Genomic DNA, 55870 nt, shown 5'->3' on the forward strand with positions numbered 1-55870 from the left:
AAACAAGCCGCAATCCTCCGGTCGGAGACATTGCGGCTTGTTTGATATAGCAGCTTACCGAAAACGCGGACACCAAGTTTAAATTGCGATTAGTTTCTTGATCTTGTCCTCCAACTCGTCCGGAGGCAGCACATGAATGACTTCCTTTAATCGCCCTTGCCGGTCGATGAGGAAGCTTGTCGGGACGAACAACAGCCGGTAGGCCTCTGCCGCCTCACCGCTCGTATCCAGCAGCACCGGGAATGAAAATTCCGCTTGCTTGACAAAGCGCCGGACCGCTTCCAATTCATCCCCTCTGGTCACATTGACCGCATAAAGATCGAATTGCCCCTTGTAACGGTCGTACACCTGCTTTAGCGCAGGGGCTTCTTCACGGCACGGTCCGCACCACGACGCCCAGAAATTTACCATCAGCGGCTTGTCCCGCACCCCGCCGACCTTATATTCTCCTCCGTCCAGTCCTTTCAGGGTGAACGCAGGCACCGGCGATTCCACCTTTAATTCCGGCCGGCACGCTGCCGAAACCGATAATTGCCGGTCAATCCGGAAACTCTGAAATAACGCAAGCCCCGCCAATACCAAGGCGAATCCGAACATCAGCCCTTTTCGCTTCATCGTCTCTCTCCTGTCCATAGGCTTGTTTACGTTCCCAGTATTCCCAATTTGCCGGAAAACGTTACTAGCCGGTCGTCTCCGCTGGATAAAGCCGGAAAGCATGGCGCTTACCATGAAAGGGCACATTAAGTTTACGATTTGGTTATTAGCGGAGGTTTATATAGCTATGGAGAAAGCAAAAACGAAAAAGCTGCGGATCGCGTTCGAGAGCGATATCGACTATTCCACTACAAAGGATGAGCAAACCGGCAAAAACAACCAAAAAGAGGACAAACCAGAGTCCAAGGGACTCATTTGGGAATTTATCGCCATCGCCAGCGTACCGCTTGTACTTGTGCTCGGCAACTCGATGCTTGTTCCCATTTTGCCGGATATGCAGGAGCGACTCGGCATTTCTCAATTTCAAAGCAGCTTGGTCATCACGCTGTTTTCCGTCACGGCCGGCCTTGTGATTCCGATTGCCGGGTATTTGTCCGACCGTTTTTCCCGCAAAGCGATCATGATTCCCTCGCTGATCATTTATGGAGGCGCCGGGATATTAGCCGGCTTGGGGGCCGTATGGAATTCGTATACGGTGATTATCGCAGCGCGGGCAATTCAGGGGATGGGCGCGGCGGGAACGGCTCCGATCGCGATGGCTCTTGCAGGGGATTTGTATAAAGAAGGCACGGAGAGTAAAGCATTGGGGCTGACGGAAGCATCGAACGGCACCGGCAAAGTGGTCAGCCCGATTCTCGGCTCGCTGCTTGCACTCATTGTTTGGTATGCGGCTTTTTTTGCTTTTCCGGTCTTCTGCCTGTTATCTTTGCTTGCCGTCATGTTTCTGCTTAAGGAGCCCAAGAAGGAGCAAGCCCCGCCTAAGCTCGGCGAGTACCTTCGGAATATCGGCGCCATTTTGAAGCAAAAGGGACGCTGGCTCATCACTTCGTTTTTTGCCGGCTCTATGGCGTTGTTCGTCTTGTTCGGCGTCCTATTTTATTTATCGGACATTCTGGAAGTAGCCCCTTATCATATCGACGGGGTGATGAAAGGGCTCGTCCTCGCCATCCCGCTGCTCGGTATGGTAGTCACATCGTATACGACCGGCTCGCTCATCAAAAAGAACGGCACCCTGATGCGCTGGCTTATCAATATCGGTCTTGTCCTTATGACCGTCTCGCTCGGTTTTTGCATTTGGTTCTATAATAAAAGCATTTATGTATTTATCGGCCTGCTGACCTTGAGCAGTATTGGGACCGGCTTGCTTCTGCCCTGCTTAAACACGATGATTACCGGCTCCGTCCAGCGGGAGCAGCGGGGCATGATCACATCTTTATACAGCAGCTTGCGTTTTCTGGGCGTGGCCTTCGGTCCTCCGTTGTTCGGGTGGATGATGGACAAGTCGCATCAAACCGTGTTCATTACCGTTACGTCTATGTCGCTTCTGACGTTAATCCTTGCCTTCTTCTTCATTAAACCGCAAGGGAAAATCGGGGGATAAAAAAAGGGGCGGGAAGGCGGAGAAATGTAGTATAATGGCGCAAAAGACAATGGTTTGACAAGCATGACAATCTTACCTTGATCGAAAGGCGCCTCTTCCGATGGATCGTTTGCAGATTCGAATTCACCGACAAGCATGGTCCGATATGATCGGCCACAGCCTTGAAGCGATGCCGCGCGAAGCGTGCGGCCTTCTTTTTGGCTGCCTGTCTTCGGCAGGCACTCCTGGAGCCTTAACCTATGTGCCGGTCTCCAACGCTGCGGCAAATCCGCTGCACAGCTTCGAGCTGCACCCGCAGGAGCTTGTCCGGGCCTTGTACGGCGCAGCCGGAAAGCAAGAACTGATAGGGATCGTTCATTCCCACCCTCGTACGGCTCCTTATCCTTCGGAGCATGACTTAGCAACGTTATGGCATACAATACCGAGTCACTGGATCGTTTCGTTGCGCGATCCGTCTTTGCCCACGGTTAAAGCCTTCGCCTTTCGGAAAAGGCAGCAGGAGGATTTTCGCCTTGAAGCGATCTCATATGAAATCGTTATGGATTGACTTGCTTTAATGATGGCTCAAATGCGCATACAAATCTCCTAACGTCTGCACGTCCTTCGACGTGATTTCGGGCATCAGCCTGCTCCATAAATGAGCCGTCATCCGGGCATCCTCAAGCGCGTGATGGCGCTTCGTCACTTCGATGCCGTACAGGTCGAGCAGCGTATCCAAATCGTATCTTTTCAGCTTGGGGTGCAGCCATTTGGCAATCATCATCGTATCGAGCAGACGGTGGTTCAAGTTCACTTTTGACGTCCGCCAGAGCGCCGCATTCAAAAAATGCTTATCGTGACCCGAACCGTGTGCAACCAGCACCTTCTGCTGAACGAATTCCAAAAAACCGCGAAGCGCGTGCAGCAAATCCGGCGCAGCCGCTGCCTGCTCGTTCGTAATTCCCGTTAGTTTTTCGATTTCCCCGGGGATGCTTCTCTTCGGATTGACAAGAGTGTAGTACGTGCTTTCTTCCTTTACCTCGGTCCCGGTGACGGATATGGCCCCGAATGAAATAATTTCATCCCCGTTATACGGCGAAAAACCGGTCGTTTCCAAGTCGAAAACGACCAGTTCCATCGTGCTTAGAGAAATCTCATACAATGAATTTTTGCGCTGTTCCTTCATGATGGAGCGGATAAACGCCATCTGCTGCGCGCTTTGCGCATCGAACATCGACGTGATCGCCGGAGTAAGCCCGCCCATTTTATACAGATGCCACATCCGGCCGGCCGGCCGCATATCCTTCATAAGCCGATCACCTAACCTTTGTTTATCTCCTTCTGAATACTTTTCTTGACGTACTTCTGCAAATCCGTCCCGATGCGGAGGCACTGCTTCAGCTCCGTCACCCGTTCTTTCGTCAACTGGTCTGCGGTCAGCTTGCCACGGGTCACATATCGGCCCTCCTCGATCTGATAAGGAGCCATAGACCGCAGCTTCAAAGCCAGCGTCAGAGCCTCCAGCCAATCATGGCCGATCTCTTCCGAAACGTGTCCGCCCGCGATCAATGCCGTTATTCGCTCCTCGGTAGACGAATGGCGGATCCCCGCTTCAACCGCCAACAAGCGGATTCCGTTGACAATCGGGATATATGCGCCGTACTTCACATCGACCCCGCCGGCATCCTCGCCGTACCGCTCTTTGATCAGTTGTCCGAATACGCCGATCGACACTTTATGATGCAGCGTATTGCGCAGCATATGCTCCAGCATGGCCGGACGGTCCGCGGTATACCGGTAGATTTCCTCGACAAGTGCGCGGCCAAGCGACTCATCCCCGTAAACCGCACGAACATCGGCTGTGATTAACAAATATCTGACATGCTCCCAGTCCGGCTCCCGCATCCATTCGTTGACCATCCGGCAGTAATCCTGCAGCGGCTTGCGCCATTGCACGTTGGTGCAGATGACCCGGCCGTGGCAAGGCGGATACCCGATCGTCTCCAAGCCTTCCGTAATACGGGCCGCCAATTCGGCGAAGTAACGATCCGCCCGTATGCGCTCATCCGCCGATGAAGGATCCGCGTAGATCAACCCATTGTCTTGATCGCTCCACAACGTCTGCTCTCTCCGCCCTCCGCTGCCGAACAGCAGGAACGCATAAGGAAGCGGAGCAGCTTCCCCCCGTTCTTCCTTCAGTTGCTCCTCGGCCAGCGCAATGACGCGGCGGATTAACGCATCGTGGTATTCGTTGACCTCCCGGTTCCATTCCAGCACTTCGGCAAAAAGGAGGCGCCGCCCGAACTCCTCGTTAACTTGATCCCGAAGCGTCCTCAGCTTCTGCAAGCTCCGGACCCGGGACGTTTCCCATCGAAACCTTTCAAGTGCGAGACAGTCCATGACGACATCCCCTTCAGCTTTTTCGCTCTATACTGTGGTAGCTGCGCTGCCATGCGCCGCTTTCTTCATTTGCTCCGGGTACCCGTAAGTCCCGTGTTCAGACAAATCCAAACCGACGATTTCTTCTTCCTCCGTTACCCGAAGGCCGATCGTGACTTTGATCAGGTACAAAATGACGAAGGACAGAATCAGGACAAACAGGAAGGCGCCGAAAAGGCCAAGCGCTTGCACCCCAAGCTGCTCCAAGCCGCCGCCGTAGAACAAACCGGCTTTCCCCACCCCTACTTTCGCCGCCAGCTCCGGCGTTGCGAATAGTCCCGTCGACAACGTTCCCCAAATGCCCGCTATCCCGTGAACGGAGAAGGCATAAATCGGGTCGTCGACGCCCGCTTTCTCAAACCATTGCGCCGTGAAGAAGGTCAGGATACCCGAGATCGCCCCGATAATGACGGCGTCGCGCGGAGTAACGAAAGCGCAAGCCGCGGTAATGGCCACAAGGGCGGCCAACACGCCGTTCAGCATGCTGGGAATATCGGCCTTGCCGAAGTACATCCAGGAAACGATCATAGCCGCTACCGCGCCAGCCGATGCCGCAAGATTCGTCGTTAATGCGATATAACCGAAGAAGCCGTCGTTCATCGCGCTCAGCGTCGAGCCCGGGTTGAAGCCGAACCAGCCGATCCAGAGAATGATCACGCCGAGAACCGAGAGAACTTGGTTGTGCCCGGGAATCAAATTCGGCGTTTTATCCTTATTATACTTGCCGATCCGCGGCTTAAGCAGCAGTGTAGCGACAAGGGCAGCCGTTGCGCCTTGCAAGTGAACGACCGTGGAGCCTGCAAAATCCTGCATCCCGATTTGAGCGAGCCAGCCGCCTCCCCAGACCCAATGCGCGACGATCGGATAGATGATGACCGTGAACAACGTGCCGAAAATGAAATAGACCGCAAGCTTGCCGCGTTCGGCAAAACCGCCCCAAGCAATCGCGAGCGATACCCCGGCGAACGCCAGCTGGAACAAGAACTTGATGGCGATCGGTACGTCCGACGCGGATAGAGACCCGAAGGCGGCTTTGGCCTGCTCCTCCGTCCCGTCCACGAAGAAGCCGGTCGTCCCGAAGAAGCTGTTGCCGTCCCCGAAAGCTAAGCCGAAGCCGACAGCCCAGAAGGCGATAGCGCAAAGGCCGAAAGTCAATACGGTCTTGCCTGCGACGTGGCCGGCGTTTTTCATCCGGGTGGAACCCGCTTCCAGCAGCGCAAAGCCCGCTTGCATGAAGATGACGAGAATCGCTGCCAGCATAACCCATACCGCATCGATTGCGCCTTGAAGCTGGGCGGGTGTCGCTTCGTCCGCAGCGAATGCCAGGCCTGCAGGTAACAAAGCTGACATAATCGCCGCGGAGAAAAATAACCTTTTAAACATTTCGACCACTTCCTTCGTTAATGTTAGTTTTTATAACATATACTGAAATTTATATTGTCATTATATACACGCGTCACCATTTTGACAATAGGATTTTCGTTAATAAACCATAAATTACGAAATATATTCTAACATTATCCATGCATAATTCGGATTTTAGCGCCTTCTTCGATGATATTTATGAATTTTACGTCATATAAAATGACGTAACAACTCGATCTCCGATAAATTTCAGGCCATCGGAGCAGCCTTTCCCCTTCGGTGAAAGCGTAACGTTTGACTGTATGGTTTGGATTCAGTATCATGAATACAAGAGCACCTATTCCAGTATCTATATAAATGAGGTGACATGAGATGGGGAGATGAAGCTTTACAAAATCGGCGAGTTGGCTCGCTTATCGGAGGTCAGTCCAAGAACGATCGATTACTATACAAAGCTCGGGCTGATTCAACCGGAGAAAAGATCCGATACGAATTATCGGTATTACAGCGATGAAACCTTAGCGCGCCTGAAACGTATTGAAAGTATGAAGAGGGAGAAGTATACCTTAGAGGAAATCAAGGCTAGCCTGATGCAATGGAACAAAGTTAGCCAAGACGAAATAGTGACAGATAAGCTGACATCTTTGCAACTTTTAATAAAGCAGCTTGAGAAGGAAGCGAAGGAAGTCGGACCGATGCTTGAAAAGCTGAAGCCGTCGCAATTGAAGAACCTGAACAAAATTCTCACGCAGCCCACGGCTGCATGCATCGAGGCTTTATTGTTGCTGTTAGGTAAAGGCCCTCTTTCCTAATCGAAACCTAATCACAAACGGAGGAATGGATCGATGTTTTTTCACCCTATGGATTTCCTAATTATCATTGCGTTCATACTCTCCATTTGGGCGCAGTTCCGGGTCAAAGGAACGTTCAACAAATGGTCCGAAGTGCCCGTGCAATCCGGTATGACGGGATACGAAGCGGCCCGCCGCATGCTGGATTCCAACGGATTGTATGACGTTCCGGTCGAGCCGATTCCCGGCGCGCTGACGGATCACTACGATCCGATCGCCCGCACCGTACGGTTGTCGGAGCCGGTTTATTACGAAAGCACTATCTCGGCCGTATCGGTCGCTTGCCACGAGGTCGGTCACGCCATTCAGCATAAGGTGAATTACCCGATGCTCGTAGCCCGCCACCGGATGTTCCCGGTCGTGAACATCGCTTCCGGCATTGCGCCGCTGCTCTTGATCGCAGGCTTTTTGTTCCAGTGGACCGGATTGCTTGGACTTGGAATTATTTTCTTCTCTGCCGCCGTCGCTTTCCAGCTCGTGACCTTGCCGGTGGAGTTTAACGCCAGCAACCGGGCCCGCGACTTGATGGTCGCCGAAGGCTTTATCACCAACGATGAAGAACGAGGCGTAGCCAAAGTACTTAACGCCGCTGCGCTTACTTATGTAGCCGCTGCGTTGATCTCGCTGCTCGAGCTGATCAAGTATATTATGATTTTCACCAACCGAAGCGACGATTAAGCCCCAAACCGAACGTGAAAGCCGCCGGACCTGCTCCTCCTTGGAGTGATCCGGCGGCTTTTTCATGAGCTGTTATCCCCCCTGCAGGGTGTCCATCGTCGGTTCGAACCACAGATCCCGAAACCTGACCCAACCGAGCGCGTTCAAAGAAACGTTTCTTAAGGAAGGATGGAATACGGTGCGCTGCGTATGATGGAACAGAAATAATACGTAAGCCTGGTCGGTTACAAGCTGCCGCAGCCGGTTCAAATAGGTGCTGCGCGTGATCGGGGAGCCCTCTTGATACAGGCGCTCGATGATGAAATCGGTCTGCTGCTTCAACTCGTCCCCCAAATGCATCCGAACGACACAATTGTCCGCGAGAAACAGCTCGATTACCGCAAGCTCAACATCATGATCCAGGACGTTGCGGTTAAAGGTGAAATGCGAGCCTCGTACCTTTTCCTCCCTTTCCGGCGTTCCCCAGACCACTTCGCTCAGCTTTACCTTTATGCCAATCTCGCCCAGTTGGATCTGTAAGTTCTCTGCGTACTCCTTGTGATGGGATGAATGCACTAGCAGAAGTTCCTCTCCATCATACCCGCTTTCCGCCAACAGCCGTTTGGCAAGTAGCGGATCATATTGCTCATCCGTATCGCTAGGCTCCCGGGATTCCTCGTAGAACCATTTGGCGAACGTGACATCTCCCGGCGAGCTTGACGGCACCAGAAGCTTACGGTCGATCCCATGCACGACGGCTTTTCGAAAAGACAGCTTCTGCTGCGGTCCCGGCAAGTTTAAATTAAACGTGAAAAAACTGCAATCCCGTCCGATCGTCTGTATCGTCTGCCAGTTTTCCGGCAGCTCTTCCGTCGTATCGCATTGGTGCCGCATCATATAGTTCGGCGGCTGAAGATGACTCGCTTTTCTCGTTAACTCGGGCGTATACCAAATTTCGATCCGGTCCAGGTGTGCCCGCCGCTCAAAATAACGCGGGAACGCCTCCAATACGAGCATATTATCGTCATTTTGGACGACACGGAAAGGTCCGGTGCCGACCGGCCTCCGGCGGAACGCATCCCCAAGCTCCGTCACCGCATCCTGCGGAACAATCGAAGCCCGGTCGTAGCTCAAATGATGCAGGAAGAGAGGATTAGTCCGCCGCAAATGGATGCGTATCGCGTAGCTGCCGATCGTTTCGATGCGCTCCACATCCGCAAACAGCCACCGAAACGGGGAGCCCAACTCTTTGCTGTTATGACGTTCAATCGAATATTTGACGTCCTCCGAGGTCATTTCTCTCCCGTGATGAAAGAATACCCCTTTGCGCAAATAAAACGTCCATTCCTTGCCGTTGTTCCCGTTGGTCCAGTAGTGCGCTAGCCCGCCCTCGATTTTACCGGTCTTCGTATTCATTCGGACGAGCACGTCAAAAATTTGCTGTACCATATGACATTCTACGACAAAGGTGATAAAAGCAGGGTCCAGGCAAGCAATCCGCTTGGAATACGGAAGCCGCAGCGTGTCCGTCAGCGTATCGTTCTTCACCTCGGGGCGATAGCCGAAGTGGGAATCCAGCCAATACACAAATTGGTCCTTGAGTGCAGGCAGAGCGGAGTGCTCCTCGAGATAAGCAAAGGCCTGCTGAATATCGCCCTTCTTAACCATCGCTTGAGCGGCTTCCAGCGCGATCGTTTCACTTTTGGCCAAAAATGCGATTCTTGAGCGATGTCCCCGCCCCCGGCCCGGAGTCCAGTGAATCCAGCCGGCTTCTTCCATTCGTTTCAATACGAAGTTGACATTGCGGGCCGTACATTGAAAAATATCCGTCAGCTCCGTCAGCGTAATCTCAATCTCCGTTTGTTCCTTTACCTCCGCAAATTTCTTGCGCAGGCGCAAATAGTAGAAATCGATCATTCTGAAAACGCCTCCTCGCCGGTCCATGCGTCCATAAAAGATGAAAGAAATAAAATATATGCTACACTTTTTATTCATCTTTCGCAAGGTATAATGAAACCAGAAGCCGCAAGCAAGCGAAAATAAAGGCTTCCTCAGGAGGAGAGACACCATGTTGAACCCGTTCGAACTTGAAATGCAAATGCTGGAGCAAGCAAAAGAGGCTGAAAAAAAAGCAAGCGGCTCCCGGTTTCCCCGTGTGCCGCTTATGGACTGGCTGGTCGGTGTCACCGCCGTCAGCGCGATGATCGCATGATCCCAAGGCCGCGCCGACGAAGATACAAATTAAGCCCGTGCGGTCTTTTTCTCGAAAAAGTCGAGCAAAAATTTGCGGAATACTTCCGCCACGGGCGGAAGCTTTTCGCCGTTCCGGCGAATCAGCCCGATGCTGCGCGTCACGACCGGCTCCGTAATGCGCACCTTGACCGGCTGAAGCTCGTTAATTTCCTTCAATGCCATCTCCGGCAGCAGGCTGACGCCCATGCCTGCCGCGACAAGCCCGCGGATCGTATCCGTTTCTTCCCCCTCGAATCCGATTTGGGGCGTAAAGCCCGCCTTCGCACAAGCCTCCAATACGATCGCGCGGAGCGAATACTCTTCGCTGAACATGACGAACGATTCGCCGCGGAGCTGCTCCAGCTTAATCGATTCGTTTCCCGATAACGCATGGCCTTCCGGCACGATCGCAAACAGCTCTTCCTGCAGCAGCACTTCACCGACAACATGATTGTGCTTCTCCGGAAAAGGTGAAATGAAAGCCAGATCGATTTCTCCTTTCATGACGTCGCGGATCAAGCTGTTGTAAGTCCCTTGACGCAGGCGGAACTTGACGTTCGGGTAATGTTTGCGGAAGCTTGCGACGACGGTCGGCAGCAGGTTAATACCGAGACTATGCGGAAACCCGATCCGGATTTCGCCCCGTTCCGGGTCGAGAAATTCGTGGACCTCATCCACCGCGCGATCCAGATCAGTCAGGATGCCCTCCACGCGGCACAAAAACAGCTTGCCGACCGAAGTCAGCTGCAGATTGCGGCCTTTCTGCACAAACAATTGAACGCCAAGCTCTTCTTCCAATTGATGGATTTGACGGCTGACCGCCGATTGCGCCACATGCATTTCCTCCGCAGCCTGGGTTACGTGCTGTTTGCGCGCCACCTTTACAAAATACTGCAGCTGTCTAAGTTCCAATGCTCTTCCTTCCCCCTGTTTATGTTTAAAGTTCTGTACTCCTATTGGACAAGTTCTCTAATAAAAGATTATAATATATTTTGGTGAAATACCAATCATTCTCAAACATTGAAGGAGGCCCATGTACTCATGGCAAAAGCGGCATTCAAAGGCAACCCGATTACCCTCATCGGAACGGAAGTTAAGCCAGGCGATAAAGCTCCCGATTTCACAGTCAACAAAAACTTGCTCGAAACCGCATCTCTTGCCGATTATGCCGGCAAAGTGAAGCTGATCAGCGTGGTGCCTTCTTTGGACACTGGCGTATGCGATGCGCAAACCCGCCGTTTCAATGAAGAAGCAGCCAAGCTCGGCGACAATGTCGTTGTACTGACGATCAGTGTGGATCTTCCGTTCGCGCAATCCCGTTGGTGCGGCGCTGCGGGCATCGACAAAGTCGTAACGCTGTCCGACTACAAAAACCGCTCGTTCGGCAAAGCATACGGCGTTCTGATTGACGAGCTGCAATTGCTGATGAGATCCATCTTCGTCATCGATGCGAACGATACCGTACAATACGTGGAATACCTCGGCGAAATGACGGAGCATCCAAACTACGAAGCTGCGATCGAAGCCGTGAAAAAGCTCGTTTAATACCGTTTCCGACCGTCAGTTGTGACACACAAAAAAACAGCGGGCAGCCATGAAGCTCCTCGCTGTTTTTTTTAATCGTTTATTTTATAAGCGGCCAGCCGCTTGTCGATTTGCCTATATATATCAAGGATCGTCCTGTAGTTCGAACCGAGGTCTCCGAGCGAGCCACGGGAAGCCGAATAGATATCGATCGCCGTCTTGAGCGGGTTGATGCCGAACATGGTCAGGGTGATATCCTGCGTGCGGCCGGTAATGGTGCGCCGTTCCACTACGATTTCACCGACGTTCTTGACTTCGTGGAGAAGTTTGTAGCCGCTTAGCTTCTTGAACATGTTCACGACTTCGTCCCATGCCTGATCTTTGGAGATTTTATAGTATCGGGTCTTCAAAGCCGGGTCCTTAGCCTTCTCTCCTGTTGTTTCGTGGCTGCGAATGAGACCGATTAAGGTGCGCTTTAGCAAAGCCTTCCCTCCTCAATGAAGTGACAATCTATTCCGGTTAACACTATCTTTTATCATATCACTGTTTGCAGGGAAGAGAAAGAGCTAACGACGTAAAACCGTTCATATTTTGTACAAAATTGATTTCTGCGATTCCCCTACTCCCAGTATATTAACATGGAAGCCGGCCTATGATTCCAAACACGGACAAGTTTGTGATTCGCTCACATGTTTTATTTTTTTCAAAGGAGAAATTCATTCATGCTGATAAGAGAAGCACTGCCAGCCGATATGGCCGAAGCTTATGCCATCGAAACGATGTCGTATCCCCCGGAAACCGCCGCTTCCCGCGAAGCGTTCGATTACCGCTTGCAGACGTTCGGCCGTTATTTCCAGGTAGCCGAGCACGAAGGACGGGTCGTCGGAATCGCAAATGCCGTTCGGCTGTCTCATGAAAACCTTGCTGATGAAGAAATGAAGCAACCCGGGGCAAGCGACCCGGAAGGGCAGTTTTTGTGCGTGCTGACCGTCGCCGTTCACCCGGATTACCGCGGCAGCGGCCTCGGCGCCCGGCTGATGAGAGCTTTGCTGGAGCAAGCGGAGGCGGACCGGCTCGAAGCCGTACTGCTGCTCTGCGAGAAGCATTTGATTTCGTTCTACGAACGTTTGGGCTTTCGTTATATCCGTTCTTCGGCATCCGAACATGGCGGCATCGCCTGGCATGAAATGAAACGCGATTGCGGATGACGAACAGAAACAGGGCCTGCTGCCGCATCTTGCACAGCTCAGGCCCTGTTTGGCTTCTTTTGTTGTTAGAATGCGCTTTGGTTGGCGCCTTCCCAGTCTTTCAGGAAGCGTTCGATCCCGGCATCCGTTAACGGGTGCTTGATCATTTGCTGAATCACTTTATATGGAACGGTCGCAATATCCGCCCCGAGCAGCGCCGCGTCGATGACGTGAGTCGTCGTACGGACGCTTGCCGTAATAATTTCGGAGCTGATGTTATGTACCTTGAACATTTGGCTGATTTCCTTGATCAAATTCATTCCGATCTGGTTAATATCGTCAAGGCGTCCGACAAACGGAGAGACGTACGTAGCTCCGGCGCGTGCGGCAAGCAAAGCTTGCGTCGAACTGAAAATAAGCGTCACGTTCGTTTTGATGCCCATTTCGCTGAAACGTTTCGTCGCTTTCAGTCCTTCTTCCGTCATAGGGACTTTTACGACAATACCGTCGCCAAGAGCGGCCAGTTTTTTACCCTGCTCCACCATCTCGTCAGCTTGAAGGCTGATCACCTCGGCGCTGATCGGCAGGTTTCCGACGATCGAGATGATTTCCTTCACCGTTTCGAAGAAATCTTTTCCTTCCTTGGCAATGAGCGACGGATTCGTCGTCACACCTGCGATCACGCCGAGTTCATGTGCTTTGCGGATTTCTTCCACATTGGCTGTGTCGATAAAGAGCTTCATCTCCAACATCCCTCTCTTTTTGTTGTGAACGCTAACATTTTAACGCAACAAAAAAACCCGCATATGCCGTCCGATTTCGTGTCTCAAACCCGCTCTCGCAGGTGGGTGTCCGCAGAATCGGTTTTGAAGTCCCTTTTCGAGGGCATGACAGCCGCGATTCAATGTAGGTCTCCCTAGAAACAGTCATTGGTTCAAAACAACTGTAAAACCGAAACGCACATCGCAGGATTTTGTTGTATTCCTATTATAGTCCACTCCATGGCGAAAGTAAACCTTTGCGCCGCACTTCTTGTTGGAACCGGGGGAAAATTACGGTTTGTCCGTCTTGCGATCCGATTCGGCCGCCTCCGGATCATCGGCCTGTTCCGTCTGCAGGCGCTGCTGTTCCGCTTCCTTCTCGGCCAGCTCCTGCTGCTTCTCCTGCAGCTTTCCGAAGATCAGGTTAAAGTGCCAGAACGATACGACGGCGATCAAGCTGCCCATAAAAAAAGGAATCAGGAACGTAAACATGTTAAAGCTGACATACAGGACGATCCCGTTCAGCACGATCATCGAAAGCGAACGCACCGGATTGCCGATCGTAATTAACAGCGCGTTTTTGACGATTTGCAATATCTTCATGTGCAGGTGCGAAAGGATCGAGAAAAAATGAAACAACGAAATGATCAAAAGGACCGTGAGCGACAGCACCAGAAACCGTAAAATGCCAAAAGTCCCCGATTGATTCCCATAAAACTGGAAATTAGTGTACAGAATGACGCCTATCACAATATAAATAAGACCGCCAAGCAAGCTCTGGACGAAATTATCCTTGTAGCCTCGGAAGAACGTCTTGAACAGCGGTACATCCTCTTCCCCGGTCAACCATTTGCGAGCCACGCTGAACATCGCTGTCGTCGACGGAAAGATGGTAAAGGGCGCGACAATCCCCATCAATATAAGCGTTTGCAGGGCTTGATCGGTCGTTTGGGACTGCAAAAAAACGAGTCCCAAAAAAAAGAAAGGAATGGCACATATGACCCACAGCACGTTGATCACCGATAGTCTCATGATCCATTCGGAAATACGGTAAAACCCACCCATGATTCCTCGAAATTCCAAATCCTACGCCCTCCTTCATCTCTATTGCTTTATTATAGCCTATTTCATTCCATCTAGGTAGCCGTCCATACATAATGCCGCAAATAACATATGCTAAAGTACCAACCGCAGTTAGCCCCGGTCATCCGGTTTCTACGTGCAGCGGCAATGTCCCGTGGGCAAGCGAGGGACACACGCGCCCGGAAAGCCGAGGAGCTCTACCTGCCCATGAGAACCGTTATCCGTCCGGATAACGCTGTTTCTGGTGGTAAAATACAGGAAGGAGGCTGATCACGATGGGTGGTTATGCAGGAGGATTGTGGACTTCTACTGGTGTTATTCTGGTTCTGTTTATTCTGCTGGTTATCGTTAGCCGCAGCGGTTGGTTCTAATAAGCTGAGCAAGTTTACAAACGGCGGGCATGTGTGCGATGACGTACACGGCCCGCCTTTTTCATTATAAAAAAAGAAGCAAGCCCGCCGAAAATGGCAAGCCTGCTTCTTATCCGTTATACGAGTGTCTCTTCGTTCGAGCGGTTGGAGGAACGGGAGTACCCTCCGCGGTTGTCGCGGTCCGAACGGCCGCGGTAATCGCGGTCGCGTCCGCCGTCACGGTAACCGCCGCCGTCGCGACGGTTGCGGTCGCCGCCGCGATAGCCGCCGCGGTCGCCATAAGGGCGGTCGTTGCGGCGTGCGCCGCCAGCCGTACCGTAAGATCCCGACGGTCTGCGTCCGCTGCTGCGGATGTCCGGTCTTCTTTTCTTCGCCCGGATCGGATCTTCCGGCGTCAATTCGATTTCGACGTCCTTCTTCTCGCCCGTAAGCAGCTTGAACGCCGCAGCCAGAAGATGAACGGAATCGTGCTGCTCCAGCAAGGAGATCGCAAGACCTTTATATTGATTGTGGTCGTCGCTCTGCATCGCTTCCAGCACGCGCTCTGCCGTCATTTTTTGCTTGCCTTCGATGGCTTCCGCCAGGCTCGGCATCGGCTTGCGGGAAATTTTGTGACGCGTGATTTTCTCGATAAAATGCAGGTGATCGATCTCGCGCGGCGTAACGAACGTATAGGCTGCGCCTTCCTTGCCCGCACGGCCGGTACGGCCGATCCGGTGAACGTAGCTTTCCGGGTCCTGCGGCAGGTCGAAGTTGATGACGTGGGTCACGCCTGATACGTCCAAGCCGCGGGCCGCTACGTCGGTTGCAACGAGCACGTCGATGCTGCCGTCGCGGAATTTGCGCATCACGTTGTCACGCTGATTTTGGGACAAGTCCCCATGCAGGCCTTCCGCGGTATAGCCGCGCTTCTGCAAGGCTTCGGAGAGCTCGTCGACGCGGCGCTTCGTCCGGCCGAAGATGATCGCAAGATCCGGCGATTCCATATCGAGCAAGCGGCAGAGCGCTTCGAATTTTTGGCGCTCGTGAAGCTCGATGTAGGATTGGTCGATCAGCGGCGCGCTCACTTGCTTCGGAATGACGGAGACGTGCTCCGGGTTGGTCAAGAACTGCTGAGCCAGCTTCTGAATGTTGACCGGCATCGTCGCCGAGAACAGCATCGTTTGACGCTCATCCGGTACGAGCTTCAGGATCGATTGGATATCTTCCATGAAGCCCATGTCGAGCATTTCGTCAGCCTCGTCCAAAATGACGGTTTGCACGTCGTCAAGCTTGATTGTTTTGCGGTTGATGTGGTCAAGCAGACGGCCCGGCGTACCGATGATGATTTGCGGCTTTTTACGCAGCGCGCGAATTTGCTTTACGATATCTTGACCGCCGTAAATCGGCAGGGAGCGAATGCCCTTGAAGCGTCCCAGCTTCTCGATCTCTTCCGCTACCTGGATTGCCAATTCACGTGTAGGGCACATGATCAAAGCAACGATTCGTTCTTCTTTAATGTCGATTTTGTTGATGAGCGGAATACCGAATGCCGCGGTTTTCCCTGTTCCCGTTTGCGCCTGGCCGATAAGGTCGCGCCCTTCCATCGCTACCGGGATGGCTTTTTCCTGGATCGGCGTCGACTCCTCAAAGCCCATTTCCGTAATTGCGCGAAGTACCTTTGGCTCTAAGCCGAATTCACTGAACGTTTTCAAATGATTTCAATCTCCTTTGTTCTAGGGTTCATCTTTTGTCTATACCCTTAAGTGCGCTCCTATCTTCTATTTTTAATCTCTTCATGAAACACCTTCCAAGCCGTGTCAATATGAACAGTCAAGGCCGTACTTAAGAATATCTTTAGTAGTATACCATACCCTGCAGCCATATTCCAGAATTGTTCAAACTTGAAACCCAAATTCGGCGAATATCGTATATAATAAATATATTCGTCGATTTTGAAAAGGAGCGAAATGCCCATGTCGATATGGAAAAGAGTCGGTTCAATCATCAAGAGCAACAATCCGGAGCCGGAAGTGAAGCCGTCGAATCCGCTGGAGGAAACGAAGGTCGGCGATATTTTGAACGTAGACCTTGAAGAATATGTCGTATCCGGGAAGGCCGTTTATTTTGACCGCGGGTTTGCGCCGCACCGCTTCGCTTATTATCTGCAAAACGGCAAGCATATATCATGTCTGCTTGTGGAAAAAGGGCGCACCTACGAATGTTTTTTATGCGAATTTGTGGAAGGCTCGCTTGACGATCCGAACGACGTGCCGTCCGTGCTCGACGTCGGCGGCGATGTCACGTACCATATGGAGCATAACCGCACGGATACGGTCCGCGTCGAAGGGAATACCGATTTCCGCACAGGAGACGAGGTCATGTTCTGGCGTTATTTTGGTTCGGAGAACCGCTACTTCTTCCTGCAATGGCAGGACGGGAAATATGTGGCCATGGAGGGCTCTCCGACGCCGGCGGGACAAATTAAATTTATGAAGGGCTCCCGATGACCGTTGTCTTCATTTCCATAATCGGTTTCTTAAACAGCTTGGAACGGAGGTGACCGCCGCATGATCAACAAATTGTCCAAATGGATTGCGATCCTGCTGGTATTCACGCTGCTGGCCGCTTGCGGCGACGCCGGCAATTATATTAAAGACAACTATTCGTTAATCGATGTTCAAGGGCAAGGCAAAAGCACGGCCAAAATTTATTCCGTCACGGGCAAAGACGTGCCGACCGTCGCCAAGGAAATCGCGGACAAGGAAAAGCCGGCCGAAATGAGCAAGGATTCGGAAGAACGGATGTTCCTGGTCTACGACAATAAAATCATCAACGTACAGAAGGACCCGAACACCGAAGGAACGACCTTGGTCGAGGTTGATTCCATCCAATACGCCAAAGAAAATTACGATTCCTCGTTCCTTCAGGGCTATGTAGCGGCAACGCTGCTGCAATCTCTGTTCGGAGGCGGATGGTTCAACAGCAGCCGCGGTTCGGGCTACGATTATAAGGGATACACGTCGAGCAAACGTTATAGCGATTACGGCAAGTACCAAACCGCCCCTTACCCGGGTTCGACAGGCTCTAAGGGTTCGACAGGCACGACGACCAAGCCGCAGCCTTCGACGTCCGACCGCAAAGGAAGCTTTACCACGACGCCGTCGAATCCGCAAACCACCGCACCGTCGAATTCGCAGACCACACCGCCGAAGAGCAATCCGACCGTAGGGGATTCGGCCAGAAAGAACGACGGCTCCAAGCCGACTTATAAAGCACCTTCCTCCGGTTCCTCGAAACCGAGCACCAGCTCGCGATCCGGATCGTTCAAACGCAAATAATACCGCCAAGCTTTCCCTCCGCCAAGGGAAGCTTGGCTCTTTTTCGGCTTTCGGGGTTCAAAAAGGTCAAAACGCTTCATACTAAAAGCAGTATGCGGAGGTGCATCCATGTTTCAGCTTCAACGTTCCTGGACCGGTTCTTTCATTGCCTGTCTCCTCGGCTCGGCTCTTATTGCGTCGAGCTTCAACCTGTTCCTGATTCCCCACCAACTGCTCAGCGGCGGCATTTCCGGCGTGTCCATGCTTGTCGGTTATTTTACGGATTGGAACATTTCGCTCCTGTTTCTCATCTTTAACGCGCCGCTGCTGATCTGGGGGCTGCTGACGCTCGGGCGCAAATTCATTATTCTCAGCGTCGTCTCGGTCGTATTGACCACTTGGTTCATGCAGCTGATTCCTTCGATGACCGTCAGCAAAGATTTAATTATGTCTTCGGTTGCCGGGGGTGTGCTGGTCGGGATCGGAACCGGCATTTCGATGCGGGTAGGCGGGTCGACCGGCGGTTTTGACATTATCGCTTCCATACTCACGCGCAAGCGGGATTTTTCGCTCGGTACGTTTCTGTTCGGTCTGAACGGTATCGTTATTGTGGCGCTCGGTTTTTTCAAAAACAATTGGGACCTGGCCCTTTACTCCATGCTGTCCATGTTTATTACAGGCAAAATCATCGATACGATTCATATCCGGCACTTAAAAGTAACCGTCTTCATCATCACGAAGAAAAAGGATTTGCTTCTGAAAAAAATGCAAAAGCTCAAGCGCGGCGTCACGGTCATCGATACCGAAGGAGCATATACGAAGGAGCCTCAGCATATGCTGATGACGGTGACGACACGTTACGAATTGAACGAGCTGCAAAATCTGGTACGCCAATGGGATCCCCAGGCTTTCGTCAATATCACCGAGACTGTAGGCGTCATGGGCTTGTTCCGCCGCTCCGACCGAAGCGAACCTGGCAACTAAGTAATTTTTCCGGTACATAGAACATCGGAAATATGCTATACTGAAGGAGTAATTTCATACCGTTTTTCCAAGGCTTAACCTTAATTGCTCGTAAGTCCTGATCTCTAAACAACAGATGACGGGAAGGGTGATGCTTGTGGAAACCGTAAAGTTGGCAACCATTGTCATGAGACTGACGCCGGAGTTGTATCCATTCCTTAAGAAACGCGAGCTCGAATCGGAGATCGTGCTGCGCAACGGGCTGGAAGCTCTCGCAACAGAGGATGCCATGGAAATTATTCAATACAGCATTTCGGAACATCAAAAGGACGCCTTCCTTCATTAAAATGAGTAAAGCGTCATAACAAGTATAAGACCGCTCTTCGGCCGCCAGCTACGGTGGCATGGAGAGCGGTCTTGTTTTATGCCCTTATTCGGAAGGCAGCTGCAATCCGCGGGATAGGCTGCGGTATTCCGTAGGCGCGAGGCCGACGGATTTTTTGAAGTTTTTGGACAGATGAAAAAGGTCGTGGAACCCTGTCGCCTGCGCCACCTCGCCGATCGTCATGTCGGTCGACCCGATGAGCTGCTTCGCCTTTTCGAGGCGGCGCCCGTAGATGTATGTCATCGGCGTCGTCCCGAGCTGGCTCTTGAAGAAGCGCACAAAATAATTGGGATGATGATGCACGATGTCGGCCAGCTCCGCAATCGTCATCTCCTCGGCCAAATGCGCGTCAATGTAGTCCAGTACCGCGCCAAGCTTGCTGTGACGGAACGACAAGCCCGCCTGCTCCTCCTGCTTCGACACCGCCTGCTCCAGATAGCAGGCAATGACGCCGAGCAGCGCGGCCTCGATCCGGATGGACCCGACCGGTCCTTTCTTTGCGGTATGCTCGTCCGCCAACCTCTCGAACAGGGCAATCGCTTCGGAGGGCTCCTGCGCCGTCAAACAATAAGGCAGCTTAAACAACGAAAACACCCCCGTCCAATTCAAGTCGGACGTAAAATGGCACCAGTACATCGTATACGTCCGGGCCGGATCGGTTACCGAGAACGATTGTACGAGCCCGGCGGGAGCAAAAACAAGCTGCCCCGGCCGGGGGAACAGCTCCTGTCCGCCGACCGTCATCCTGCCTTCCCCTTCGCAGATATAATAGATTTTGCTGTACGCGGGGGTGAACGGCTTTTGAATCCAGTCGGGATTGCATTTGCTCCGTCTTGCGTTGAGCAATTCCGTCTTCATATCCTTCAGCAAATGGCTGAGCAGCGAGAAATCCGGTTCGTTGTTTGACATCGCAGCACCTCGAAGAACATACTTGACGGTTCGCCAAAAGGTTAATTTCGTACAAATAAGCGTTAACCGCATCCATAGGGATTATATCATATGCCGGGTACAATGGGAGTAAGCTACGAGGCAGCAATAAAACACGAACGGATGGAGGCTTCTCGATGATCAAACGGGATATGTATATGGATAATGCGGAAGCGGAAGCGGCCGATCGGGCGAACCCGCCCTTACCGAATGAAGAGCTGCAGGACCCCAGACTGGCTTGGTGGCGGGAAGCTCGCTTCGGAATGTTCATTCACTGGGGATTGTATTCGCTGCTGGGGGGTGTCTGGAAGGGTCAGACTGTGCCGGGCGCCTATGGAGAGCACATTATGCTGCGCGGCCAAATTCCGGTCAAGGAATACGAGCGGCTCGCGGAAGCGTTCAACCCGGTCCGATTCGATGCGGACGCCTGGGTGCGCGCGGCCAAGGATGCCGGTATGAAATATATCGTGATCACGGCGAAGCATCACGACGGCTTTGCTTTGTACGATTCGGCCGCCGACGATTTTAATATCGTCAAGCGCTCCCCTTTCGGCCGCGACCCGATGAAAGAATTGGCCGAGGCTTGCCGCAAGGAAGGAATCAAGCTGTGCTTCTATTACTCCCATTCGATGGACTGGCATCACCCTGATTCCCAGGGCAACACCCATGACTATCCGAACAATATCGGCGCATGGGACCCTTTGGAATCGTGGGTGAACGACGAGGACAAATTTACGCGATATGAACGGTATTTGGAAGAAAAGGCGTTTCCGCAAGTCCGGGAACTGCTGACCGGCTACGGCGACGTTGCCATCGTATGGTTCGATTGCGGGCATAAGGTGACCGACGAGCAGGGACAGAGGTTTGTGGATACGGTTCGGAGCCTGCAGCCGGATTGCTTGGTAAACCGCCGCGTGCGCCGGGACGGCTTCGGGGATTACGGCAATTCCGGCGACAATCAGCTGCACATCCGGATCAACCGCAAAGATTGGGAATCGATCCACACGATGAACGATTCGTGGGGCTACAAGAAAACGGATCACAATTGGAAATCCGTGACAAGCCTTCTGCATAACATGATCGACGTGTTCAGCTTGAACGGCAACTATTTGCTGAACGTAGGCCCGACACCGGAAGGCGAGTTCGACGAACCGTCAAAGCATATTTTGCGCGAAATCGGACGATGGCTGAAAACAAACGGCGAGAGCGTGTACGGGACGACCGGAAGCCCAATCGGCAAGCCTCAGTGGGGGCGCTGCACGGCCAAAGACGGTACCCTTTATCTGCACGTATTCGAATGGCCTGCGAGCGGGCGGCTGATCGTTCCGGGGCTGCGCAACGACGTCCTAAACACGTATCTGCTGGCCGATCCTCAGCGGTGCCCGCTTGCCCATCGGCGCTTGAACGGCGAAGACGTGCTGATCGAGGTGCCTGCCGGCCCTCTTGACCCGAACATCACCGTAGTCGTTGTCGAGTATGAAGGCGAGATCGACGCCAATCCGGTGAAACGGCTGCTGGAGCAGGATCACATCAACCGGTTCGGCGCCTTCGACGGCGACATCCAAGGCAGCGACCTGCGTTACGATACCGGCAAAAAAGACCGCGATGTCGTAACGAACTGGGTCGATCCCGCAGACTATATCCAGTGGACGTTTCGCGCAGAGACGCCGGGAACGTGCCGGGTAACGGTCGTTTATGGAGCGGCGGAAGGGGAAGCCGGGGGCACGTACCGCGTAGAGCTGTGCGGTCAGCGGCTTCAAGGAACGGTACTGCCGAAGGGCGGCTGGTACGATTTCGGAAGCGCCGAGCTGGGGACGGTGCGGATCCCCGGGCCGGGCACCTATATGCTAACGGTTAAGCCGGATGCGATAACCGGCACTGCGCTGATGAATTTGAAAGAAGTACGGCTTACGTTCTCGGGCGAATAAGGGACCTGATTTATTTCTTAAAAATTTTTGAGGACTGTCCAAAAATCGTTGTCTTTTTGTAACAAAAATGTGTTATAGTACAATTAAATAAATGGTATGATTAGATCATACCATTTCGGAGGTGTACTTAACCTATGGGAGCATTATCCCCTTGGCACATCATTTTGATCGCTCTCGTCGCTCTGCTTTTGTTCGGTCCGAACAAGCTTCCCGAGCTAGGACGCGGTTTCGGCAAAATGTTCCGCGAATTTAAAGATGCAACGTCAGGCAACGGCGGCCGTTCCGACGATAATCCTCCGGAACCCGAAGCCCCGAAAAAAGAATTGGCGGCTCCTGCGGCTTCGTCCGTAAGCGAACCCGTTCAGCCGACAACAAATAAATAATGCGATAACGATGAACCATCCGTCCGATCAGGCCGGATGGTTTTTTTTGCGGTAATACGCATGTGTACCGAGCAGCAGAACAGCTGCGATCAAAGCCATCCCCGCTCCCATGTAATACATGTACGAGCCGCCCCACTCATCCTTGATCCAGCCTCCGGCCGAACCGCCGGCAATGCCCGCGAGACCCAGAAAAACCATGGACAGCATCGACTGCCCCGTAGATTGCAGCTCTTGCGGCACGAGCCGGACGACATATTGCACCGAAACGATCCAAAAGGCGGCGAACGTAATACAATGCGTCGCTTGTAATAACATCAAAACAAACGGGTCCGACACCCAGCCGTACAACAGCCAGCGGATCGCATACAGCACCGCTACGATCCCCAGCAGCGCCAGCTCGTGAAACCGGTGCATATAGCGGCCGAGCAGCGCGAAGGTCGGAATTTCCGCCCCGGCCGCAAGCGCCCAAGCCCAGCCGGCCATCGAATCCGTAGCCCCCAAATCTTTCAAGTAAAGGACGAACAGCCCGTCATTCATCCGGTGCGGCACCATAAGCATGAAAATCAGCAGCAGAAACCATAAGAACGGCTTGTTTCCGAACAAGCTGCCCAGCGCTTTGAGAGATATGCGCTCCCCGGTTCCTTTCTCGTCTTTAAGAAACACGAGCAGCACGAAAGGCAGCACCCAGATGCTCCAATATACATAAGGAATGCTGTTCATCCCGCCTAAAGCGTCCAATACATAACCGGACGAGAGCGCCAACAGCGTGAAGCCCATCGAGCCCCACATCCGGATGGATCCGTAGCTTTTCCCGGCTTGCAGCGCGGATTTAATCGACACCGTATCGAGCAGCGGCACCGAGGATTGCATAAAGAAGTACAGCAGCAGCATAAAAAGCAGCGCGAGGGTGTACCCGCTCGTCTCGAAAATGCCGATGCTCGACAATACCGTCATGACCCACAGCCCGAAGATGATCGTCTTCAGCGTCTGGTAACGGTCGCTTAAATATCCCCAGACCGGCTGGGCGAAAATCGTCACAAACGGCCCGATCATCATGAGCAGACCGATCTGTGAGGAGGAGTAGCCTTTTCCTTCGAAGTAAATGGGCAGAAACGGCAGGAGGACAGCGGTGGTCGCATAGTATGAAAAGTTCAGCCCCCGCAGCGTCCAGATCTGTTTGTTCATCCGGTACCGGTCCTTTTTTGATATGTCGTCAAAATCTATCAAAGCTCTCTATCGGATTGCCGACTCTTTTATTATAATGATAGATATCAAACTAGCAAGGAGAGACTTATCAATGGAACTTTTATTGGCCGCGTTCCTCATGGCCTGGGGGGGCGTCAGCGCCGATCATCCCGATGCGACGTTCGAGCAGGTGGCCCAAGCTTCGATCGATTCCAAAACCGCCGTTGCCCAACAGCCATCCCCGGACGGGAATCTGTTCGACCGGCTGACTCCGGTGGACAAGAAGGACCCGCAGAAGGATGCGCCAAAGGTCAAAGGCATCTACGTCACGGCGCACAGCGCAGGCGGCTCGCGTATGAATACGCTGCTGAAGCTGATGGACGATACCGAGTTGAACTCGATGGTCATCGACCTGAAGGACGACTGGGGGTACATAACGTACGATACCGGCAATCCGGAACTGAACGCAATGGAGACGACGCAAAAAATTATTACCGATATGCCCAAGCTAATGAGCACGCTGCAGGAGCACCAGGTATATCCGATTGCCCGCATCGTTGTCTTCAAAGACACCGTACTGGCAAAAAAACGGCCTGATCTGTCGTTTGTGAATCCCGATGGCTCCGTCTGGGGCAATGGCAAAAATCCGCCGGAAAGCTTCGTGAATCCGTACAAGAAAGAAGTATGGGATTACAATATCGCGATTGCGAAGGAAGCGGCCAAGGCGGGCTTCAAGGAAATCCAGTTCGATTACGTCCGGTTCCCGGAAGGCTTCGAGAAGCGGGCCGATACGCTGAAGTACGATAAAGACGAACGTTCCCGCATCGAAGCGGTTGCCGAATTCGTGAAGTATGCCCGGGAGCAGCTTACCCCTTTGGGCGTCCGGGTATCGGTTGACATCTTCGGCTACGCCGCTTCCGTACCGGCCGCCGAAGGGATCGGCCAAGACTTCCAGAAAATTTCCCAGAACGTCGACGTCATCTGCCCGATGATTTATCCGAGCCATTATTCGAACGGATGGTACGGAGCAAAGGTGCCGGATGCCGCGCCATACGTGACGATTAACGGGGCCATGAAGGATACCGCCAAGAAGCTCGATCCGCTGCAATCTTTGAAGCCGGTCGTCCGGCCTTGGATTCAAGATTTCACCGCCACCTGGGTGCCCGGTCACATTCGTTACGGCAAAAAAGAGATCGAAGAGCAGGTGCGTGCGCTGAAAGATAACGGCATCGAAGAGTTCCTGCTATGGAACGCCGTCAATACGTACACGACGAACGTCGATTACAAGTAAAAAACCGCGCCCGCAAGAAAAGTGGAAAGCCCGCTTCCAAAAGGAGCGGGCTTTTACAATTAGAAGCAGATCAAGCCGTGCCGCTGCTGCGCGCGCCCAGGTTTGGGAGCTGCCAGTCAATCTCTGCACTGCCGATGCTTCGCAGAAAATCGTTGACCTGCGAGAACGGCCGGCTGCCGAAAAAGCCGCGATGCGCCGACAGCGGGCTCGGATGAACGGACCGCACGATAAAGTGGTGCCGCTTGGTAATCAGCTGCATTTTTTGCTGGGCCGGACTTCCCCACAGAACGAACACGATCGGCTTCTCCCGCTCGTTCAACAGCGAAATGACACGATCCGTGAACGTCTCCCAGCCCTGCCCTTTGTGCGAGTGCGCTTCGCCCTGCCGCACGGTAAGCACCGTGTTCAGCAGCAGCACGCCCTGCTCGGCCCAAGGCACCAGGCAACCGTTATCGGGGATCGAGCAGCCAAGATCGCTTTGCAGCTCCTTGAATATGTTTTGCAGCGAAGGCGGTGCCGGGATTCCGGGCTTGACCGAGAAGCTCAGGCCGTGAGCTTGTCCAGGGCCATGATACGGGTCTTGTCCGAGAATGACCACTTTGGTATCCGCATAAGAAGTATAATGAAGGGCATTGAAAATATCGTGCATATCCGGGTATACCGTACGCGTGGCATACTCCTGTTTCAAAAACGATCTCAGCCGGTGATAATAAGGCGCCTCAAACTGGTCTTCCAGCAAAGGGGCCCAGTCGTTGTGCAATATCGCCGCCACGGCGGCCTCACTCCCCTTTCATTCCCGATTATTTCCGAAACGCCGATACCATTTGTGCGAAATAGCCGACGGTCTTCAGCACGCGCTCCCGCGTCTTCGCGTCCTCCGGTTCACCCTCCGGCGTAAAGCTGCGCTGCGCTCCGCCGATGGAGATCCATTCCGGGCAGTTGATGCCGTGCAGGTTGCGTACCATCGTCTGCAAATGCTGCAGCGAGCTGACGCCGACGGCGCCCCCGGCCGAGCTGACCGACAACGTCACCTTGCCGTCGAAATGGTCAAAGCCGGTAAAATCGAGCGCGTTCTTCAGGACGCCCGACACGCTCCCGTGATATTCCGGCGTCGCCAGCACGATGCCGTCGGCTGCCAGCAGGCGCTGCCTCAGTTCGACGATATTCGCATCCGTCTGATCGAGGTCCCCGTTATAGAACGGCAGCGGCTTTTCATACAAATCGAACAGCGTAACCTGGCATTGCTTCTCTTCAAGCAGCCGCGCAATATACCGGCACAGCTGCGTGCTCGTAGCATCCTTACGGTTGCTTCCCGCAATAATCGTAATTTTCATCGTTTGACTGCTCCTTCGCTTCCTATAAAGTTCACTGCTCTGTCCAGCATTTCCGGGCTGCGCACGAAATGACGCGCCAACAGCTCGTCCGGCAAAGCGAACGCCTGCCCTTCGTTTTCTGCCATGACCAAGACCCGGAAAGGCTGTTCTTGCAATTCAACTTCCAGCTTGTATATGTACACTCACCCGGCCTCCCTTTCCTAGGAAAATGGGCCGCTCCCCCATCCTACCGAAATCGGCCGGAAGAAGCAAGTGGGCAAGCAGCAAAATCACCCTACCATTTCAATGAATTTAGAGACAATTTAAAGATTTGAAAAAGAGATATGAAATTCATAATATGGAAATATAATACACGATTATTTGGAGGGCAAGCGATGAATTCATTTGTGAAAAAGTCAAAAGCATGGTGTCTGTCTCTTTTATGTTGTTCCGTCCTGTTAGCCGGGGCATCAGGGCTCGCTACCGAGGCCGAGGCTTCCTCAAATCTGCAAATGAGATCCGTATTGGTCTATACGGGCTCGAATCAACCGGATTACAAGACCGAAGATATTGTCAATCTATCCAAAGGCGCAGATCATTTTATTATCGTAACGACCAAAACGACCGCAACGTCGGAGGACGTGACGGATTTCGCCAATCAAGCCAATAAAATCGTCGCGGCCAATCCTCAAGCCAAGCTTTGGATCTCCACCCCTTCACGAAACTCGAAGAGCAGCGCAAACACATACGATGACTCCATCACCGGATTTCTTGATGCAGTTAAAAAGACCATCGGACAAGCCAACTGGGAAAAGCATGTGAAAGGTGTCTATATCAACTTCGAAAACATTTATTTGGACGGACCCGACACCGGCACGAAATATACCGGAGCGAACTGGACCAAAACGCTGCAAAGCAACATGAACGATAACACCGTAGTCAAAACGATGAGGTCGATCAAGCAATGGGCCAAAAACAACGGCAGCCTCAATGTGGCATGGGCTCCTTATGTCACCCCTCATAACGATCAATTGAAACGCCTTGCTTACGTCATTAACGAAAATATCGCCGATGTCGTTTTGCTTCAGCCGCATTACTATTTTGACGGAAACAAAGTGCCGCTGCTGGTTGTGGACAAAAGCATAGCAAACGGGTACTTGAGCTACACGGACGGCAAGCCGATTATTCCTGCCAACGATAGTTATATCAAGCTCCGAAGCGCAAACATCGGCGTTGACATGGAAATTGACGGTGACGCAAGCAAGTCCGATAGATATAACTTATACAAGGAATATGAAACGACCTTCCGCAAACATAGCAATAAGCCGTTTACCTATTACCTTGGCAGCGCTACGCAGATGAACTACAAGTCCTACGCCGGAAAACGGCTTTGGGAGCATTTGGTCGAGTTTTATACTTCACTGTAGCATCCGCCAGCATTGCTAGCCTTGTTCCCCCGGCAGCAATTCGCTACAATACAACTAATATACTTCGTCATCCATGTGAGGGGGAAAAGCCTGTGCTTGCCATCGGGACCAAGGCTCCGGCATTTACCGCAGAAAGCACGCAGGGTACGATCCGGTTGGCCGATCATTTAGGGAAACGGCCGATCGTGCTTATTTTTTATCCGAAGGACAATACGCCCATTTGCACAAAGCAGCTTTGCGCCGTCCGCGATTCCAAGGCCCAGTATGCCGATTATGATGCGCTGGTGCTGGGCGTCAATCCCGGTTCGCTTGAGGAGCACCGGCACTTTTCGCAAAAGTTCGGTTACGATTTTCCGCTTGTCACCGATACCGGGGACGCGATCCGCCGGCAGTATGACGTAGGCCAGACGTTGTTCGGTCTGCTTGGGCAGCATCGCGTCGTCTATGTCATCGGGCGAGACGGCACGGTCCGGTATGCGGCAAGAGGAAACCGTCCTACCGCTGAATTGGTGTCGGTGTTATCCCGGGACTCGGAATAATTCCTAGCGTATGTAAAAAAACATGCAGCACTTCCGCCTACGGAAGACTGCATGTTTTTGTGCTTTTATTGAGATAACCGTTTCGTAAGCTCGTATAATTCCATATTGAATTGTTTTTTGGTATTCACGACGGTATCGATATCGGTTGCCACAAGCTCGCCTTTGATCATGCCGCAGGCCTTGCCGGAATCTCCTGCGATCAGCCGGCGTACGGCAAAATCGCCGAGGCTGCTCGCCAGAATCCGGTCGTTGTGCGTAGGCGTGCCGCCCCGCTGAATATGTCCAAGCACGGTTACCCGCGGCTCGATTCCGTTGCGCTTCATAATTTCCGCCGAGATATCTTCCCCTTTGCCTACGCCCTCGGCCACGATAATAATACTGTGACGCTTTCCTTGGGAGAAGTTTTCCGTCATACGGTTGGCGATTTCGTCCAAATCGTACGGCACCTCGGGCACGAGTATCGTCTCCGCTCCGCTCGCCAAGCCGGCATAGAGGGCGATATCTCCGCAGTGGCGGCCCATCACTTCGACAATGGACGAGCGTTCATGAGAGCTCATCGTATCCCGCAGTTTGTTGATCGCATCGACAACGATGCTGACCGCCGTGTCGAACCCGATCGTGAAATCGGTGAACGGGATGTCGTTGTCGATCGTTCCCGGCAGCCCCATCGTTTTGATTCCGAGCTTGCTCAGTTTGTTCGCGCCTTGATATGAGCCGTCCCCGCCGATCACGACGAGACCGTCGATTCCGCGCTTGCGCAGGTTGTCCGCGGCGAGCTGCTGCCCTTCCGGCGTGACGAACTCCTTACAGCGTGCTGTCTGCAGAATCGTTCCGCCGCGCTGAATGATGTCGCCGACGCTCCGCAGGTCCATCTCGCGGATGTCGTCGTTGAGCAGCCCGGCGTAGCCGCGCTGCACGGCGAATACTTCAAGACCGTGATACAAGCCGCTGCGCACGACGGCGCGAACGGCCGCGTTCATCCCCTGGGAATCGCCGCCGCTCGTGAGTACCGCAATTTTTTTTACAGACATGGTGGTTCCTCCTCGTCATCTTGACTGTCTCTTTAATTGTATATAGGATCAAGAGGTTTTGCGGATCCAAATACTGTTAATGAAGAAAAACAAGCGCATCAGCGGACTGTCCTTCATCAACTTCCGGGATATCGTCTTCACTTGCCGCTGCTTGCTGACTTTAGGATCAGACAAGTACAGCGCCAGCAATCCTTCGATAATCATCCGGTGAAATCCCGGATGCTCAAGCTGTTCCGACTTGCTCTTCGCTTCCTCCACAATGAAGGCGATGCGTTCGACCGTCCGATCCAGATTATCGTAGTAGCTGCAAAAATTCAGATCGCCGCCGGCCAGATCTTCCTCTTGGTCTATCAAATAATCAAGCAAAATGTGAAGTCCGCAAATGTACGGGAAATACGCTTCGTGAATTTGCCGGACCGTTAGCGGCTGCAGCTTCGGATCGGAAGCCGCCAAAAACAACATAAAAACGCCCAGCGTCGAGCCCGTAGCGGCGGCAAATTCGTTCCACGCGACCGCAGGAAACCGTCCCCGGTGCTGCTCCCACCAGGACAGCAGCGCGTCCTCGCGCAGCTCCCGGCGAATATGCTTGTACACCTGCAGATCGCAGTAAAGACCAACGAGCTCGCGCACCGAATCGGCTGCAAGCGGATAAGAGGGCAGAAGCCGAAGGCTGGCTTGGCATGTTTTGACCAGCTCGTTCAAGTAACCGGCGTCTTCCTGCTCTTCCCGGAATTCGTAATAGTCGTGCAGCGGCTCCGCCGGATCGACCGCATCGAGCATCGATTGGTGCAGACGCCGAAAATCTTCCGGATCGAGCGAAGTGCTCCGGTCGCACAGGTTGTCCAAATAATCGCTGATCGTCTGGAAGGCGACAATCAGCGGAATGAGCACATGGCGCATAGGCAGATTCGCGACGGCATAGACGGCGCCGCCTTCGCAGTGAAACTGCTTGCTGGTCATGCTCGCGATCGCTTGCTTCCGAAGCTCGGGATCGGGTATCGCTTCGGCTTTATCCCGCCAGTGGCGAAGCTGCTCCCGCACTTCCGGCAGCGCAAAGCGATACACGCGCAGCATAAGTCCAATCGGGCGTTGGGGCACGTCGGCTGACGAATTACGGCGACTCAAGCAACGATCCTCCGCCTCCGCTTTGGACATAGCCGTATTCGAGAAGCAGGCGCATCTCAAGCCATTGGATATGCTTCAGCAGCTCCTCGGCTTGTTCGTCCCGTGTCCGGGTGACGTGCCGCTCGACCAACTCGTTAAACGCGCAGGGATCCCAGCCGGACCCGGATGCCCACTCCTCCAGCCGTTCCCTGAACGCCGTATTTTTAATGCCCTGCAGGTCTGCCGCCCGCACATAACCGTAAGCCCGCTCCGCAAGCTCCGCATAGACCGGCAGGCTGCGCGCCATGCGAAACCAATAGGCGGCGTTGGAATAATCGCCCTCCATCCGGTGCATGATTCCGTGCCAGTAGCTGCCGGCGGGATTATGAATTTCCTGGGACAGTGCATGCGATTTCTCCAGGCTCTCGTTAAACAAATGCAGCCCCGCTTTTACCGTGAGCGCATAAGCTTTCTGTTCCCCTTCGAAGCCGTCCACCGACAGCTTTCCGATCTTGATATCGGCCAAGTCGTCGAGCTCTTCGTCGGGATACAGCGAAGGCTTATGCGGCGTCAGCTGCGCTGCGAGTCTGCTGAGACTATCGGTCCAACTCAAGCTTACAACCTCCTTCTGCGTACCGTGTTGCCATTCCATAGCCTTGCATGCATCGGGGTTCCCCCCATTATATTAGGTAGTAGGCCGGGCAATCAGTGATGAACCGCACGATCGGGCATGTCCTGATGAACCCGGAACCATAAATGCAGCTCGTTGATCGTACTGGCCAGTTCGGCAATTTCGCTGTTCAGGCGGCAGGACGTCGGAAAATGCTCTTCCACATTAAGCTGCTCCTGCTTCGCGATAATGACGCGTTCCAATTGCTTGATCCGATCGGGAATGCTGCCGCGGATTTCCTCCCAGCGCAGAAGCATCTCCGCTTGTTCCTGCTGGCTGTAGTCCTCAAAGTCCTGTTCAAGACGGGGCAGCGGAATGCCGAGACGTTCGTCCAGTTCAAACGTGTAAGTCATCTCCGTTTCCACCTTCCTCACCTGTTCTTGATTATGCAAAAGGCACGCACCGTTTGAACGATCCGTTTATCTATATAAATGTATCACGAACGATGAGCCGCTTCCAGTAGGTACGTAAATTTTTCTCCCTTGACTCCCCTATCCATGTTATAATGTTTGGCATGTGAAAAGAGGGAAGTCAACATGAACGATATGCAGCAAACCCGCATTACGTTTCGGCAGCTGCTTGCCTTCTTTATTCCCCTCGGAATGTCGGCGAGCCTTGTAACGATCTCCCATGTCATCATTAACAGCACGCTGGCGCGCGCAGCCTCTCCCGAAGTTGTCATCGCAAGCTACGCCCTGCCGATGAGCATTCTGGGCATTACTGAGAGGCCGGCGGTCCTGCTGCGGCAGACGTGTTCCGCCTTGGTGCGCGACCGCCTCTCGTTCCGCGCATTGGCGACGGTCAGCCTTTACGTTCTCGGGGCCATCTTCCTCATCGGCGCATTCATCAGCTACACCCCCGTCGGACCGTGGGTGTTTTTGCGTTTGTTCGGAGTCGACGCAGCAATGGTCGAGCCGATGGTGGAGGTGTACCGCGTCTTGATGTTCGTCAGCATTTTTTCGGGAATCCGCTGCATGTTTCACGGCATTATTATTTTCAATATGCGGACCAAATGGCTGACGATCGGCATGATCATCCGGCTTGCCGGCATGTACGCGCTCTCGCTCTATTTTATTCGGACGGGAGTCACCAGCGGAACGGTCGGCGCGGTCATCTTCCTGACGGGCATGATCATCGAAGCCGCCGTGAGCCTCTGGGAAGGAAGGGCTTTGTTAAAAAACGAAATTCCGGAAAAACGGCCGGACCATCCGATCGAGAAACCTTCGCAGGTGTTCGGGTTTTACCGGCCGCTGCTGTACTCGTCGGTCATTGCGGTCATTTCGGGACCGGCGATTAATGCCTTTCTCGGAAAAACGACGGACCTGAAGCTGGCCATCGCGGCGTTTGCGATCGCCACCAGCCTCACGAACCTGGTGCAAAGCTTTTTCTCCTATGTGCATCAGATTGTGCTCAACTTTTACCGCAAGGATGCGGCTTCCGTGGTCCGCTTCACCTTGCTGCTCTCGCTCATCCCGAGCCTGCTGATCGCCTTGCTCGCTTATACGCCGGCCGGTCCGTGGTTCATGCAGCACGTGATGGGCGTTAACGAGCGATTGATGCAGGCCAGCCTGTCGACGCTCCGCGTCTTTATGCTGATGACGCTCGTATTCCCGTGGCTCGACTTCGGCAACGGATTGCTGATGCTGCGCAGCCAGACGAAGGTGATGGTCTGGTCTCAAGCTGCAAACGTGTGCGTTACACTGCTGGTTCTTGCGCTGTGCGTCGCCCGGACCCCGGGCTGGAACGGCATGATCGGCGCACTGGCTCAATCGCTCGGCGTCGCGGCGGAGGCCGCGGTCGTCTGGGGTGTGCTGCGATCGGCTCTCCGGGCGGACGAAGGAATTCCAAGGCCGCTGCCGGTTGCAGACCGAAAACATAACGAATCGAGTGAAAGCATATGAGTTTCTCCAAACCTCCGCGCAACGAAGTGGTGCTGCGCAGCTTTACGTTTACGTATTACATGACGATGGCCGTGATCACGTCGTTTTTTCCTTTATATTTCCAATCGAAAGGCTTTTCCACGCTGCAAATCGGACTTTTGTATTCGGTCGGGCCGATGATCGGGATCTTCTCGAACTTATTTTGGGGAGTGGCCAGCGACAAGGTTCGCAGCGTGAAAAAGATTTTGAACGTCATTTTTATCGGACAGCTGCTGATGGCGGCTTGGACGTTTCACACCGATACGTTCGGACTGCTGATGGTGTTGATGGCCGCCTTCTTCTTTTTCCAATCGCCGACCACCTCGCTGACCGACAGCTTGATTCTGCTTACCGTGAGCCGAAACGGCAAAAGCTACGCGTCCTTCCGGGTCTGGGGCTCGATCGGCTTCGCCTTCGCCGCCCTCGTCTTCGGCCAGCTGCTCAAAAGCTACGGCGCCGGGCTGACCGTGACACTGTGCCTTGGCACGATCGCCTGCTCCCTGCTGCTGTCGTTCCTGCTCAGTGATACGCGGGACGCCGACGTGAAAAAGCCGGACTTCTCCGGGCTCGTCCCGATCATCGGCTCCCGGTCGTTTCTCGCGTTCCTGTTCACGGTATTGACGGTGTCCATCGCCCATCGGATGAATGACGGCTTCCTCGCGCTGTTCTTGCAGCGGCTCGGCGGCGACCAATCCGTCGTCGGGTGGTCGTGGATGATGTCGGCGCTCAGCGAAATTCCGGTTTTTTTCCTGCTCAGCAAATACGGCCATAAGCTGAAGGAGCTGCCGCTGCTGGCCTTGTGCTGTCTGGCTTACGCCGTACGCTTCCTGCTCATGAGCCTGGTGGATAACCCGATGTGGGTGATTGCCATTCAGATGATGCATTCGGTCACGTTCGGCGTGTTTTTATTTACGACCATCCGGTACATTCAGAGCGTGGTTCCCGATCATTTTCGGGCCAGCGGCCAGGCGGTCTTTGCGATTACGTGGTCCGGACTGGCCGGACTGCTCAGCGGCACGATCGGCGGCTGGGTGTTCAACAGCTGGAGCCCGCACGCCGTATATGCGGTCGGCTCCGTGCTCTCGTTCGTCGCGATGCTCGGATTTCTTGCCCTGTACGCCAAAGCCAAGAACGCTGCGGCAGGGGCATAGCAAGATTCATTCCAAAAGCTGCAGGATTGGCCGCCTTCGCCAACGTCTATCTTATGAAGCGGACGTTCCGGCGGCTTTTTTTTGCCTGCGACTCTTAAAGTTTTCTTAACTTTTCATCTTTTTCCACTTCTCAATGGACCGGTCGTCTATACTGAATTAGAAAAATTCAACAACGGAGGGGTTATGTGCTTGCGGTAGAACATTTGTCACACAGCTTTCGCAGCGGCAGCGAGAACACGCCTGTCCTGCACGATATCGACTTCCGGGTCGACAAAGGGGAAATGGTCGCCCTGCTCGGCAGCTCCGGCTCGGGAAAATCGACGCTGCTGAACCTGATGGCCGGCTTGATGAAGCCGACGTCCGGAAGCATCCTGATCAGCGGTCAGGCGATCGAGAAAATGAGCGAAAACCAGCTTGCGGAATTCCGCCGGACACATATCGGTTTTATTTTTCAATCGTACGAATTGATTCCGCATTTGACCGTTCGCGAGAACGTCGAGCTGCCGCTTGTCTTTCAAGGCCTCCGCGGTAAGCATCGCCGGGAAAAAGCCATGTCGCTGCTCGCCAAGGTGGGCCTCGGGGAGAAGACCGAGATGTTCCCCTCGCAGTTGTCCGGCGGGCAGCAGCAGCGGGTCAGTATCGCCCGTTCGCTCATTACGCAGCCGGCGATCGTGTTCGCGGACGAGCCGACCGGCAACCTCGATACGAAGACGGAGAAAGAAATTATCGATCTCCTGATCGAATTGAATCAGACGCTCGGCATCACCTTTGTCATCGTTACCCACGAGCACGAGGTCGCCAAGCGAACCCGGAGAGTCATCCAATTGCGCGACGGGTATCTGGTCGAAGACGGCGCATGGGCAGGTGACGCGGAATGAAGCTGCTGGATTATTTCAAGCTCGGCTGGGATCAGCTCAAACGGCGCGTCGTCGTCACCCTGCTGTGTACGATGGGCATTGCCATCGGCTCCGCTTCCATCGTGGTCGCCCTCTCCTTCGGAGAGTCGATCAACCAATACAGCCGGAAGCAGATGAGCGTGTACCTGAAGTCGGACGAGATTACGGTAACCAGCGGCGGCCGCGCCGAAGGAGCCGATCCGAACGATCCGAACAGCGCAAAGCCTTACGAGCTGACGAAAGCCAAAATCGGGATGATGCGCACCTTCCCATATATTAAGGCGCTGGCTACATACCGGACATTAAACCAGTTCGAATTTGAAGTAGACAGCAAAAAAGGCTATATCGATCAAATCTTCGCTACCGAGCTGGACACGCTGCCTGCTTTCGGCTATGAACTGCAGCAGGGCGGGCCTTCGGAGCAGGAGAACACGATTATTTTGAGCTACGGGGCGACGATGGGGTTGTTTGACAGTCAAATATCCAAAGCCCGCCAGCAGCAGCTTCAGAGCATGAGTGAACGCGATGCGCGGAATGCTTGGCGCGAACAACAATATATCGCGTATCCCGTATATCAGAAGCAGATCGTGCTGAAGCCGCAAATTTTCCGCTCGAACGACGTCGGGGAAACGGTGGACATCCAAATTCCCGTCCGAGTCGTCGGCATCCTCAAGAAGCCGGAGGGCGTTCCCGACGATATGCTGATTCATCAAAAGACGGCGTTCGTCTCGCCGGCGCTCGGCAAGCGGCTTCAGGAAGCGATCATTCAAATGAACGGCGGCAAGGTCAAGGAAGATAAGAACTCCTCGCAGACGGCCGAGTATAACGAGGTCAAAATTAAGGTGGACAGCAGCGCTCATGTCAAAGAGCTGGAATCGCTGCTCAAGAAGCTGAAGCTCACCGTGCAGACGAATCTTCACCGCGAGGAAAGCATGCAAAACGAGCTGCTCATCGTCCGGCTGATTTTCGGCGGCGCCGGGATCTTTATTTTGTTCGTCGCCTCAATCTCGATCATCGTCGCCATGACGATGTCGACCTATCAGCGCAGGCGGCAGATCGGCATCATGAAGGTGCTGGGCGCCAACCTCGGCCAAATCCGCAACATGTTTATGGTCGAATCGGCGCTGCTCGGACTGCTCGGGGGCTTGGTGGGCATTCTGGTGTCGTATTGGGTCATTTGGGGGATCAATATCGCTATCATGCAGTTTACGCCTCCAAGGCCGGGATCGCAGGCGGAAATTTTATTTATCAGCCCCTGGATCCTGCCGGTCGGTCTGTTCTTCGCCATCATGACCGGCGTGCTGTCCGGGATTTATCCGGCCATCAAAGCGTCGCGCACGGACGCGCTGACCGCCATCAAACGAGACTAAACGTTTAGGAGTTATGCAGCTATGAAAAAAAGAACTTGGTTTGCCGCCGTAGGCGCCGTGCTAGTGATCGGCGTTACGGGGCTGTTATATTGGCAAAGCCGGCCGCAGAACGCATCCCGTCCGGCGGTTTCGCAAACAACGAACGCACTGAAATTCAAAGCCGTCCGGGAGGATTTGACCAACATTGTCGAGGTGAAAGGAAAGTCCACCTATCAGAAGGAAACGTACATAAACGCTCCGTTCGGCGCCTACGTCACGGCGTGGTCCGTCAAGGACGGCTCCCAAGTGGCCAAAGGCGACGTGCTGTTCCGGCTTGACGACACGGAGCTCCGCAACGAAATTGCCCAGCTTCAAGCAAATGCCAAGAAGCAGGAAATGGACATACGCTTGAATCAATTTCAGGAAAAGGCCGGCCTCGCGGACGCGGAAAACGAGGGCATTACCGAAACGGACGCCAAAAAGCGCTTTGCCGCGTCGGAAAGCCGCAAAATGCAAAACGAGATTACGCAGGTTACGCTTGAGCACACCCGTACGCAGCTCGCGGAAAAAACGAAGAAGCTGCAAGCCGCCGGCTTTACGGCGCCGGAAAACGGCATTTTCCTGTTCGAGGGCACCAAAGAGCCGAAGTCGGTGAAGGATAACGAGCGGATCGGCAAAATCGTCGATCTGACGAAGCTCCAGCTGATCTGCACGGTCGGCGAATACGACTTGTTCCGCATCAAGGAAGGCATGGATGTCGAGGTTCGCGTCGATGCGCTGAAGGATGTCAAGCTGAAGGGCAAGGTCGAGCGGCTGTCCAAATTCGCCAAGGCCGGTACCGGCAGCAGCAGCGAGTCCTCGAACACGACGGCCGCCCAGTTCGAGGTGACGATCTCCCTGGAGCCGAACGAGCGGCTGATTGCCGGACTCAGCTTGACCGCCTCGATCCAAACGGATAAGAAAGCAGGCGCGCTGGTCGTGCCGACATTAACGATTCAACGAGACAAAAACGACTACTACGTCATGGTCGAAAATGCTGACGGCAGCTTGGAGAAACGCATTGTCAAAACCGGCCTGGAAACGCCGGAAAAGACGGAAGTGCTCAGCGGCCTGAACGAAGGCGAGACCGTCGTGCTTCAATAATTCGTATTCTTTTCACCGCACCTTCGGGTGCGGTTTTTCATTTTGGCAAGCAATTTGCCGAACGAAGCAGCCTGGTCCAGTAAATTGGCGATGAAACCGTTTTTTCAGATTTTCACAGGATGGAACGACGTTCCGATTTCTTGTATAATCTAACCCATTGACTATCGGCCCCGACTTTTCTGAGAGTGGAAAGTCACATCATCGTAGAATCAGGAGGTACTGACATTGTTTTTGCAAAAATTGAATACGGCTTGGTTTTCCAACCCGCGCGCGGATATTTTATCCGGCATGACGGTAGCCCTTGCCTTGATTCCCGAGGCCATCGCTTTTTCCATCATTGCCGGAGTGGACCCGATGGTCGGCTTGTACGCTTCGTTCTGCATGGCCGTCGTCATTTCTTTCACCGGAGGCCGCCCCGCTATGATCTCGGCCGCCACCGGGGCCATGGCTTTGCTGATGGTCACTCTCGTGAAGGAGCACGGCCTCGACTACTTGTTCGCCGCCACCGTATTGACCGGGATGATCCAATGGCTTATGGGAGCGATGAAGCTCGGGCGTTTCATTACGTTCGTGCCCCATTCCGTCATGACCGGATTCGTCAATGCGCTCGCCATTTTGATTTTCATGGCTCAACTGACGCATTTTACGGGACAAGGCTGGATCATGTACGGGCTGGTCGCTTTGACGCTGGTGATTATCTACACGCTGCCGCGGCTGACCAAGGCTGTGCCTTCCGCGCTTGCCGCTATTCTCATTGTGTCCGTACTGACGATCGGCCTGCATCTGGATGTCAAGACGGTCGGAGATATGGGACAGCTTACGAACGTCCCGCCGGTCTTTCATCTTCCGCAGGTTCCGCTCACGCTTGAGACGCTGCTCATCCTGCTCCCTTATTCGCTGTCCTTGGCCATGGTCGGCATTCTGGAGTCGCTGCTGACGGCAACGATCGTGGACGAAATGACGCATACCAAAAGCGATAAAAACCGGGAAGTGCGCGGTCAAGGCTTTGCGAACATCGTGACGGGCTTTTTCGGGGGCATGGCAGGCTGTGCGATGATCGGCCAATCCGTCATCAACGTCAAGTCCGGCGGGCGGACCCGACTTTCGACCTTCGTAGCCGGTGTCTTTCTACTCTTCTTGATTCTTGTGCTCGGCAATGTCGTCAAGCAAATTCCGATGGCCGCTTTGGTCGGCGTCATGTTCATGGTTTCGCTCGGCACATTTGACTGGAGCTCGCTGAAGCAGCTTCGCACGATCCCAAAAACCGATTCGTTCGTGATGATCGTTACGGTCGTGATCGTCGTCGCCACGCATGATTTGTCCAAAGGCGTGTTTGCGGGCGTTCTTCTGAGCGCGGTCATCTTCGCTTGGAAAATGGCAGCCTTGCGGACGGCCGCAACGCTTCTCCCGGACGGAAGCAAACAGTATCAGGTGTCTGGACCCATGTTTTTCGGAACGGTCTCCCACTTCATCGAGCAATTCGATTATGCCGGGGACCCTGACACCGTCACCGTGGATTTCAGTCAATCTCATCTGTGGGACCATTCGGCCGTGAACGCCATAGCGAAGATGATCGCCCGCTACGAAATGCTCGGCAAGAACGTGACCCTCAATGGGTTGGACGAAGAAAGCAAACGGCTGGTCGACCGCATCGGCTTGTCCGTGCCCGGCGCCCATTAACGTGTCCAAGCCCGCTTCCTGCGCCGGATGGCGCGGAGCGGGTTTTCTGCAGGAGCCGATCTTAGGAGACCTAAGCTGATCCGGCGCTATAAGGTTGTCATTTCCATGCGGCCCCGTTATAATGGAAAAGAGCTTTTAGTACCAAGTCCTAAGAAATACCGCAAGTCACGAAGAGAGGATGACCCGCAATGACCGATACATCTACCCTGTCCTATCATGAATTCAAAACGATCGCGCTTGACCGCCGCAGCATCCGCAAGTATACGGATCAGCCGGTTGCCATCGAAGATATTCGCGAAATCATCGATTGCGCCCGCTACGCCCCAAGCGATACGAACTCCCAAACGTGGGAATTCATTGCCGTGATGAACCGCGATAAGATTAAAGAAATCGAGCAGATTACTTGGGAGCAGCTGCACCGCAGAGCTGCCGAAGCGGAGCAGCGCGGCTTATCCAAGGAAGCCCGTCTGCTGACCAAGTCGTTCGGACCTTACGCTACGGCTTTCTCGGATGCGCCTGTGCTGATCGTCTGTCTCGCGACGCCGTACAACTCCAAGTTCCGCGAGCGTATCTTCGATCCCGTTGCGTTGGTCGACGATGCGGTGTGGGCGGAAGAAGGCATCAAGAGCAGCTGCCTCGCCGCGCAAAACCTGATGCTGGCCGCGCATGCCCGCGGGCTCGGCACGTGCCCGATGACCGGCCCGGTGCTGCTCGCCCAAGACCAGCTTCGCGAATATTTGGACATTCGGCCGGAATGCCAGATCAACATGGTGATTGCCCTCGGGTACCCTTCCGAGCGGCCGGCCCGTCTGCCGCGCAAGGAAATCGACGACATTCTGCGTATCGTCGATTAATGACGGAACGATAAAAAACGCCTCGGACCCAATCGGTATCCGGGGCGTTCTTTGTGTTGTTTATCGGTTGGACCGCGTTGATTTGTTAGCTCAGCTTGGCCATTTCTTCCTCGTCCATCTCATAATTGGAGTAGACGTCCTGCACATCGTCCAAGTCGTCGAAGGCGTCCATCATTTTCAGCAGCTTCTCGGCATTCTCGCCCTCCACCTGGATGGTGTTTTGGGGAATCCACGAAACCGACGCTTCCGCAAACTGCAAGCCTTGGGATTCCAGCGTCGTCTTCACCTGCTCGAACTCGTGCGGATGCGTCAAAATTTCGAAGCTGTCTTCATCGACGCTGACGTCCTCCGCGCCCGCTTCGAGCGCCTGCATCATCAGCTCGTCTTCATCCAGCTCGTGCTCCTCGCGGTCGATCCGCAGGATGCCTTTCTGATCGAACATATACGAGACGCAGCCGGATTCGCCCATATTGCCGCCTCTTTTATTGAAAACGGCACGCACGTCGGCTGCCGACCGGTTCCGGTTATCCGTCAGACATTTGACCATAATGGCAACGCCCCCGGGACCGTAGCCTTCATACATAATTTCCTCATACTCGACGTTGTCCCCATCGCCGGTCGCCTTCTTGATCGCCCGCTCGATATTATCCTTCGGCATGTTGATCCGCCGTGCCGCTTCAATCGCGACCTTCAGCGTAAAGTTCGCCTCCGGGTTCGGGCCGCCCTTGCGGGCTGCCATGAAAATTTCGCGTCCGAGCTTGACGAATTGATTATTTTTGGCTTGGTCCGCCTTGCCTTTGCGGTCTTTAAATAACTTAAACTTAGGCATAAGTAACGCTCCCTACCGTAAGAAGTATCATGTACTAGTTTACCACCGCTCCCCTGATCCGGTCAAAGCTTGTCCAAGGGGTGCAAAAAAAGCGGTTCCTGGAACGTCGCATTCCAAGAACCGCTTGTTGGCTTTTCATTTGGCATTGAAACAACTTAAGCAAACTATCTAACGATGAGATGAGAACCGCCGCAGCGGTAAGTTTTCTTGCGAAATCAAGGAGCGAATTCAAGAAGTTTCATCGTTTTGATTTCTAAAAGAAAGCTTATATCAAAACCCGTCAACCGATTGTCGACCGGGCATCGTAGTTAGTTTCGTCTTACAGTTTGTGAACGTTAGCCGCTTGCGGACCACGGTTGCCTTGAACGATTTCGAACTCAACCGCTTGGCCTTCTTCCAAAGTTTTGAAGCCTTCGCCTTGGATTGCGGAGAAGTGTACGAATACGTCGTCGCCGCCTTCTACTTGAATGAATCCGTAGCCTTTTTCTGCGTTAAACCATTTTACTGTACCTTTCAATGAAAACAACCTCCTAGATGTATCGCCATCAAGGGCGAATGGTTCAAGTATATCACCCTTATCAGGATAAATCAACAAGGCCTAAATTATACACAGCCTTATTTTTGTACGCACAGCAGCTCTCTGGAACCCGGAATAAAAGGCAATTCGGAAAGCTCCAAAGACGCCTCGAATCCGGTCGTCCGCAGCTCTTCGAGGAGCCGGTCCAGCATCGGATATCGATCCCATTGCAGCGTGATAACGGGGTATACCCGTACCTCTCCTCCTGCACGGCACACCCTTAGCAGCTCACGCAGCGCTCGGATGTGAAAGTCATAGTCGAATTGCTCATGGTACAGAAATAAAAAGTGGCTGCACAGCACAAGACCGAACGACTCGTCCTCATAGGGAAGATGAGGCAGCTTCGCGGCCGTATACTTGATTCCTTCGGAAGGGTGCGCATAATCGTCGGCAAACCGCTTAAGCGCCGCCTCCCGCATCGCACGGTGCCGGTCCGGATCGCCGTAGAAGGTCCAGTCAAAGTCCTCCCGCAGCTTGGTCAGCTTCCCGGTCGACACTTCGATTTCAGTCATCCCGTGGCGGTAAATTCCCTCCGCAGACAGCTCGTACATCGGATCGGCCGCTTTGGCCGTCAATCCGCGGGCAGCAGCTTCCGCTACAAATGACGAAGCTCCTGCGCCCACGTCCAAAATCGGGCACGCCTCCGAAAGCTCCGGCTTCAGCCTAAACATCCGCTCGTACTCGGCAAACGACCGGCAGGTCATTGCCACTCCAATCTGCTCATACCCTCTGCTCATCTTTTTCCGCTCTCCTCTGCTCGTGTTCTGAATAGCTTTGCCCCCACCCGCCCTCCGGCCGATGCTGGAGCTTATTGGCATTTTATCACGGACTATGATTATTGACAATCGCAATAGGATTGCCCCGCTTGGTTGAAGCCAAGTTCAATTCATGCTAAGGTAAGGATGTAGCGATGGGCTCTCACATGCCCGCAACCAATGGAATGGAAAGAGGTATCAGCCTTGAAAAATCAGGGGATTAAAAAACATACGATCTACAAGAAAGACAAATGGAACATGCTCACGGTCGAGGTCAACGGAAAGCAGTTGATTTTAAGAGAAATTTCCGACCAGTGGGGCGAGGATTGCCACACGTTTCTCAGCCGCCCGGAGATGATGCATTGGGTGAACGAACGCTTCTCGAAGGAACGGTTCGAAGGCACCGATGAAGAGCGTGAGAGTATCATGGAAGCTTTCCGTCAAGTTTAATACGAAATTGGACATAATTTGCTTGACGCCCGGCTTGTCCATTCAGTATAATGAAGGCAATTACATAAGGATGTCCTCCAAAGGGGAGTAGCTGTCACAGTAAAGTCGTCAGTTCGGGTTCTGGGAAGAACCCCGGCTTTATTGGCAACGAAACGTTGTTAGCAAGACCTTTGCCATAGAGGTAGAGGTCTTTTTTGGTGGAAAAATGACCTGTACCGATGTGGTAGAGGTCATTTTTGTGTAAATACTAACATCAGTAAAAAGGAGTGGTAGGACATGGAATGGTTGTCCGTAGAATTTTTACTCGCCCTGATGAACATTGTCTTAATCGACCTCGTACTTGCCGGGGACAATGCCATCGTCATCGCACTCGCAGCGCGCAATTTGCCGAAGGAACAGCAAAAAGGCGCAGTCCTCTGGGGAACGCTTGGAGCCGTCATCATTCGTGTCATCGCCACACTCGCCGTCGTCTGGCTGCTGAAGCTGCCAGCCTTGCTGCTGATCGGCGGAGTGGTGTTGATCTGGATCGCTTACAAGCTGCTGGTGGACAAGAAAGACCACGCCATCGAAGCCAAACCGCAGCTTTGGCCCGCCATTCGTACAATCATTATCGCTGACGCGGCCATGGGCTTCGACAACGTTATGGCAGTCGCCGGCGCTTCCCACGGCAGCTCTCTTCTCGTTATACTCGGCCTCATTATCAGCGTGCCGATCATGGTTTGGGGCAGCACCTTGTTTATCCGGCTGCTTGAAAGATTCCCTTGGATCATTTACATCGGTTCCGGCGTGTTGGCCTATACCGCGGGTTCGATGCTGACAGGAGACCCGCTTGTCAAGGAATGGTTTATTGCGAACCCGATCGTGAAGTGGGGCTTGATTGTTATCGTTATCGTGGGGGTTCTCCTCGCGGGCTACTGGAAAAAGATTTACGGCTCTCTGGTATCCATTAACGAGAGCGGCCACCTGACGATCCCGCCCGATCTGGCGCACGGAGCGGACATCCAACCGAACGACAGCTTCGAAGCAAAGCGCGATGAAAAAGGGCGCATGATTTTGGTGAAGTCGCGAGGCTGAAGAGGTTGCAAAAATCGGATATGACCAACAAACATCAGCCTCACGGCTTAGGGTGAGGCAGCGACGAAAAGCCGGCACATTCCACTAGTGCCGGCTTTGCTGCGTGTAAAGATCAGATTTTCGCATGCGGAACGGGAGTTGCTGCGGTTCGGACGTCGATCAGCGCGGGCTTGCTGCCGGACAGCGCCCGGCGGAGGGATTGCTCGAATTCGGCGGGGCTGGACGCCCGATAACCGGAGCCGCCGCAGGCTTCGGCGATCGCCGCAAAATCGGGATTTTGAATCGCGCTGCCGGTCAGGTTCAGGCCGGCGGCGTTCATCCGGTCCTGCTCCATCGCGTAAGCGCGGTTGTTGAGAACGACCAGCACGATCGGGAGCTGCAGCTCGGCGGCCGTTTGGAATTCCATCAGCGTCTGGACGACTCCCCCATCCCCTGCGATGGCGATCACTTGACGGTCCGGATAACTAAGCTTGGCGGCTATCGCCGCCGGCAAAGCGAAGCCAAGCGTCCGCCACCGGCCGGAGACCAGAATATCCTGCCCTGCCTTGGCTTGAAAAATTCGATTGAACCATAGCGTATGGTCCCCGGTATCGACGGTGATGATCGCTTGATCCGATACGTGATCCGCAATCGTCTTCATGACGCGCTGCGTGGGGATCGGCGTGCCATCGGCCCGGGCCTCGGCCTCGATCTGCCGTTTCCAGCCCGCACATGCGTCGCGAACCCGGGCACGCCAAGCGCTGCGGTCTTTGGCCGGGAGATGCCCGGCAGCGGCGAGTTTGGGAACAATCTGCCCGAGATCGCCGACGACGCCCTTATGCAGCGGGTGACCAAGACCGATCGCTTCCCGGTTCCAATCGATCTGAACGATCCGCGCCTGCGTCGGCACATAATCGTCCGGCCACCAAGTTGCCCCCAGCATAACGATCAGATCGCTCTCGGCCAGCAGAACGCTGGACGCTTCGCTGCCGGCCTGACCGAGGCCCCCCGCATAGCATTCGTGATCGTTCGGAAATAACGGCCTGGCGGGCAGCGTGGTTACAACAGCGGCAGACAGCTTCTCCGCGAGCTGAAGGACATGCTCCGCTGCTTGCTTCACGCCGCGGCCGATGAACAGGACCGGCCGCTCGGCCGAAGCGAGCAAGGCTGCCACTTCCGCGATTTCATTGTCTGGAGCGGCCAGCGGCTGATGCAGGTGGGCGGAGTACGGCTTTATCCCGCCTTTCACCTTCGCCGGATATAAATCCTTCGGGATGGAGAGATGAGTCACCTGCCCTTGGAGCAAACCGTGGACGAGCATTTGCTCCATCAATTCGGGCAGCGCGTCCGCGTGCGTGACCAGCTCGGATTTTCCCGCAACGGCGGCATGGAGCTTTTGCTGGTCTACATACTGCTTGGCCCGGGTACCGATCTTGGCCGTTTCCACCTGCCCCGACAGCGCCAGCACCGGCGCCCGATCCATAGAGGCATCGGCAAGGCCGTTTAACGTATTCGTTGCACCCGGGCCGCTTGTTGCCAGGCATACCGCCGTCCTTCCCGTCAGCTTGGCTTCGGCGGAAGCCATCAGCGCAGCTCCGCCCTCATGCCGGCAGGCGACGTACCGGATCGCGTTCTGTTTTCCGAGCTCATCCAATAAACTTAAATTGGCGTCGCCGATCACGCCGTAGATCCGCTCGATCTTCCAGGCTTTGAGCTGCTCCAGGATGAACTGCGAGACGGATAAGCCCGCTGCGGGCTTGGTCTCTTCGGCAAGCACCGGGGGCGCGGCAGCGTCCGCAAGTGTGGAGGGGGTCATGTCAATCACTCCTTTCGTTTTCCGGTATAGCGTTCCCTTTGGAGCGATTCCCATTGCATTTTTTTCATGAGGAGTTAAAGGAAAACCGCCCAAATTGGCGAACATAGTCAGTAAGAGGTGATAAGCTTTGAGCAATGGTGCATCGATCTTGACGTTTATGATTATTTCGTTCTCGCTCGCGCTGATCTTAATCATGAAAAAAGACACCCTGCCGGCAAACGTAAAACGGCCCTTGGCCATTTTGGCGCTGGTGATGGTTTCGTTTTCGTTCGTGCTGATGATCTTCAGTTTTTTTTCCGGCGCGTAGTAAGCGAATAGACTTCCTTCCTTGAATTCCCTATACTTATATTTAAGCCTCGCTCCGGCCATACTAACTAGAGCTTTCCAACGGACCCATAAACAGCTTGGAGCGTGAGCGGGTAATGCGATTGTTGCCGTTGCTGCTGTCCGGCGCGCTGCTGTCCGGTGTTGTGATCGGATCGGCGGCGGCTGCGAATCAAGCGGCTAAACCATTTCATTTGACAAGGAGGGCTCCCATGAATCAAGTACCGAAGCGGAGCGACGTTCCTGCGGAACACCGTTGGAACCTGGAGGACCTTTTTCCGAACCAGCAAGCCTGGGATCAAGAGCATCAAGAAGTGAAAAACGCGCTGAAGGAAATCGGCCGCTTTCAGGGCAAGCTGAACGACCCGGCGGCCATTAAGCAGTGCTTCGAGCTGGAGGATAAAATCTCCCTACATACGGAACGTCTGTACGTCTACGCTAATATGAAGCATCATGAGGACATGGCGGACCCTACATATCAGGCCTTATCCGATAAATCGAAAAAATTAAGCGTCGAAGCCGGTGAAGCGACCTCGTTCATTTCTCCGGAAATTTTGAGCTTGTCGGACGACCAGTTGAACAAGCTGGTGAACGATCCCCAGCTCGCCTTCTACAAAAGGACGCTCGAAGAGCTGATCCGCGAGAAGCAGCACGTGCTCAGCAAAGCGGAGGAGGCGCTGCTGGCCCAGGTCGGCAATCTGTCGCAAGCGCCGAGCACGATTTACGGGATGATCAACAACGCGGATATCAAGTTCCCGAAGGTGAAGAACGAAAAGGGCGAAGAAGTCGAGCTCACGCACGGCCGCTACATCCAATTCCTTGAAAGCCGCAACCGCGATGTCCGCAAGCAAGCGTTCGAAGCGATGTACGCCACCTATGCGAAGCAAAAGAACACGATCGCCTCGACGCTTGCCGCCAACGTGACGAAAAACATTTTTTATTCCAAGGTTCGCAAGTATCCTTCCACGCTGGAAATGTCGCTGTTCGGGGACAACATCAAGAAGGAAGTATACACGAACTTGATCGACACGATTCACGAGTCGCTGCCGCTCATGCACCGCTACATGGAGCTGCGCCGCAAGCTGATGAAGGTCGACAAGCTGCACATGTACGATCTGTTCGCTCCGCTGGTCGAAGAGTTCGACCTCGAGATCACCTACGAGGAAGCGAAGAAAACGGTCAAGGATAGCTTGAAGCCGCTCGGTGAGGAATATTTGAAAATCCTGCAAGAGGGCTTCGATGGCGGATGGATCGACATTTACGAGAACGAGGGCAAGCGCAACGGCGCCTACAGCTGGGGCGCATTCGGCACCCACCCTTACGTGCTCCTGAATCACAAGGACAACCTGAACAGCATGTTCACGCTGACGCATGAGATGGGCCACGCGCTCCACTCCTATTTGTCGGACGCAAATCAGCCTTACCGCTACGCGCAGTATACGATCTTCCTCGCGGAAGTCGCATCCACGCTGAACGAAGCGCTGTTGATGGATTACCTGCTGAAGAAGTCGACGGACAAGAAAGAAAAAATGTACCTGCTCACCTACTACATGGACCAGTTCCGGACGACGGTATTCCGGCAAACCATGTTCGCCGAATTCGAGAAGATCATTCACGAAAAAGCGGAGCAAGGCGAAACGCTTACCCCGCAGCTGTTAAGCCAAGTCTACTACGATCTGAACGTGCAGTATTACGGCAAGGATATGGTCGTAGATCAGGACATCGAGATGGAATGGGCGCGCATCCCTCATTTCTACAACAGCTTCTACGTGTACAAATACGCCACCGGCTTCTCGGCCGCCACCAGCTTCGCGAAGCAGATCTTGGACGAGGGCCAGCCGGCCGTCGACCGCTATCTCGGCTTCTTGAAAAGCGGGAGCAGCGACTATTCCATCAATATCTTGAAGAAAGCAGGCGTGGATATGTCGACGCCGGAACCGATCAAACAGGCGATGAGCGTATTTAAAGAGCTTCTGGAGCAAATGGAAGCGCTGGCGAAGTAAGCCGCCGACGCAGGCCGAGTCCGGTATTGCCCGGCTCGGCTTTTTTGCCCTTCATGCAGCAGTCAAAAGGAGACGATTTCGATGAGAGCCCAATGGATGTTGATCAGCACGTTGCTTTTCGCCCTTATTACCGCAGTATTTGCCGTTATTAACGTGGAGCCCGTCCGCGTGAATTTTTTGTTCACCCAAGCCGACATCCCGCTCATTCTGGTTATTCTGGGATCCACCCTGCTCGGCGGCCTGATCGCCTTCCTGATCGGCTTGTTCCGCCAGATCAAGCTGCAGCGTAAGATCAAGCAGCTTGAAAAACAGCTGAACGGAACGTCCTCCGAGCAAGCGTTGGCCGTTACCGAAGATGCGGGAAGCCGGTCGTTCCTTGCGGCGGATACGGACCTGGAGCATGCGGAGGACGTAAAAAATTCAAGCAAATAGCGCTTCAAGCCTGTCGTCTTTTCAAATCATCAAGAAATAGTAAAATTTATATTAAATCTGCCATAACCTTTCCATCCTCATTGATCAACAACCCCACTTTCATTAATATAGTAAGTGCGAGTTTATGGAACGATTTTCCTAGTTACTAGGACGTAATCCATGCAGGAAGGATGCCGGCAGCATGGTTGATCAATGGACGGATGCAGAGCAAACCCAATTATATTTCAGCGCGTTCAGGCTATCCTCGAACGGTATGGCTTTCTTCTCGGAAGAAGGCCTATTTCTTCGCGTCAATCCTGCATTCGGCAAGCAAATCGGCTATCCCGAAGAGGCCTTGAGCGGCAAGCCTTGGGAACCTGTTGTTCATCCCGACGATCGAAAGCAGGTTCGTAGAATGCTGGAGGATGTGGCCAACGGGACGGTCGGATCCCAGCCGTTCGAAGCGAGACTTATCCGCAGCGACGGCACGCCGGTCCGGTGCTCCGTTACTGCGCCCGTCGTCCCCGGGCCAAACGGATGGCCGGCTTCTCTTTTCGTGCAAATTTTGGACAGCGATGCACCGAGCCGTTTCGCGGCTCCGGCCCCCGGGCGGAAAACGACCCGTGAGCGGGACGAAACAAGCAGCGATTCTCTCTACCGGACTCTCGTAGAGCAATGCGCGGACGTTGTATCGAAGCACGATTTGTCGGGCCGTATTTTGTACATCTCCCCTTCCTGCCGTGTTCTGCTTGGGTACGAGCCCGAAGAATTGATCGGAACCAACGTCTACGAGTTGTTTCATCCGGAGGATTTGACGAAAATCCCCGGGCTTACGTCTCCCATGGAAACCGCGCCGAATCTGCCTCTGATCTCATACCGGATTCGCACGAAAAACGGCGGCTACGTCTGGTTCGAATCCAGCGGACGGATTGCCGGAGACGAACACGACTCGGAAAACGGACAAACGGTGATCTGCATCTCCCGGGACATCTCTTCGCGCAAGCAAACGGAACAGCAGCTGATGAAAACCAACGAGCTGCTGCAAAAAATTTCTTCGATCGACGCGCTGACCGGGCTCGCCAACCGGCGTTTCTTCGATGAACGGTTTGCCAAGGAATGGCGGCATGCCATGCGCTTCTCCACGCCGCTTTCCGTTATTTTGCTCGATATCGACTATTTCAAGCGGTATAACGACACGTACGGGCATCATGACGGCGACGCCTGCCTCCAGTATGTCGCCGAAGCCATGCGCCGCGCGGCCAAGCGCCCGGGCGACATGATTGCAAGATACGGCGGCGAGGAATTCGTGATCGTGCTGCCGGTGACGGACGGCCGGGGCGCGCTTTACGTGGCCGAGCGGATGCGCTCGGAGGTGGAGCTTCTGCGGATCCCTCATCGCGGCTCCGCCGTCTCTTCGTACGTCACTGCGAGTCTGGGAGCGGCCACGATGATTCCCGTCCGCGACGTCTCGCCGCGGGAGCTGATTATCCGCGCGGACAAGGCGCTCTATCGGGCCAAGCAGGAAGGCCGGAACCGGGCTATAGCTTATGACGAAGAATAGATCGGCAAACCGCCCTTTTTCTTTTTGGAAAAGGGCGGTTTTTGATGAAACAATTTCTTCGGGGGGCGCGTCAGTAGGGGTGAACAAGAAGATATTCCAAAAAGGGTTCAAAGAGGGTACTACACATCAAAGGAGGAAAATCAAGTGCAGAAAAGAACACTCTTTGCAGGCATGCTGGCATTGACGCTCCTGACCTCCGTCTCCCCGGCTCCGTTAACCGTAGCGTCGGAAACGGGGCAGGCCATCGCGCTGACGCTCAACGGACAGCCCGTCAGCTTGTCCGTGCAGCCCCGATTGATCGGAAACACGCTGATGGTGCCGCTCCGCGAGCTGTCGGACGCGCTCGGGGTGAAGGTGCAGTGGGACGAAGCCGAACGCTCGGCCACGGCAACCAAAGCGGAGCGCTCGATCAAGCTCCGGCTGGACAGCAAGGAAGCTACCCGCGGAAGCGAAGCCGTCGCGTTGGACGAAGCGCCGGCGCTTGATAACGGAAATATTTTGGTACCGCTGCGCTTTTTCAGCGAGTCGTTCGATTTTAACGTTTATTGGGACGGTGCGAACAAGCGCGTAACGATTGTGGATGCGGACAAAAGCTTGCCGACCGTCGGTTCCCGGGAACGGATGGAAGCGCTGCTTAAGGAATCCGCCGCCGCTCACGGCAGCGGAAGCAGCATGATGTTACGGGGTGACAATGCGATCGCGGTCACCGAGAAATCGACGGCTGCCGCACCGCAAGCCGCCGGCAGTGCCGCCAAGCAGGCTGCCGACGCGGCGCCCGCCTACTCCGGCACGAACGTACAGGTGCAGGGCGTCGATGAAGCGGATGTCATCAAGACGGACGGCACCTACATCTATCAGGTGAATCGCGACCGCGTCCTCGTGACCAAAGCCTCCCCGGCCGAGAACATGAGCGTCGTCAGCACCGTCTACTGGGCGGACCCGAACTTTTATCCGCAGGAGCTGTACGTCGATGACAACTACCTCGTCGTTGTCGGCCATACGTCCTATCCGACGTACGAGAAGCCGGGACCGATTCCTTACGACGCCAGCCCTGCGGCTCCCGCGGATCCGGCCACATCGGCGGGCAGTCCGGCGGTAAACGTCTCTCCGCCTCAGGACGACGTCAAGGTTGTCCCGGTACCTGAGCCGGGGATCGGCAAGGCCAAGAAGATGGTCGTATGGCCCGGACGCCCGACTCGTTCGACGACAAAGACGATCGTTTACGAGCTCGGCGACCGGACCCAGCTGAAGCAAGTGCGCGAGGCGGAGCTGGAAGGGCATTACGTCTCTTCGCGCAAAGTCGGAGACTCGCTGTACGTAGTTACGAACAAATCGATGAATTATTTTTGGATCATGCGCCAAGAGGCGGACTTCGGCGCGAAGCAAGCGAACGAATCGCTGCCCGCCTACCGGGACTCCGCTGCCGGAGACCAATTTATTACGATCGGCTACGAAGACATCCGGTACTTCCCGAAAGCCGTCGAACCGAACTATTTGCTGATCGGCGGTCTTAAGCTCAGCAAGCCTGATCAAAAAATGCAGGTGACGAGCTACCTCGGCTCCGGTCAAAACGTCTACGCTTCTCCCGACAACCTGTATGTCACCGTGAGCGAGTACGAGCCTGCGAAAGAGAATGAGCAGACGGACGGCAAGACCAACGTCATGCCCGCGCCGCTTCATATGACGAGCGCCATTTATAAATTCGGCATGGACAACGGAACGGTACGCTATGTCGGACGCGGCAAGGTGCCGGGACATGCGCTGAACCAGTTTTCGATGGATGAGCACAACGGCTATTTCCGCATCGCCACCACAAGCGGCGACATGTGGCGGAACGACGAGCATACGTCGAAAAATAACGTGTATGTGCTGGACGAAGCGCTGAGCGTCATCGGCAAGCTCGAAGGGCTGGCCCCGGGCGAGCGCATTTATTCCGTACGCTACGCCGGGAACCGCGCCTATATGGTGACGTTCAAAAATACCGATCCGCTGTTCGTCCTGGATCTGAGCAACCCTCAAGCGCCTGCCATGCTCGGCAAGCTGAAAATTCCGGGCTACAGCGACTACCTGCATCCGTACGACGAGAACCATCTGATCGGCTTCGGCAAGGAAGCTGTGGAGGTGGCGAACAAGAAAGGCGAGGGCTCGGACACGGTCGCTTTCTATCAAGGCATGAAGCTTGCCTTGTTCGATGTATCCGATGTGGCGAATCCGAAGGAGCTGTTCAAGGAAACGATCGGCAACCGGGGAACCGAATCGCCGCTGCTGCACAATCATAAAGCGCTGCTGTTTTCCAAGGAGAAGCAGCTGCTGGCCTTCCCGGTCACCGTGGCGGAATTGAAAGATAAGTCCGGCGCCAACACGCCGGAAAACGCATCGAAATACGGGGATTTCACCTTCCAGGGCGCCTACGTTTACGGATTGGATCTGCAAAAAGGCTTCCAGCTTCGCGGCAGGATCACGCACTTGACGGCAGACGATCTGAACAAAGCGGGCCAGCACTGGTACGGCAGCGAACGCAATATCGAGCGTCTGCTGTATATCGGCGATACGCTGTATTCGTCCTCGCCCGACATGCTGAAAGCGAACGATTTGAACACGCTGCGCGAAGTCGGCTCGCTGCAGCTTCCGGCCTGGAAGCCGCGCAATCCGTAATGGTTGGCTTTTTGTCCTCCATGGGGTACAATGTCCGAAGTGACATTTATCCGCTTGGAGGACTGCTTAAGCCATGGTAGCTACCGTTATCGTTATCAGCATTATCGTCGCTTTGCTTATCTCGGGCATCACCATGTATGTAACGAAGCTCGCTTATTCCCGCAAGGAAGAGGATTAAACCGCTGTTACAGCCACAGCGAAAGTACGACAGTGACGGCGCCGCCAAACGCCGAGCTTAAAGCGTTAACCGTGTCGTTGGTCATGAACGCCGCGCCCCGGATTCGAACCGCCGCTGCCTCGCAGTGGCGGTTTTTTTCGATTTCTTTGCCGCAGACGCGACAGCGGTACATGACCTGACACACCGCCCCGAGCCACGAGTCGGCCAGCGACCCGGCGAGGCCCCCAACCAGCCCAAGGACGCAAAGGCCGGCTGCCGACCGGACGGAAGCCTCCCACGCAAGGGAGCCCCCTGCCTGCTCCGGCTGCAGCGCCGCCAGTGCCCATGCGACGGCTCCGATAAACAAGCCTCCAGCCGCGGATGCGGCAAGTCCGAGCGGCGATACGCCGCCGGAAGTGCCGGACGGCACCGGACGGCCGGTGACGATCGAGCGCGGGGCCGTACGGCTGAGACCGCCGATCTCCGTCGCCCAAGTATCCGCAGTCACCGTGGCCATCACGCCGATGTAGGCGGCCCACCAGGCCGGATGCGGTACGAATGCGTCGACCAGACAAAGAGCGAGCCCAAGGCCGCCGTTGGCAAGCACCTGGCCGGCATCCCGCCGTCCGGATTTGGCGTAGCCGCTCTCGGCGGCTGCCTTTTTTTTGCTCTTCCACTTCGATAACAACGAGGACGAGATAAAAAAAGCGATCAGCGTCCCGAACCAAGCCAAGCTTCCTGCCGCATACATCAGCGTTCCGAGCAGGACTGCGGCAGCGGCCCCCGATCCGGACAGCGACCGTTTTCGGTACGCCGCTCCGGCTATCAGAACGCTTCCTGCCAATCCGATAATCCAATGCTGCACTTCATCCGAACCTCCTTCCAAACCCCATAATACGATCGTAAAAATTGCATTTTCGACAGTCCTATGTTTACAGACCTATTGCCATTATAATATGATTTGACTTGAGATGGAAAAAAGGTACCGGGGAGAGGAAAGCGTTGTACGAGGCGCAAAATAGAGAAGGCAGACGGATCAAGGAAGACCTCGAACCGCAGGAAATGCTCCGGGTGATCTTTGATTACGCCGCCAAAATCTGCAACGAGCGCAAGCTGGACCGCCTGCTGACGCTGATGGCGGACATGGGACGGGAGATGGTTGTCTCCGACCGCTGTACGGTCTGGCTTCTGGATCGCGACAAGGACGAGCTGTACTCCACCGTCGCCCATGGGGTGCCCTCGCTTCGGATGTCCGTCCATTCAGGCTTGGCCGGCTTGGCGGTCCGGAAGGGCCGTCCGATTTTTATCGACGACGCTTATGCGAACGAAGAGTTTGCGGATGTGCTGCGAAGCGGCGCCATCGCCATGGACCGCAAAACCGGCTATCGCACGAAAGCGCTGATGGTCGTCCCGTTCCGCAATAACGAAGGCGAGATCACGGGAGCTTTCCAAGCCGTGAACAAGCTGACGAAATGCGGGCAATTTTCGCAGAACGATTTGGAATATTTGACGCTGGCCGCTTCCTATGCGGGAAAATCGCTGGAATCGGCCCTGCTTTCCCACGAAATTGAGGAAACGCAGAAGGAAATTATTTTTACGATGGGAGAAATCGGCGAGAACCGCTCCAAGGAAACGGGTAATCACGTCAAGCGAGTTGCCGAATATTCGTACATCCTTGCACGCGGGCTCGGGATGAGCGAAGAGGAAGCCGAGCTGCTGAAGACCGCCTCACCGATGCATGACATTGGGAAAGTCGCCGTCCCCGATGCTATCCTCAAAAAGCCCGGGAAGCTGACGGCCGATGAATTCGAGATCATGAAATCGCATACGACGACCGGCTACAGCCTGCTGAAAAACTCAAAGCGCCGCATCCTGAAAGCGGCTGCAATCGTCGCTCATGAGCATCACGAGAAATGGGACGGCACCGGCTATCCGCGCGGTCTTCGCGGGGAACAAATCCACATCTACGGACGCATTACGGCGATCGCCGACGTCTTCGATGCGCTCGGCAGCGAACGTATTTACAAGAAGGCTTGGGAGCTGGATCGGATTTTGAAGCTGCTGGAGGAGGAGCGCGGCGCTCATTTCGACCCGCAGATCGTTGATGTGTTCATGCAACTACTGCCCAAGCTTTTGGAAGTCCGGGACCGTTATACCGATGGGGCTCTGTCCGCCCCGGCCTCTGAGGCGTGATCGTCCGGAAGCCGGTCGCGGCAGAGCCTTATCCGATCCGGGAACCGCTACTGCCCGATCCTGGCTGTAAAAGCGCCGAAAGCCTGCTCTCCCCAGAACAGCTCAAAGCGGTCTCCGTCGTTCACCGCCCCAACGCCCGCAGGCGTGCCCGTATAAATGATATCCCCTTCGCCCAAGCCGTAATGTGCGGCGATATAATCCACAATTACCTGCAAATCAAAAATCATGTCGTTCAGGTTCCCCCGCTGTACTTCCAGACTGTTCCGGTGCAAAGCGTATTCAACCTGCTTGACTTGCTTGAAGCCAGGGAACGGACGGAACCCGGTCAGGGCGGCCGAGCCTTTAAACCCTTTGGCCGGAAGCCAGGGATGGCCTTTCTTTTTCAAGACCGATTGCACGTCCCGCAGGGTAAAATCGATGCCGAGCGCCAGCTTGTCCACCAACTCGTCCACGGTGATGCCGTTCTTATACGATTGCCCGATGCGGAGCACGAGCTCGGCTTCGTAGTGCACCTCGCCCCGTCCGCCGGGCAGCTCGATTTCGCCGCCGTCAATCGCCGTAAGCGCGTGCGTCGGCTTCGTAAAAATCATCGGCTTCTCCGGAATGTCATTGCCGAGCTCCGCCGCGTGCAGCCCGTAATTGCGTCCAACACAATAAATATTGCGAATCGATTCGTTCATGTTCGGATCGTTCCTTTGCCGTTAAATTATGACTCCGCCTTCATTATAAGTCCGGCTTGGGGGAATCTCAACGCTTGCGCACGTATCAAACGATAGAGACAGCCAGGTGCGTTTTATGGATCCGATCCATGATCCAAGAAATGTTCCAGAAGTTGAAGCACTTGCTCATAGCCCAGCACCGGCAGGAAATGGTCACTTTTTGGCACGATCGCGAGAGCCCCATTTGGGAGCTTTTTATAAGTTTCAACGAGGTGAATCAGATCAACCGTATCTTGATCGCCAGCCATGATCATGAATGGAGCCTGAATACCGCGAAGCTGATCGTCCGAAAGACCTTTGTAAGCTAGCCCCATCTGACGGACCTTTGAAACTACAGCCGGCCAGCGCTCAGGCTTCGGCGACAGTTTATCGTAAGCATCCTTGAG

58 protein-coding genes and 1 other RNA gene (1 of these 59 cut by a window edge) are annotated in these 55870 nt (G+C 54.3%); 32 read left to right on the forward strand and 27 right to left on the reverse strand.

Going from position 1 to position 55870, the window contains the following annotated elements:
- Positions 1 to 78: 78 nt before the first annotated feature.
- A complete protein-coding gene (locus PEH01S_RS18735; RefSeq protein WP_127487369.1) occupies positions 79 to 615 on the reverse strand; it encodes a TlpA family protein disulfide reductase in 537 nt (178 codons plus the stop codon).
- 166 nt (positions 616 to 781) lie between these two features.
- Between PEH01S_RS18735 and PEH01S_RS18740 the strand changes: the two genes are divergently transcribed.
- Positions 782 to 2095: an MFS transporter gene (locus PEH01S_RS18740; RefSeq protein ID WP_025851578.1), complete on the forward strand. Its 1314-nt coding sequence runs from the start codon at positions 782 to 784 to the stop codon at positions 2093 to 2095.
- A gap of 100 nt (positions 2096 to 2195) precedes the next feature.
- A complete protein-coding gene (locus tag PEH01S_RS18745) occupies positions 2196 to 2642 on the forward strand; it encodes a M67 family metallopeptidase (protein ID WP_127487371.1) in 447 nt (148 codons plus the stop codon).
- A 6-nt stretch (positions 2643 to 2648) separates the two neighbouring features.
- On the opposite strand, the gene PEH01S_RS18750 is transcribed toward PEH01S_RS18745, so the two are convergent.
- Genes PEH01S_RS18750 through PEH01S_RS18760 form a run of 3 tightly spaced genes read right to left on the reverse strand, consistent with a single transcriptional unit; the run spans position 2649 to position 5896 of the window.
- Positions 2649 to 3383, reverse strand: coding sequence for an exonuclease domain-containing protein (locus PEH01S_RS18750; protein WP_127487373.1), 735 nt, complete (start codon positions 3381 to 3383; stop codon positions 2649 to 2651).
- An 11-nt stretch (positions 3384 to 3394) separates the two neighbouring features.
- Positions 3395 to 4474 carry a DUF294 nucleotidyltransferase-like domain-containing protein gene (locus PEH01S_RS18755; RefSeq protein WP_127487375.1) on the reverse strand — a complete coding sequence of 360 codons (1080 nt, stop codon included), beginning with the start codon at positions 4472 to 4474 and terminating at the stop codon, positions 3395 to 3397.
- 27 nt (positions 4475 to 4501) lie between these two features.
- Positions 4502 to 5896, reverse strand: coding sequence for an ammonium transporter (locus PEH01S_RS18760; RefSeq protein ID WP_127487377.1), 1395 nt, complete (start codon positions 5894 to 5896; stop codon positions 4502 to 4504).
- A 362-nt stretch (positions 5897 to 6258) separates the two neighbouring features.
- Between PEH01S_RS18760 and PEH01S_RS18765 the strand changes: the two genes are divergently transcribed.
- Both PEH01S_RS18765 and PEH01S_RS18770 read left to right on the forward strand, forming a co-directional pair.
- Complete coding sequence (locus tag PEH01S_RS18765; RefSeq protein ID WP_025851588.1) at positions 6259 to 6690, forward strand: helix-turn-helix domain-containing protein; 432 nt, start codon at positions 6259 to 6261, stop codon at positions 6688 to 6690.
- 33 nt (positions 6691 to 6723) lie between these two features.
- Positions 6724 to 7407: a zinc metallopeptidase gene (locus PEH01S_RS18770; RefSeq protein WP_025851590.1), complete on the forward strand. Its 684-nt coding sequence runs from the start codon at positions 6724 to 6726 to the stop codon at positions 7405 to 7407.
- 72 nt (positions 7408 to 7479) lie between these two features.
- Here the strand turns inward: PEH01S_RS18770 and PEH01S_RS18775 are convergent, their stop codons facing one another.
- A complete protein-coding gene (locus PEH01S_RS18775; RefSeq protein WP_127487379.1) occupies positions 7480 to 9303 on the reverse strand; it encodes an ABC transporter substrate-binding protein in 1824 nt (607 codons plus the stop codon).
- Between the two features lie 151 nt (positions 9304 to 9454).
- On the opposite strand from PEH01S_RS18775, the gene PEH01S_RS34665 reads away from it, so the two are divergent.
- Positions 9455 to 9598, forward strand: a complete 144-nt coding sequence (locus tag PEH01S_RS34665; RefSeq protein WP_161782281.1) for a hypothetical protein — start codon at positions 9455 to 9457, stop codon at positions 9596 to 9598.
- A 29-nt stretch (positions 9599 to 9627) separates the two neighbouring features.
- Here the strand turns inward: PEH01S_RS34665 and PEH01S_RS18780 are convergent, their stop codons facing one another.
- On the reverse strand, positions 9628 to 10530 hold the full coding sequence (locus tag PEH01S_RS18780) for a LysR family transcriptional regulator (RefSeq protein WP_127487381.1): 903 nt from the start codon (positions 10528 to 10530) through the stop codon (positions 9628 to 9630).
- 129 nt (positions 10531 to 10659) lie between these two features.
- On the opposite strand from PEH01S_RS18780, the gene tpx reads away from it, so the two are divergent.
- Positions 10660 to 11163: a thiol peroxidase gene (gene tpx, locus PEH01S_RS18785; RefSeq protein ID WP_010491406.1), complete on the forward strand. Its 504-nt coding sequence runs from the start codon at positions 10660 to 10662 to the stop codon at positions 11161 to 11163.
- A 71-nt stretch (positions 11164 to 11234) separates the two neighbouring features.
- On the opposite strand, the gene PEH01S_RS18790 is transcribed toward tpx, so the two are convergent.
- Positions 11235 to 11624 carry a DUF1499 domain-containing protein gene (locus tag PEH01S_RS18790; RefSeq protein WP_025851603.1) on the reverse strand — a complete coding sequence of 130 codons (390 nt, stop codon included), beginning with the start codon at positions 11622 to 11624 and terminating at the stop codon, positions 11235 to 11237.
- A 240-nt stretch (positions 11625 to 11864) separates the two neighbouring features.
- Here PEH01S_RS18790 and PEH01S_RS18795 point away from each other — a divergent pair, with 240 nt between their 5' ends.
- Complete coding sequence (locus tag PEH01S_RS18795; protein WP_164827932.1) at positions 11865 to 12350, forward strand: GNAT family N-acetyltransferase; 486 nt, start codon at positions 11865 to 11867, stop codon at positions 12348 to 12350.
- A 65-nt stretch (positions 12351 to 12415) separates the two neighbouring features.
- Here PEH01S_RS18795 and fsa read toward each other — a convergent pair whose 3' ends face one another.
- From fsa to PEH01S_RS18810, 3 genes are all read right to left on the reverse strand, one after another.
- Positions 12416 to 13072: a fructose-6-phosphate aldolase gene (gene fsa / locus PEH01S_RS18800; protein ID WP_025851606.1), complete on the reverse strand. Its 657-nt coding sequence runs from the start codon at positions 13070 to 13072 to the stop codon at positions 12416 to 12418.
- A gap of 50 nt (positions 13073 to 13122) precedes the next feature.
- A non-coding RNA gene (gene ssrS / locus PEH01S_RS18805) (6S RNA) lies at positions 13123 to 13304 on the reverse strand.
- A gap of 77 nt (positions 13305 to 13381) precedes the next feature.
- Positions 13382 to 14173, reverse strand: a complete 792-nt coding sequence (locus PEH01S_RS18810) for a YesL family protein (protein ID WP_025851607.1) — start codon at positions 14171 to 14173, stop codon at positions 13382 to 13384.
- A gap of 275 nt (positions 14174 to 14448) precedes the next feature.
- On the opposite strand from PEH01S_RS18810, the gene PEH01S_RS18815 reads away from it, so the two are divergent.
- Entirely contained in the window at positions 14449 to 14544 is a 96-nt protein-coding gene (locus PEH01S_RS18815) for a sporulation protein YjcZ (protein WP_084159687.1), read from the forward strand.
- Between the two features lie 116 nt (positions 14545 to 14660).
- Here the strand turns inward: PEH01S_RS18815 and PEH01S_RS18820 are convergent, their stop codons facing one another.
- A complete protein-coding gene (locus PEH01S_RS18820) occupies positions 14661 to 16238 on the reverse strand; it encodes a DEAD/DEAH box helicase (RefSeq protein WP_025851608.1) in 1578 nt (525 codons plus the stop codon).
- A gap of 261 nt (positions 16239 to 16499) precedes the next feature.
- On the opposite strand from PEH01S_RS18820, the gene PEH01S_RS18825 reads away from it, so the two are divergent.
- The 4 genes from PEH01S_RS18825 to PEH01S_RS18840 all read left to right on the forward strand — a co-directional run bounded on the left by PEH01S_RS18825 (position 16500) and on the right by PEH01S_RS18840 (position 19152).
- Positions 16500 to 17033, forward strand: coding sequence for a DUF4178 domain-containing protein (locus tag PEH01S_RS18825; RefSeq protein WP_127487385.1), 534 nt, complete (start codon positions 16500 to 16502; stop codon positions 17031 to 17033).
- A 60-nt stretch (positions 17034 to 17093) separates the two neighbouring features.
- Entirely contained in the window at positions 17094 to 17864 is a 771-nt protein-coding gene (locus tag PEH01S_RS18830) for a DUF4247 domain-containing protein (protein WP_174807148.1), read from the forward strand.
- 108 nt (positions 17865 to 17972) lie between these two features.
- The gene (locus PEH01S_RS18835) at positions 17973 to 18827 is read left to right on the forward strand and encodes a YitT family protein (RefSeq protein ID WP_025851612.1); all 855 of its coding nucleotides are present in this window, start codon (positions 17973 to 17975) and stop codon (positions 18825 to 18827) included.
- A gap of 130 nt (positions 18828 to 18957) precedes the next feature.
- Positions 18958 to 19152 (forward strand): hypothetical protein, encoded by a 195-nt coding sequence (locus PEH01S_RS18840; protein WP_025851615.1) that lies wholly within the window; start codon positions 18958 to 18960, stop codon positions 19150 to 19152.
- Between the two features lie 84 nt (positions 19153 to 19236).
- On the opposite strand, the gene PEH01S_RS18845 is transcribed toward PEH01S_RS18840, so the two are convergent.
- Entirely contained in the window at positions 19237 to 20100 is an 864-nt protein-coding gene (locus tag PEH01S_RS18845) for an AraC family transcriptional regulator (RefSeq protein ID WP_164827934.1), read from the reverse strand.
- 155 nt (positions 20101 to 20255) lie between these two features.
- Here PEH01S_RS18845 and PEH01S_RS18850 point away from each other — a divergent pair, with 155 nt between their 5' ends.
- Positions 20256 to 22046 (forward strand): alpha-L-fucosidase, encoded by a 1791-nt coding sequence (locus PEH01S_RS18850; RefSeq protein WP_127487389.1) that lies wholly within the window; start codon positions 20256 to 20258, stop codon positions 22044 to 22046.
- 134 nt (positions 22047 to 22180) lie between these two features.
- Entirely contained in the window at positions 22181 to 22429 is a 249-nt protein-coding gene (gene tatA, locus PEH01S_RS18855) for a twin-arginine translocase TatA/TatE family subunit (RefSeq protein ID WP_025851621.1), read from the forward strand.
- Between the two features lie 27 nt (positions 22430 to 22456).
- On the opposite strand, the gene PEH01S_RS18860 is transcribed toward tatA, so the two are convergent.
- Positions 22457 to 23614 (reverse strand): MFS transporter, encoded by a 1158-nt coding sequence (locus PEH01S_RS18860; protein WP_025851623.1) that lies wholly within the window; start codon positions 23612 to 23614, stop codon positions 22457 to 22459.
- A 112-nt stretch (positions 23615 to 23726) separates the two neighbouring features.
- Between PEH01S_RS18860 and PEH01S_RS18865 the strand changes: the two genes are divergently transcribed.
- Positions 23727 to 24905, forward strand: coding sequence for a putative glycoside hydrolase (locus PEH01S_RS18865; protein WP_127487391.1), 1179 nt, complete (start codon positions 23727 to 23729; stop codon positions 24903 to 24905).
- Positions 24906 to 24975: 70 nt separating this feature from the next.
- Here PEH01S_RS18865 and PEH01S_RS18870 read toward each other — a convergent pair whose 3' ends face one another.
- From PEH01S_RS18870 to PEH01S_RS18880, 3 genes are read right to left on the reverse strand one after another with little or no spacing between them, the layout of a single operon-like run.
- On the reverse strand, positions 24976 to 25677 hold the full coding sequence (locus PEH01S_RS18870) for a uracil-DNA glycosylase (RefSeq protein WP_127487393.1): 702 nt from the start codon (positions 25675 to 25677) through the stop codon (positions 24976 to 24978).
- A gap of 28 nt (positions 25678 to 25705) precedes the next feature.
- The gene (locus PEH01S_RS18875) at positions 25706 to 26239 is read right to left on the reverse strand and encodes an NADPH-dependent FMN reductase (RefSeq protein ID WP_127487396.1); all 534 of its coding nucleotides are present in this window, start codon (positions 26237 to 26239) and stop codon (positions 25706 to 25708) included.
- Positions 26236 to 26421 (reverse strand): DUF3906 family protein, encoded by a 186-nt coding sequence (locus tag PEH01S_RS18880; protein WP_127487398.1) that lies wholly within the window; start codon positions 26419 to 26421, stop codon positions 26236 to 26238. The genes PEH01S_RS18875 and PEH01S_RS18880 overlap by 4 nt, the downstream gene beginning before the upstream one ends.
- 192 nt (positions 26422 to 26613) lie before the next feature.
- Here PEH01S_RS18880 and PEH01S_RS18885 point away from each other — a divergent pair, with 192 nt between their 5' ends.
- Positions 26614 to 27645 carry a hypothetical protein gene (locus PEH01S_RS18885; RefSeq protein ID WP_127487400.1) on the forward strand — a complete coding sequence of 344 codons (1032 nt, stop codon included), beginning with the start codon at positions 26614 to 26616 and terminating at the stop codon, positions 27643 to 27645.
- Positions 27646 to 27737: 92 nt separating this feature from the next.
- Positions 27738 to 28184, forward strand: coding sequence for a peroxiredoxin (locus tag PEH01S_RS18890; protein WP_127487402.1), 447 nt, complete (start codon positions 27738 to 27740; stop codon positions 28182 to 28184).
- Positions 28185 to 28249: 65 nt separating this feature from the next.
- Here PEH01S_RS18890 and pfkA read toward each other — a convergent pair whose 3' ends face one another.
- From pfkA to PEH01S_RS18910, 4 genes are all read right to left on the reverse strand, one after another.
- The gene (gene pfkA, locus PEH01S_RS18895; protein WP_127487404.1) at positions 28250 to 29215 is read right to left on the reverse strand and encodes a 6-phosphofructokinase; all 966 of its coding nucleotides are present in this window, start codon (positions 29213 to 29215) and stop codon (positions 28250 to 28252) included.
- A 48-nt stretch (positions 29216 to 29263) separates the two neighbouring features.
- Entirely contained in the window at positions 29264 to 30289 is a 1026-nt protein-coding gene (locus PEH01S_RS18900) for a tetraprenyl-beta-curcumene synthase family protein (RefSeq protein ID WP_173426601.1), read from the reverse strand.
- A gap of 37 nt (positions 30290 to 30326) precedes the next feature.
- The gene (locus PEH01S_RS18905; protein ID WP_127487406.1) at positions 30327 to 30932 is read right to left on the reverse strand and encodes a hypothetical protein; all 606 of its coding nucleotides are present in this window, start codon (positions 30930 to 30932) and stop codon (positions 30327 to 30329) included.
- Between the two features lie 92 nt (positions 30933 to 31024).
- A complete protein-coding gene (locus PEH01S_RS18910) occupies positions 31025 to 31342 on the reverse strand; it encodes a hypothetical protein (RefSeq protein WP_025851643.1) in 318 nt (105 codons plus the stop codon).
- Between the two features lie 183 nt (positions 31343 to 31525).
- Between PEH01S_RS18910 and PEH01S_RS18915 the strand changes: the two genes are divergently transcribed.
- From PEH01S_RS18915 to PEH01S_RS18945, 7 genes are all read left to right on the forward strand, one after another.
- Entirely contained in the window at positions 31526 to 32890 is a 1365-nt protein-coding gene (locus PEH01S_RS18915; protein WP_127487408.1) for a multi antimicrobial extrusion protein MatE, read from the forward strand.
- The gene (locus PEH01S_RS18920) at positions 32887 to 34059 is read left to right on the forward strand and encodes an MFS transporter (RefSeq protein ID WP_025851646.1); all 1173 of its coding nucleotides are present in this window, start codon (positions 32887 to 32889) and stop codon (positions 34057 to 34059) included. Before PEH01S_RS18915 ends, PEH01S_RS18920 begins: the two co-directional genes overlap by 4 nt.
- Before the next feature lie 185 nt (positions 34060 to 34244).
- Complete coding sequence (locus PEH01S_RS18925; RefSeq protein WP_025851648.1) at positions 34245 to 34937, forward strand: ABC transporter ATP-binding protein; 693 nt, start codon at positions 34245 to 34247, stop codon at positions 34935 to 34937.
- Positions 34934 to 36325 (forward strand): ABC transporter permease, encoded by a 1392-nt coding sequence (locus tag PEH01S_RS18930; RefSeq protein WP_127487410.1) that lies wholly within the window; start codon positions 34934 to 34936, stop codon positions 36323 to 36325. Before PEH01S_RS18925 ends, PEH01S_RS18930 begins: the two co-directional genes overlap by 4 nt.
- A 21-nt stretch (positions 36326 to 36346) precedes the next feature.
- Positions 36347 to 37447 carry an efflux RND transporter periplasmic adaptor subunit gene (locus PEH01S_RS18935; protein ID WP_025851652.1) on the forward strand — a complete coding sequence of 367 codons (1101 nt, stop codon included), beginning with the start codon at positions 36347 to 36349 and terminating at the stop codon, positions 37445 to 37447.
- Between the two features lie 288 nt (positions 37448 to 37735).
- Positions 37736 to 39127, forward strand: coding sequence for a SulP family inorganic anion transporter (locus PEH01S_RS18940; protein ID WP_246062992.1), 1392 nt, complete (start codon positions 37736 to 37738; stop codon positions 39125 to 39127).
- 188 nt (positions 39128 to 39315) lie between these two features.
- A complete protein-coding gene (locus tag PEH01S_RS18945; RefSeq protein WP_127487414.1) occupies positions 39316 to 39981 on the forward strand; it encodes a nitroreductase family protein in 666 nt (221 codons plus the stop codon).
- A gap of 85 nt (positions 39982 to 40066) precedes the next feature.
- Here the strand turns inward: PEH01S_RS18945 and PEH01S_RS18950 are convergent, their stop codons facing one another.
- From PEH01S_RS18950 to PEH01S_RS18960, 3 genes are all read right to left on the reverse strand, one after another.
- A complete protein-coding gene (locus PEH01S_RS18950) occupies positions 40067 to 40810 on the reverse strand; it encodes a YebC/PmpR family DNA-binding transcriptional regulator (RefSeq protein WP_127487416.1) in 744 nt (247 codons plus the stop codon).
- 319 nt (positions 40811 to 41129) lie between these two features.
- Positions 41130 to 41327 carry a cold-shock protein gene (locus PEH01S_RS18955; protein ID WP_025851661.1) on the reverse strand — a complete coding sequence of 66 codons (198 nt, stop codon included), beginning with the start codon at positions 41325 to 41327 and terminating at the stop codon, positions 41130 to 41132.
- A 98-nt stretch (positions 41328 to 41425) separates the two neighbouring features.
- Positions 41426 to 42124: a class I SAM-dependent methyltransferase gene (locus PEH01S_RS18960; protein ID WP_127487418.1), complete on the reverse strand. Its 699-nt coding sequence runs from the start codon at positions 42122 to 42124 to the stop codon at positions 41426 to 41428.
- A 198-nt stretch (positions 42125 to 42322) separates the two neighbouring features.
- On the opposite strand from PEH01S_RS18960, the gene PEH01S_RS18965 reads away from it, so the two are divergent.
- Together PEH01S_RS18965 and PEH01S_RS18970 are read left to right on the forward strand one after the other, a co-directional pair.
- The gene (locus PEH01S_RS18965) at positions 42323 to 42592 is read left to right on the forward strand and encodes a hypothetical protein (RefSeq protein WP_051570541.1); all 270 of its coding nucleotides are present in this window, start codon (positions 42323 to 42325) and stop codon (positions 42590 to 42592) included.
- A 276-nt stretch (positions 42593 to 42868) separates the two neighbouring features.
- Positions 42869 to 43666: a TerC family protein gene (locus tag PEH01S_RS18970; protein WP_025851669.1), complete on the forward strand. Its 798-nt coding sequence runs from the start codon at positions 42869 to 42871 to the stop codon at positions 43664 to 43666.
- A gap of 112 nt (positions 43667 to 43778) precedes the next feature.
- Here the strand turns inward: PEH01S_RS18970 and PEH01S_RS18975 are convergent, their stop codons facing one another.
- Positions 43779 to 45461, reverse strand: a complete 1683-nt coding sequence (locus tag PEH01S_RS18975) for a thiamine pyrophosphate-binding protein (protein WP_127487420.1) — start codon at positions 45459 to 45461, stop codon at positions 43779 to 43781.
- 127 nt (positions 45462 to 45588) lie between these two features.
- Here PEH01S_RS18975 and PEH01S_RS18980 point away from each other — a divergent pair, with 127 nt between their 5' ends.
- The 5 genes from PEH01S_RS18980 to PEH01S_RS19000 all read left to right on the forward strand — a co-directional run bounded on the left by PEH01S_RS18980 (position 45589) and on the right by PEH01S_RS19000 (position 52415).
- Positions 45589 to 45768, forward strand: coding sequence for a hypothetical protein (locus PEH01S_RS18980; protein WP_084159690.1), 180 nt, complete (start codon positions 45589 to 45591; stop codon positions 45766 to 45768).
- 229 nt (positions 45769 to 45997) lie between these two features.
- Positions 45998 to 47788 (forward strand): oligoendopeptidase F, encoded by a 1791-nt coding sequence (pepF, locus tag PEH01S_RS18985; RefSeq protein WP_025851673.1) that lies wholly within the window; start codon positions 45998 to 46000, stop codon positions 47786 to 47788.
- Positions 47789 to 47869: 81 nt separating this feature from the next.
- Complete coding sequence (locus PEH01S_RS18990) at positions 47870 to 48220, forward strand: LapA family protein (protein WP_025851675.1); 351 nt, start codon at positions 47870 to 47872, stop codon at positions 48218 to 48220.
- Positions 48221 to 48401: 181 nt separating this feature from the next.
- Positions 48402 to 49760 (forward strand): sensor domain-containing diguanylate cyclase, encoded by a 1359-nt coding sequence (locus tag PEH01S_RS18995; protein WP_127487422.1) that lies wholly within the window; start codon positions 48402 to 48404, stop codon positions 49758 to 49760.
- A 144-nt stretch (positions 49761 to 49904) separates the two neighbouring features.
- Complete coding sequence (locus PEH01S_RS19000) at positions 49905 to 52415, forward strand: beta-propeller domain-containing protein (protein WP_127487424.1); 2511 nt, start codon at positions 49905 to 49907, stop codon at positions 52413 to 52415.
- 185 nt (positions 52416 to 52600) lie between these two features.
- Here the strand turns inward: PEH01S_RS19000 and PEH01S_RS19005 are convergent, their stop codons facing one another.
- A complete protein-coding gene (locus PEH01S_RS19005; protein ID WP_127487426.1) occupies positions 52601 to 53437 on the reverse strand; it encodes a DUF92 domain-containing protein in 837 nt (278 codons plus the stop codon).
- A 137-nt stretch (positions 53438 to 53574) separates the two neighbouring features.
- On the opposite strand from PEH01S_RS19005, the gene PEH01S_RS19010 reads away from it, so the two are divergent.
- On the forward strand, positions 53575 to 54765 hold the full coding sequence (locus PEH01S_RS19010; RefSeq protein ID WP_246062988.1) for an HD domain-containing phosphohydrolase: 1191 nt from the start codon (positions 53575 to 53577) through the stop codon (positions 54763 to 54765).
- A 47-nt stretch (positions 54766 to 54812) separates the two neighbouring features.
- Here the strand turns inward: PEH01S_RS19010 and PEH01S_RS19015 are convergent, their stop codons facing one another.
- Together PEH01S_RS19015 and PEH01S_RS19020 are read right to left on the reverse strand one after the other, a co-directional pair.
- Positions 54813 to 55445, reverse strand: a complete 633-nt coding sequence (locus PEH01S_RS19015; RefSeq protein WP_127487428.1) for a fumarylacetoacetate hydrolase family protein — start codon at positions 55443 to 55445, stop codon at positions 54813 to 54815.
- Positions 55446 to 55558: 113 nt separating this feature from the next.
- Positions 55559 to 55870, reverse strand: the final stretch of a protein-coding gene (locus PEH01S_RS19020; protein ID WP_127487430.1) for an alpha/beta fold hydrolase. 420 nt of this gene lie beyond the right edge of the window; only the last 312 of its 732 coding nucleotides appear in the window; the start codon falls outside the window, past its right edge — the gene reads right to left on this strand; its stop codon occupies positions 55559 to 55561.

Origin of the sequence: Paenibacillus ehimensis NBRC 15659 (assembly GCF_004000785.1) — a bacterium.
GTDB classification, from domain to species: Bacteria; Bacillota; Bacilli; order Paenibacillales; family NBRC-103111; genus Paenibacillus_G; species Paenibacillus_G ehimensis.

Excerpts from the sequence above, each read along its gene's own strand:
- tatA (WP_025851621.1), top strand. The coding sequence starts at position 22,181 with ATGGGAGCATTATCCCCTTGGCACATCATTTTGATCGCTCTCGTCGCT.
- PEH01S_RS18830 (WP_174807148.1), top strand. The coding sequence starts at position 17,094 with ATGATCAACAAATTGTCCAAATGGATTGCGATCCTGCTGGTATTCACG.
- PEH01S_RS18920 (WP_025851646.1), top strand. The coding sequence starts at position 32,887 with ATGAGTTTCTCCAAACCTCCGCGCAACGAAGTGGTGCTGCGCAGCTTT.
- PEH01S_RS18975 (WP_127487420.1), bottom strand. The coding sequence starts at position 45,461 with ATGACCCCCTCCACACTTGCGGACGCTGCCGCGCCCCCGGTGCTTGCC.
- PEH01S_RS18840 (WP_025851615.1), top strand. The coding sequence starts at position 18,958 with ATGCTTGTGGAAACCGTAAAGTTGGCAACCATTGTCATGAGACTGACG.
- PEH01S_RS18740 (WP_025851578.1), top strand. The coding sequence starts at position 782 with ATGGAGAAAGCAAAAACGAAAAAGCTGCGGATCGCGTTCGAGAGCGAT.
- PEH01S_RS18940 (WP_246062992.1), top strand. The coding sequence starts at position 37,736 with ATGACGGTAGCCCTTGCCTTGATTCCCGAGGCCATCGCTTTTTCCATC.
- PEH01S_RS18765 (WP_025851588.1), top strand. The coding sequence starts at position 6,259 with ATGAAGCTTTACAAAATCGGCGAGTTGGCTCGCTTATCGGAGGTCAGT.
- PEH01S_RS34665 (WP_161782281.1), top strand. The coding sequence starts at position 9,455 with ATGTTGAACCCGTTCGAACTTGAAATGCAAATGCTGGAGCAAGCAAAA.
- PEH01S_RS19015 (WP_127487428.1), bottom strand. The coding sequence starts at position 55,445 with ATGAACGAATCGATTCGCAATATTTATTGTGTTGGACGCAATTACGGG.
- PEH01S_RS18850 (WP_127487389.1), top strand. The coding sequence starts at position 20,256 with ATGATCAAACGGGATATGTATATGGATAATGCGGAAGCGGAAGCGGCC.
- PEH01S_RS18915 (WP_127487408.1), top strand. The coding sequence starts at position 31,526 with ATGAACGATATGCAGCAAACCCGCATTACGTTTCGGCAGCTGCTTGCC.
- pepF (WP_025851673.1), top strand. The coding sequence starts at position 45,998 with ATGAATCAAGTACCGAAGCGGAGCGACGTTCCTGCGGAACACCGTTGG.
- PEH01S_RS18745 (WP_127487371.1), top strand. The coding sequence starts at position 2,196 with ATGGATCGTTTGCAGATTCGAATTCACCGACAAGCATGGTCCGATATG.
- PEH01S_RS18930 (WP_127487410.1), top strand. The coding sequence starts at position 34,934 with ATGAAGCTGCTGGATTATTTCAAGCTCGGCTGGGATCAGCTCAAACGG.
- PEH01S_RS18815 (WP_084159687.1), top strand. The coding sequence starts at position 14,449 with ATGGGTGGTTATGCAGGAGGATTGTGGACTTCTACTGGTGTTATTCTG.
- PEH01S_RS18965 (WP_051570541.1), top strand. The coding sequence starts at position 42,323 with ATGGAATGGAAAGAGGTATCAGCCTTGAAAAATCAGGGGATTAAAAAA.
- PEH01S_RS18770 (WP_025851590.1), top strand. The coding sequence starts at position 6,724 with ATGTTTTTTCACCCTATGGATTTCCTAATTATCATTGCGTTCATACTC.
- PEH01S_RS18945 (WP_127487414.1), top strand. The coding sequence starts at position 39,316 with ATGACCGATACATCTACCCTGTCCTATCATGAATTCAAAACGATCGCG.
- tpx (WP_010491406.1), top strand. The coding sequence starts at position 10,660 with ATGGCAAAAGCGGCATTCAAAGGCAACCCGATTACCCTCATCGGAACG.
- PEH01S_RS18950 (WP_127487416.1), bottom strand. The coding sequence starts at position 40,810 with ATGCCTAAGTTTAAGTTATTTAAAGACCGCAAAGGCAAGGCGGACCAA.
- PEH01S_RS18835 (WP_025851612.1), top strand. The coding sequence starts at position 17,973 with ATGTTTCAGCTTCAACGTTCCTGGACCGGTTCTTTCATTGCCTGTCTC.
- PEH01S_RS18860 (WP_025851623.1), bottom strand. The coding sequence starts at position 23,614 with ATGAACAAACAGATCTGGACGCTGCGGGGGCTGAACTTTTCATACTAT.
- PEH01S_RS18935 (WP_025851652.1), top strand. The coding sequence starts at position 36,347 with ATGAAAAAAAGAACTTGGTTTGCCGCCGTAGGCGCCGTGCTAGTGATC.
- PEH01S_RS18875 (WP_127487396.1), bottom strand. The coding sequence starts at position 26,239 with ATGAAAATTACGATTATTGCGGGAAGCAACCGTAAGGATGCTACGAGC.
- PEH01S_RS18885 (WP_127487400.1), top strand. The coding sequence starts at position 26,614 with ATGAATTCATTTGTGAAAAAGTCAAAAGCATGGTGTCTGTCTCTTTTA.
- PEH01S_RS18755 (WP_127487375.1), bottom strand. The coding sequence starts at position 4,474 with ATGGACTGTCTCGCACTTGAAAGGTTTCGATGGGAAACGTCCCGGGTC.
- PEH01S_RS18775 (WP_127487379.1), bottom strand. The coding sequence starts at position 9,303 with ATGATCGATTTCTACTATTTGCGCCTGCGCAAGAAATTTGCGGAGGTA.
- PEH01S_RS18995 (WP_127487422.1), top strand. The coding sequence starts at position 48,402 with ATGGTTGATCAATGGACGGATGCAGAGCAAACCCAATTATATTTCAGC.
- PEH01S_RS18865 (WP_127487391.1), top strand. The coding sequence starts at position 23,727 with ATGGAACTTTTATTGGCCGCGTTCCTCATGGCCTGGGGGGGCGTCAGC.
- PEH01S_RS18960 (WP_127487418.1), bottom strand. The coding sequence starts at position 42,124 with ATGAGCAGAGGGTATGAGCAGATTGGAGTGGCAATGACCTGCCGGTCG.
- PEH01S_RS18825 (WP_127487385.1), top strand. The coding sequence starts at position 16,500 with ATGTCGATATGGAAAAGAGTCGGTTCAATCATCAAGAGCAACAATCCG.
- pfkA (WP_127487404.1), bottom strand. The coding sequence starts at position 29,215 with ATGTCTGTAAAAAAAATTGCGGTACTCACGAGCGGCGGCGATTCCCAG.
- PEH01S_RS18990 (WP_025851675.1), top strand. The coding sequence starts at position 47,870 with ATGAGAGCCCAATGGATGTTGATCAGCACGTTGCTTTTCGCCCTTATT.
- PEH01S_RS18795 (WP_164827932.1), top strand. The coding sequence starts at position 11,865 with ATGCTGATAAGAGAAGCACTGCCAGCCGATATGGCCGAAGCTTATGCC.
- PEH01S_RS18900 (WP_173426601.1), bottom strand. The coding sequence starts at position 30,289 with ATGCTGCGCGTGTATCGCTTTGCGCTGCCGGAAGTGCGGGAGCAGCTT.
- PEH01S_RS18750 (WP_127487373.1), bottom strand. The coding sequence starts at position 3,383 with ATGAAGGATATGCGGCCGGCCGGCCGGATGTGGCATCTGTATAAAATG.
- PEH01S_RS18735 (WP_127487369.1), bottom strand. The coding sequence starts at position 615 with ATGAAGCGAAAAGGGCTGATGTTCGGATTCGCCTTGGTATTGGCGGGG.
- PEH01S_RS18910 (WP_025851643.1), bottom strand. The coding sequence starts at position 31,342 with ATGACTTACACGTTTGAACTGGACGAACGTCTCGGCATTCCGCTGCCC.
- PEH01S_RS18845 (WP_164827934.1), bottom strand. The coding sequence starts at position 20,100 with ATGTCAAACAACGAACCGGATTTCTCGCTGCTCAGCCATTTGCTGAAG.
- fsa (WP_025851606.1), bottom strand. The coding sequence starts at position 13,072 with ATGAAGCTCTTTATCGACACAGCCAATGTGGAAGAAATCCGCAAAGCA.
- PEH01S_RS18970 (WP_025851669.1), top strand. The coding sequence starts at position 42,869 with ATGGAATGGTTGTCCGTAGAATTTTTACTCGCCCTGATGAACATTGTC.
- PEH01S_RS18760 (WP_127487377.1), bottom strand. The coding sequence starts at position 5,896 with ATGTTTAAAAGGTTATTTTTCTCCGCGGCGATTATGTCAGCTTTGTTA.